The organism is Citrobacter sp. Cpo148 (assembly GCF_030332375.1).
Lineage (GTDB): Bacteria > Pseudomonadota > Gammaproteobacteria > Enterobacterales > Enterobacteriaceae > Citrobacter > Citrobacter portucalensis.
Map to the genome: position 1 here is coordinate 1 of NZ_JAOWHY010000049.1, position 55,461 is coordinate 55,461.

The window sequence follows — 55,461 nt, forward strand, 5'->3', positions numbered from 1 at the left end:
TCCGTGTAAACCTCGCGAAATCGTCGAAGCTTCGACCCTTTCTGGACCCAGCCAAAGGCGCAGCACACAATAAACAGTTGCCATGCCTCCAGAGTGATCGGCATCCGCTTGAATGCCCACTCTCCTTTTGTATGTGGCAACAACTGGATAAATTTCGCGGCCTTTTCTGCCATGTCTTTATCGAAGCGGTAACGAAATTTCTTACTCTTTTCAGCCGCCATGTCATCGATATGACGCTGGCAGGCCTGAATGACAAACTGGCACGCCGGAATTTTCCCCCGCACAACGTTGCGGGCGTATTGATTCGCGGCGTTTACGTTGGGGTACGATTTCCGGCTCATGAGTTGATCATCTTCAGGAAGGGGTTAGAGGTTTTCTTCTGTCCGGCAAGGCCGATCAGTCGTTGACGACTGCTGGGGTCAAGGCCAAGCATGGATCCGGTAGAACTCATCTCCGATTCCTGCTCTTTCTTTGCGGTTAACTCAGGGTTTTTTATCTTCCCCCCCATAGCACCAGTGATAGACAGCCCCTCTCTGGCGATATTTTTAACCGCTCTGCGCCAGAACTCATAGGCAACACACCAGCGCTCAAGTACGGCAAGATCGGTAACACAGAGTAGTCCCTGTCCACATAATTCTTTCGTGGTCAGTTCCCACATGATGGCTGCCATTGGCAAACCTTCATCCTCAGAAAACCAGTCAGGTGGTGCCACACCTTTAATCGGTGTGAATACAGGTTCCTCTTTATTCAGGGCTCGTTTGCCGGGGTTTCCTGCCAGCTCCTTGCGCGCCGTTGGCTTGGGACGACGCCCGGAACGCCCCGCCGTTCCAGCCATAAGCGACACTCCTGGTTAAATTTCATTTTTCGCGGGTATAAAAATACGAGGAGGCGGGCAGTCCGGAAGGCGCGCGGTCGCAGAGATTTGACCTCCCCCTCCCCAGAGTGATGATGACATTGATTCTCACTTGAGCCGCTCACGCGCGGTCTTCGCGGCGTGACACGACCAGCACAGGCTCTCAAGGTTACTGTCATCATCAGTACCACCATGAGCCTTCGCCTTGATGTGGTCCACACAGGAAGCCTGCTTTACAACCCCCTGACGCAGATGATTCTGGCACAGACCTTTGTCACGCTTCAGTATGCGACAGCGTATGACTTCCCACTTCGTACCATACCCACGCTGATGCCGGGTTTGCCTTGGTTTGTAGGATTTCCAGCCCTCGCCTTTGTGGGATGCGCAGTAACCGGATGGATCTGTAGTAGTAGAACGACAGCCGCGAACACGGCAAGCTTTAGGCGTTCGTGGTGGCATATGGAAAACTCCGGATAGAAATCATGATGAAAACCATGTTATTTAGTAGTGTGTTAAACCGTTAAGTAACAATGGTTATGCTCGTAAAGGACACCCTAATGACAAATAACTACATGAATGATTATCTAAAATACTCACAGCCATATATTCCAAAGGACAATAATCTTGCAAATGAATTTCATCGACGCCTTATATGCTGGATAAATGATTTTCACCGTGAACTAGAAGATGATTATGAGGTTGGAGGACAACTAGCCAGCTTTGGTAAAAACATTGAATTTCATTTCACTGATATAGGCTATTGGAATCCATCATTAATTTCTTTTATTGGTACTTTGGAGGATGGAAGTCCTGTGGAACTTGTTCAGCATGTGTCTCAAATAAATGTCCTGTTAATCCGAAAAAAACGCTTGTGCTTAGAGACCCCTAAAAGACCGATTGGATTTGCTGATTGGGGTGAATACGACTCCTTTAAAGGAGACAATTGATATATTTTATGCGGGCGATAATTGCCCGCAATTTCTCATGTTTGCCTTCATAACTTACTAGTGCAGTTGCGCTGCACGGATTTGTTATGTGCCAGAATGTCCCGCTTCGTTTGCTTATCCAGTACAGCAATATCGTGCTCGGTGAGGTAAATGATGCTTACCCAGTCACAGGCCGTGTCCGTTACTTCAGGTTTTGCGGGTAAAGTTTTCGAGCAACTCACGGTCAACATCGTCATCAGGAAGATGATTAACAGTCTGCTGTACATCCCTGGCTCCTTTTGTTGTTTCTACCCGGCGATCTGCAACGGCTTCAGTAGCTGCTGCACGTTCTTCAGTGCGTTGCTGGTCCGCTTTTGTTTCGGCGATACTGGTACCGCGTGATTTACCCAGACCAAAAGCACCTGCAATTGCAGCCAGTACAGCAACAGCCAGGCCGATAATCATTTCAAGTCCCATAGCGACCTCATACCAGTGCGGCTTTTGCTTTGGCGTAACGTTCACGGCGATCTTTACTGCCGTTCTGTCCGCCGTTAATAATCTGCGTTACGCGTTCCACATCACCCGAATACATTAGGCAACCGCGTAACGTGAAGTACCACGCCGCCGAACGGGCCGCATGTCGCTCTTGCGTTAGCAATTCTGGTGTACTGACAAGGTCAAGCTTCAGCGCCACACCGCATTTGGTGTAGTTCTCACGGCCGGTGATTTGAAGCAGGCCACGACCGCGATATTTCCAGCCGTCACCCTGGCTGTTATTCCCCATGCGGTCACCGTAAACCAGATTGGCTATTTGTGGCTGGTGAGCGACCTGTTTGCCATCGACACGCCCCAGCATTTCGCACTGGTACGGCGTCAGGCGCTTACCAAAGGTTTTCTTCAGCCCTTCAACCGAATAGTTAAAACTCTCTGCCAGTGAGGTAAAGCCAGCAGACTCATGCCCGACTTGTGCAATGAACATGGCCTGATCATTAACTGCTGTAATGCCAAACTCTCTCATTGCCGCATCAATGTGCGGAAACCAGAGTGCAGAAAGCCCGGCGCTGATACCAGCCGCCTGCTGAAATTGTGATTGGTTCATTATTGCCTCAGATGATCAACCAGGCGTGCCACGTTGCCTCTGACGGCGAACAGCACAGACAGGAAAATAATGTTGGCCCCGATAGTGGCCCACGATGAATAAGGGTAGATACCGCACAGATACGCCAGCGGTACGGCGCTATAAATGACCGTAAGCAGCCAGGCTAAGCGAGATATCCACGGTCGATGTCGCGAATCGCCGCGACGGTAAAACATCAGGGTCAGCACTACCCCAGCGCAAAGCAGCGCATTGATTGTTGCCGATGGGTCATTTAGTACCACCTGAACCTCCCCGGCGCGTTATCAGCGCCACCAGCGAGCCGATATCCTGATTATTCAGGAACGTCAGGATTTTGACGGCTAAAGCAGAAACGATTACGGCACCGATGGCATCCAGCGGTTTATCGCTATATCCCGTAAGGGCTGACAATTTAGCCCCAACTAATCCAGCGCAGAGCATTCCGGCAATATATGACACGATGAAATATGCCAATCGGCGTGAAGTGCTCAAATCAGCAGCTGATGCTATGTAGAAAACAGAACCAGCAAATGCACCGAACACAACACCATAATCTGTTCCGGTTAACAGTCCGTAAACACTCGCCCCAGTTAAAGCGCCACCAGCTAAGCCTGTGCCGGTTATTGGTTCGGACATCTGTCCCCCTCAATTACTGTGAATCCTCTCAGAAACGAGGGGAAAGGGTTCAGGCCGCAAGCTCATGCGGTCACGGTTAATCTGCAGTTTTTAGCCTGGGCCTGAAATGAAAAAACCCCGCCGATTGGCGAGGTTCTGAAATATTTAAGTTCGCGTCTAAGTGACCACTCTTAACAGCTTATTCATATTTTTACGTACGTAAACTATTTTTATGCAGCCGCAACAATTTTTCCTTCAGGAATAAATGACACCTCGACATCCATTTCAAGTTTCACTTCAAGCATCATCAGCATTCCTTCAATTATTCCTTCTCCCTTCTGTAGTTTTTTACCTATATGACCATCAGAGCAATTATGTTTTTTTGCCAGCGACATGAATGTCATTCCAAACAGATAATAGTCCACCAGCAAATCATGAAGCTCACTATTGCCTTTGTTCAGTCGGGCCATACAGCCACAGATAACCATCGCATCATCATCACAGCACTGAACGCGGGATTTGGTCTTTGCTGGTATGAGTCCTTTAAAGCCAGCCGCAATATGAGCCCATGTAACGTCTTCACTGTTGTTTGCTGCCCAAGCGCCCCAGCGCTCCATTACCATTTGGATATTACGCTGCATGGTTCACCTCTTTTATCTGGCCCGTAATCATTTCAATGCTGTTGTTGCATTCGTTTCCCCAGCGGTCCCATCCGTTCCACTCTTCCCGAGCGAATATTTCGATTCTTTTCACATCGCCGTATAATTGTTCCAGTCGGTTCCTTACTTCCCACGGCTTTGCGCTATGTTCGCCCAAGCAGGTATGCACAACCTGTTTTACTGACGCGCTGGCGCGTTGTAATCCAGTTCCTCTGGTAGCAATCAGCACATCCTCGGTGTTGCTGCGGGTATGATTGCCACCGTTCATGCGGGTTTCACGGTCCAGCATTTCAAGCAGATCGTTAAAGTCCACCAGCTCTCCAGCGATCAATGCCTTATTGAAGCGATCAGCAGCGTTCTGGTTCAGCTTCACCCACGTAAAGCCCTTCATCGTTCTAACCCGGAATCCCCATGATTCAGCCAGTTCTACAGCCTCGCGGTTATGGGTCCCGGTGTACCACATCGCCAGTACAGCGTTTTCAGCAGCCAGTGACCAGACGGGAAGGCGTTTAAGCTCTTCCATGCTCATAGTGCTGTAATGATTACAGGCCGCACCGTTGCTGATTCTGTTGCCGTATTCCCACGGTGGATCGCAGTAGATAAGGTCATAGCTCATCTGAACCCCCTGAATATTACGAAAGGCCACAAGGCACCAAGAATGATTGCGCTCAGAGCTATATTTCCTGAGGCCTGCGTTTGTTTTAATCGGTTGTGCATATATTCTGCTGTTGCACCAGACATAAACGCATAGATGATCAGTAGCACTGTAATCATGCTGCCCTCTGCTTTTTCAGTTCGCGGGTTTTACGGCGGTAAGTAGCCGCAATATCTTCAAGCTCTTCTCGTGAGTAGTGCTTCGCCTCGTGTGGGCCTTCCAGCCATTCCACCAGCTCGATACCAAACCATTCGATTAGCGTTGCTCTGTAGCGCTCGTGTACCGTCTTGTTTTTAGCGGTAAAGCGACCAGCACCGCCGTTGCAGGCCTTGCACTGGCGATAAGCGTTCTTCTCTTCAAAACGCAGTTCAGGACGTGACCCAACGCTGAGGAAATGACCACAATCCCACTGACCGCCGAAAATCATCGGAGGATGGTATGTGCCGCAGGACGGGCAAGGCTTGCCTTCATCACGTTCGCGAATAAAAGCGTTAAACGCCGTTTGGGCCTTACTGACAAAGTACCCACGAGGCTGGAGTGCCTTCTTACGAATCTTCAGGCTAACCTTTCTCTCTGCTTCCGCCTTCCTGGCTTTCAGCGCACGGTTGTAGTCAATCGCACAGCGAGGGCCGCACACTTTCTGCAGGTTACGATCTGGGGTGAATGTCTTTCCGCACTGAGCGCATACCTTGGGTTTGTACACCTTTAGCTTTTGTCTGGCTGGCTTCTTCACTGCTTCATCCCCTTGTGGAATACCCATTCGAATACTTCGGAGCCATTTAGCAGCAGATCGTTAAAGTCACCCTGTGCAGGCCAGCGGACGGATACAGTCTCCAGATCGTTCTTCGCATGCAGGTTGGCAGCAGCACATTCAAATGCAGCAGCATGACCGGCACCGTTTGAGTCAGCATCAGCAAAAATAATCAGGTTCTTTACCCCGGCAGGAACACGGAACTTCTTCATGAAAGCGGTATTCATCGTTGCCCAGGTATGACACTTGGTTATCTGATGGCAGGCCAGCGCGGTTTCGATACCTTCAGCAATACCCAGCGTGGAGGATGTGGGAAACATGCGGATGGCGACGGATTTGGCAAACTCCAGGTAACTATCCTCCTGCAGCTTCATCATCTTCTTGGCTGCGCCGCCTGTTTGCGCTTTCTTGTCCCCGTCAAGCAGGGTGCGGTGCAGGTAGCAAAGTTCGCCTTTATCGTCAGTCGCCAGCGCGTAGATAGCCTGGAGGTTTTTACCGTCTACCGGCTGTTTGTCGCAGAATCTGACGCTTTCGGCTGGAAGAGTGTTAAGCCCTCTCCCCTTCAGGTAACTGTCTGCACTGGTCCCACGCAGCGGGATAAGCTTTGCAAATTTACGGCTTACCTTCTCACGCTGCTGCGCCAGCGATGTGCGTACCGGGTTTACACTGGTGCGATCTAAGGTGTATTCATTGCCGATCAGCCTGTCTATCTCAGAGGCCAGAACCTTAAATTCTTTCCCTGTTTTTGCTGTCAGCAGTGCCCAGCCATCACCTGAACCACAAACGCAGATATATGACCCGGTACCGTTTTTATTGTCACAACGGAATTTTCCCTTACGACCACACAGAGGACATTCCCCTTTAAGGTGGTTTTTCCCGGTAATTCCAGGAAGACCGTAGTGTTTGTATATCTCAGCCCAGCGACCAATGGCGGCTTGTTTGGTATTCATGCGGCTTCCCCTTGTTTCTCTTTACGTTTCGCGAAGGCGATAAGTTTTGATTTGATGAAATTCGTCACTTCAGGTGTGATTTGCTGCGGGGTGTGATGTAACCCTCTCGGCCATACTCCGAATTTTTGGCGATAGGTATGCGCACACCATCCGTCACTGACAGGGCGTCCCTGTGCTGCGCGGGTGCGCTGATAGAAAAGAATCTGAGACCACCATGATTGCTTCTGCTCGGCGGTGTATTTAACTTCCGCTTTGCTGACCTTTGTCAGTCCACGGGATTTGTCTGTTTCAACGTCTTCCCCGGCCAGCGGTTTAAAACCACATTTCGGGCAGATATAAATTCCGGCAGGTTTCACGTAGTGACACTGGCTGCACTCTTTCGGCAGTTTCTCCGGTTCGTCGGTCTTGGTAACGCGCTGCGGCGCTTCTTCCATGCCGTCAGACGACGAAGGGAGATAGTCATATTCAATATCATCGGGATAACCCAGCTTGTTGACTGTGCCGCTGTGGTCGAAGATGAGGCAGTGATCTTTGCCAGGGGCCGCACGTAATCCACGCCCGAGCGTCTGAATCCAGCGAATTTCACTTTTAGTCGGTCGGGCAAAGATGATGCAGCGAACATCACTGTCGAACCCGGCTACCAGTACACCAACGTTGATGATGATTTTGGTAATGCCCTGCTCGAAGCGACGAATAGTCAACTGACGTTCATCATGGGGTGTGCTTGCCGTCATGACTTCAACGGTCACTCCGGCGCGGGAAAACTCCATCGTGACGTAGTTCGCATGGGCCACATCAACGCAGAAACAGATTGTTGGGCGATCCTGCCCGTTCTCCAGCCAGTTTTTCACTATGTCGCCAACCAGTTTGGCTTCACTCATAACCTTACTGAGCTGGCCTTCCTTGTAGTCGCTGCCATAACCAGCAACGTAAGACGTTTCCACTCCAGAGAGATCGGGGTGTGACGGCGCGTAAAACTCGTATTTGCTCAGTGCGCCAATCGCGATCAGTTCCTTCATCGTTGTTGGCTTAATCAGGCGCTGATAGTAATTGCCCAGGAACTTGGCGAAAGGCGTACCGGAAAGACCGACCACTTTCGTTTTTGTGTTGCGGGTCAGGTTGTCGATAACCTCCAGCAACTTTTTTCGCTTCAGGTGGGCTTCGTCAACGATCAGCAGGTCGATGTTGTCCGGGAATTCACGGCGAATGAGTGTATCGGCGCTGGCAATCTGAATAAGCGCTGTCGGGTTATATGACGGGTGATCACGCCAGACATAACTGATCTCTTCGCCAGGAAGACCATATTCCATGAATCGGGTGGCAGTCTGGTCAAGCAGTACCGTATATGGGGCCACAAACATTACGCGCATTTCGCGGCTGACAAAGCCATCAGTGATCAGCGCGGCAATAGCTGTTTTGCCGAAACCAACCGGGGCATAGAGCATGAACGAATTATTCTGCTTCCATGCGCCGCGCAACATGTTGAGTGCGACGATCTGCTTCTCACGAGGCTGGATGTTAAGCATTGGTTGATACCTCCCCGAATGCTTTAGCAACCAGATCGGCAATGACAAACTTCTCGCGCTGACGCTGAACGGACAACGTAACCGTTTTGGTACCGTCTTTACGCATGCGGCCTTTGAGAAAACCGCCGTGAATGTGACGAATAAAATATTCAGAGTTAGCCAGGCGCGGAATGCTGCGAACACGGCCAAGATTGCTGACTTCATAAGCTTTTGAATAAAGCTCAACTGGAACAGGGGCCCATTTTTCGTTAGCGTCTGAATAAATCATTTCATCTCCTTTTGGATGTCTAAATGTCTGGATTTCCAAGAGACGTTTTAACCCCATACAGTGATCTGTCTGTTAGATCGATCTCTTCTGGTAAAGCTGTTCCAGCCCTTCGGGCTAAAACCCAACACCGCCCCCTTTCCCCCAACCCAGTATCAAAAATTCATACCCTGGGTGGGAGCGAGGTATATCCCCTGACCGCTGGGGTATATCTCGTGCAAAACTCTCGCAATCGGCGGTTTGCCGTTCGTCGTGCTGCGTTCTGCTGCCGGAAAGACACCGGTTCTGCGTCGAAAGCCTCCTGGTACGCCTGCGCATACGCCATCGCGATTTTTTCCCGCATACCAGCCGGGAGTGTTGCTAACTGCTGTTTAATCCACGGGGCGTCCTCACGAGAAAAAACCGTGGGCATAGTCACGTGAAAATATTCGTCCTGATACATAAGCCCTCCTGCGTCACGTTTGTGAGCCGGGCATAGACTGATTAGTCTGGAGGTCTGGAAACCTCATCAGGGGCACAGAAGACCCGGAATAACAGCGTCAGGTGTTCCTGCCATTTGGTCATAACCTGATAGCTGTTCTCTTCAATCTGAGCGCGTTCAGCGGCGTCGATGACTCCGTCTGCTGTAGCTTTACGGATGTACTGAGAGTGCCTGCCGATCCACTCGATGGATTCCATCAGACGCTGATTGATGTCGGCGTTATCAACATCATCAACATCTGCCAGCGGCACAAACAGACCGTTCGAGTTCCGGGCAACAGCATTTGCGATATGGCTTGATCCACCAGCAGCCTGCAAGACCATCGCCCATCCCAACGGGAAGATTTGATCACCAGTAGTGCGGAGTCGGTTATGCAGAGGATCGGTTGCAGGTGTTACGTCATCAGACTTGTATACACCCAGAATTTCCGCAGCTTCTTCATAGCCACCAGGTAAATCAGCGATAGTTCTCCTGATCGCAGCCACCAGCCATGCAGGCTGTTTTTCAACTTTTTTCCACTCTGGTTGATTACCCACGACTCACCTCTTAATACTGTGGTTACTGTCACGCTGCGGATTCGTTAGTCTTGTCGTATGACTTAGAGTCAAAGGTCAGCGCACCGTCTGTTTGTTTTTCAGCTAGCAGTGCGTACTGCCAAGGGACAATTTCTTTCCAAAGACTTACCGTGGATTTAGAAACCCCTAGTGCTTTTGCAGCAGCTGTCGCTGTTCCAAAGTGACTGATTAGATCTCGCTTTAACATTTTCCTCTCCGAGGTAAGAATGATGAAAATTAGTTTAACGTTTCAAACTAAAAATAGTCAAGAAATTAAACAACAATCTGTTTAATTATTTAAACATGAACACTGAAGGCATGAGCGACCGCATAGCGCGGCGTATGAAAGCGCTAAAGCTGAAGAGCACGCATCTTATGGCAGCTACTGGCGCGTCAAAGGGCACCGTGAGCCAATGGGTAAACGGAGGAACTGAACCATCCGCAAGATATTTAAGTAAACTGGCGGGTGTTCTCGGTGTAAGCGAACGCTGGCTAACTGAAGGCGGTTTGATTGAAGAGACAACAGGAAATGCGGAACCAGGCCCTGACCTGCGGCGGCGTGTTCCTCTAATTTCATCAGTACAGGCAGGTAACTGGAGAGAAATGATTCAAGGGAATTGGGATGAAGTTACTCAATGGATCGAGACTACCGCAAAGGTTTCTCCTTATTCATTCTCCTTACGAGTATCAGGCGATTCTATGTCTGCGCCTTCAGGCAGTGGAATTTCGCTACCTGATGGTTCGATTGTCATAGTTGATCCTGAAGTAGAAGCCACGAATGGAAGAATCGTTGTCGCACGCATTAATGGAACCAATGAAACTACAGTCAAGAAATTAGCTATTGATGGTCCAAACATCTACTTAATGCCATTGAACCCAGCTTTTCAACCCATGCAGATAGACTCTACCTGTGAGATCGTTGGTGTCTGCGTGCGCGTAGAAATGGATTTGCTTTAAACATTTAAAACTCCCCTCCTGACAAACCAGCCTCGTGCTGGTTTTTTTTCGTCCCATTCCATCAAGTTTCATTATTTAAACAATTTTATTGACAGTTTTGTTTGAAAGATTAAACTCACTATCAACAACAGCGAACAGGCAGGACGCCCACGAAGTAGCCGCCGGTGGCGTATGAATGACCGGATGATTCGCATATGTGATTTTGACAATTAATGAGGTGGTTATGCAGAAGAGCAAGCCAGGACGAATGATTGAGATTCGGGTAAACGGGGCATTGCTGGGCAGTATCGACACCAGCAAGGCTGTTGCCGCTGATTACATTTGCTTTATGCAGACTGTCTCAGAGTCCCTGATGCACATCGAATCACTTGAGCGTGAAGCGAATGCATCAGGGAAAACTATCAAACACGCCTGTTTTCGTTCTTTGGGCGCCATACAAATTACAGAGACCAAAGGTCTTTAATGAAGCTATCAACGCGGATTGTTCCTGCGCCTCTGGCTTCTCTTAAAAAATGATTAACGACCTCGTCCGATATGAGCGTGTTCCATTTTTTATAGCTGTGACCAGGAAAGTATTCACCAAAGATGGATTCAACGGCAGCTTCTCCCGTTTTGACGTCTGGAATCATGTTGTTTTGATGAAGGCATTTAGCAATAAGCGTTGATTTAAGCATTTGAAAATCTTCTTGGTTGTGTGGAAACACCAAGATACCACCGAGCCTGATGTGGTGAAAAGACAGGCACGCTCTTTAACAATCAGCAAAGTCGGAACAGCACATGAAACCTGTTTAGACCCCTGCGCTTTAATGCGACGTATCACCGGGTGCGATCCGGTCGGTGTGAGGGTTAGCCACGAATTTTCGTGCGTGAATGGGGAACACTGGCAGGGGAAGTGTGCAAGCGCAATCTGATTTATTCCAGCCCCTTCTGTATGAGGGGGTTGGGCTGAATCCACCAGCAACAAATAACGATTATTTGGATGAAACATAAATCTATTTACTTGGCTATTGGCCTCGGCTTTATCTCAATATTATAAGGATCAAAGCTAGCAACCAATTCAGTCCAATAAACATCCTCAATAGGAAACGAAATTAATTTCCCTTGCCACCGAGAAAAGGTTTTGTTTAGCACTCCAAGCTGGATTAGTTCTTCAATATGTGGGAACACAGTTTTTGTAATGACCGACTGGCGACCTTCATTAAGCGCTGCGCAGAGAACCATTGATTGAGCTTCCGTTAGATTTGCTATCACTGTACGAATTTTGTTGTCTCTTGCTCTTCGCTCCCGCTTTCTTCGCCAAGCGTGGTAGTTATTTAATGCAAACCTTGAAGCCTTTTGAATGTTAATGGCCAATAAAAAAGCTAATGCAAAAATCAACAGATGCCAAATATGAGGTATTCCTGTTTTTTCATCAACATAAGCTGCCCAGGAGTCTGGACTAAGCACCAAAAATGCAATCCAGAGGACGATCATATACATGGTTCTCTCAAGAGGTTCATTACTGAATACTCGCCCGAGAATTGCTAATGGCTCCATTTTTATGCTCTCAAACTGTTGGGGTTTGAAGATCATACATGAATTTCTCGCTGTAAGGGTAAAGGGGATTTTTTTATTAGTCTTATCCTTGGCGGCTATCTGGTCTTCAACCAACTCACAGGAGGATGAAGATAATGTTCTGACAGATAGCCGCCCTTTTTATTCAATGTGTCCGCTTCCGGTGTCGGCTGGGACTCCCTACCCAGCGCGGGTTCAACTCCTGCCGGATACCTAATCAAATGGTGACTTATATGACCTTCCGTAACGTTAATTTTTACTACGGCGACCTGATGCGCGTCACTCGTGGTGTGCAGGCTGTTCGTAATCCAAAAACAATCGCTAATTTCTGGCGGCGTAGCTGGTTATGCAGGTTACTCACTCAGAAAGGCGATCCTCGTTTATAACTGGAGATAACTATGTCAGAAACAAAGAACACCACACCATTCAGCCAGCAACTGGCTTATATCAATAAAGGCACACTGGATGCTGAACTGACCGAAGCGCTGGCCGAAGTGATTAAAGCAGTCCGCGAAACTGGCAAGAAAGGTGCGGTTACGCTGACTCTCAATTGCGCCATGCTGAATACCCGTGACGAAAACACCATGAAGGTCACGCCAAAAGTAACCCGAACCATCCCTGAACTGGACCGCGCCGATACCATCATGTTTGCAACCGCCGATGGCGATCTACTGCGTGACGATCCTGCGCAGACACAGCTTGATTTAAAGGTTATCGAACCTGCACCACAAACAGCACCTATCAAGCTGGCCCAGTAATACCCACCAAACAAACCATTCCAATCTGATAAGGAAATATTCAATGTCTCAAATTGAAGGCTCTGCCGTGCTCGACATTCGTGATCTGGTCTCTGCAACTCTGAAGACTGAGACGGACATCCCGTCAGTTGTTGTACCCGATGGCTTTGAAGTCAAATCCCTCGAAAGTCTGCAACTAGCTCCGTCGCGCATTCGTCAGAGCGCTAACCTGATTTCTCCGGGTTCGCTGATCGCTTACATCCAGCGATTCCGTGATGAACGTACTGTAGTTTTCGCGGATAAAACTAAAACGCGCATTGTCGCCGTGCTGGATTTCCACCAGAACGCTGATAATCCGAGCTGGGCTGCACATAAAGCTGTTTATGACTGCCCGTTCTCCGACGAATGGAAATCTTGGACTGCCAACGATGGCAGCAAAATGGACCAGATCAACTTCGCTGAATTCCTGGAAAACAATATTCAGAATGTTGCGCCGGTTAGTGATTCATACCATGGCCCGTCAGGTACTGAACTGCTCGAAATGGTTCTGGCATTCCAGGAGACTCGCAAATCTGAGTTTAAGTCTGTTAAACGCCTTTCTGATGGTACCTGCCAGTTCCAGTTCAGCGATGAAAAATCAGGTTCTGGTAATACCAAGATGCCGGAAAAAATCAGCCTGGCCATTTCGCCATTCCACAACGGCTCTCCTTACCAGGTCGATGCACGTATCCGCTACCGCCTGCGTGATGGTCAGTTGGTCCTCTGGTATGAGCTGATCGAACCGAAGAAAGTTGTTGAGCACGCATTCCAGGAAATCGTCACCGATATGGAAAGCCAACTCGGCGAAGACCTCCCTATCTACGAAGGCTCTGTTTAATCCCACCGTGTGTTGTTTTATGCGCCTGCCCTGCGGGCGCATAGCAAAGCACTCTCCCACTACATGAAGGAGTAACCATGCCCAGTTTAGGCCAGCTCTATAATGATAAAGACGCCGGGTTAACTACCCGCAAAACCTACAATGTTCCGCTGGATAAAATTTACGCCGAAGAAGGCTACAACGTTCGTGAACTTAATCGGGCGCATGTTGAAGAATTCCGCGATGCGTTTATTGCCGGTGAATACATCCCGCCGCTGGCCGTGGAAGTTACCGAGCGTGGCGTGAAGGTTATCGACGGTCATCACCGCTATCATGGTGCGCTGGCTGCTATCGAAATGGGCCACGACATTGTGCGCCTGGAATGCAAAGATTTCGTCGGTAGTGAAGCCGACAAAATCGCCTTCATGGTAACTAGCTCGCAAGGATTGGCGCTTACTCCTCTTGAACGTGGCGCTGCATATCATCGCCTTCAGAATCAGGGCTGGAGTCCTTCAGAAATAGCGGCAAAAGTTAAACGTTCTGAGTCCGATATTCTGCAACACCTTCAACTTCACGAATGCACCCCGTATATCAAAAAGCTCGTGCGTGATGGTTCCATGAATTATGCCATCGCGATCGGCATCTCCCGCGAGCATGGCGTGTACGCAGACCGTGAAGCTTCTCGCCTGATGAAGAAAGCTGAAGCCGCAGGTAAGAAAAAAATCACTAAAAGCATTGCCAGTCCTCAGTTTAATGCAGGAAAAGCCAGGAAGTTCCTGGAGCTTATTTCTTCATGTGCAAAGGACTCTGGCGAAGCGCTGACCATTGAAGTGCCACCAGCAATGCAGGCTGAAATTATCTCTATTCTTCGGGAATTTCGTCATGAAACAGTCTGATTTACCAAGATGCCCTGAGTGCGGAAACATGCCCGAATACTCGCTGAAACCCAATCATCTTGGCTGGGTTTGGGGTGGTATCAGATGCCCGTATGACCATTACAGTGTGAAGCTCAACGGACCGGCCAGTAGCCGGGCAAAGGCAGAAGAAACTCTGGCTCCGCAGTGGATTGCGTTGGTTGAAAAAGCAAGATAAGAGGTTTTATGATGAGCAAATCAAGTATGGAATATTACTTCGAATTCCCAGCTTCTCGCGGGTTACAGGGGAATACGCCTATTCTTCTGATGAACGTTCCAGGGCGAACCTTGTCCCGTGTACTGGCATCCGATAATTACGGACACACCCTCGAACGTTCTCAGCGCGAAATTAACAAATCACGCGTCAAAAAGTTTTACGATTATCTGGTTACAGCAGCAGAAAATAAAGAGCCATTCATCATCCCACCGCTGGTTGGTAATTGTGCTTCACATGTTGAGTTCGAAGAATTCGGCAATACAAACGTCGGTGTTGTTCGATTCCCTATGGACGCCGAAATTAAACTTTTTGACGGCCAGCACCGCGCGGCAGGTATATCTCAGTTCTGCAGAGATAATGATGCCCCCCTGCATGTGCCGTTGATGATGACTCTGCAACTTCCACTGAAGACACGCCAGCAATTCTTCTCTGATATCAATAACAACGTATCCAAGCCATCAGCAGCAATAAATATGGCCTATAACGGAAGGGATCAAATTGCCCAGACGATGGTGTCATTTCTCTCCACTCACGCAGTGTTCTCCGAGATCACCGACTTTGAACATAGCGTGGTTCCTGCAAAAAGTGACCTCTGGATAAGTTTTAAGGCCATTGGCGATGCAACTGCAAAATTCGCGGGTAACGGGGATGATGCTCTTGCGACTGGAGATATATACGACATTTGGGAAGCGTGGCTGAAGCTGACAGCCATTGAAGGTATCCGACACGGTGTATCACCCGCTGAATACAAGCGAGATTACATCCAATTCCACGCGGTGATGATCAATGCTTTCGGTTACGCAACACAGGAACTGCTCAGACATCGCCCAGCGCACATCATCGTGCAGATGATCGAAGAACTGGTGACAAAAGCCACAATGACCGAGCTGGAAGACTTCTTCCTTATATCTTCATGGGATGGTGTTTGTGCTGATGCCAGCAAAGAAAGAGCCACGGTAATTGCCAGCGTTCCGGCACAGAAAGCTGCAGCACAAAGGCTTGCTATGACCATTACAACAGGGACATTCGCAGTGGGGTCAGCGCAATGAAAATTCGCCAATTTGATACATCAAATCGTTTTCTGGTTGATACAGCCTTTCACCGTATGGAAATAATCCGGGATGACGGACTCTATCGCCACTTGCGCATGAAGCAGCCAGGCACATCCTGTTATTACTTCGACATTATTACCTGGCCTGGTTATCTGACTGTTACCGGCGATATGGGAACGTGGACGTTTTCCCGCATCGCCGACATGTTCAACTTTTTTGGTCCATGGGACAGTGAGATCAATACTGGCTATTGGTCTGAGAAGTTAGAGGCTGGGGCGGGTTGTTCGGCGCGGGAACTGCTGGCGAAAGATTTCGATGAAGATGAATTTTGCGAGAGTCTGAAAGAGTATTTCAGTGAATACCTCGAAGTTAGCGAAACCCATGATTCAGACGTCGATGACGATTGTAATGATGATGGTATATCAGACAGAGATAAAAGGGACATACGCGAGATTGTCAGCGATCTGTGCTCCGCTAATTTCAGCAATGAACATGACGCGTATCAGGCCGTTTATGATGCTGATTGGCCTGAAGGATTTAGCGCTTGGGATATCTGCGATGGTCTGACCTTCAAGACGTACACGAGCCATTTCCGCTGGATATTGTTCGCTATCACATGGGCTATTTCTAAATATCACAATACCAAACTGGTCGATAAAGCGATGGTTACTTATTTAGCCGTGAAAGGAGTTGCCGCATGAAAGAGCTGAGATTTTATGGTGCCAGCGATGACCTTTTCGAATGCGAGGGTGCAATTCGCGAGGAAATTGACTGCTTTAACAAACCGGGCACATATCACCTGAAATCTGCCGATGGTGAAATGCAGGTAGTCGGTTATTACCTCGACTCTGGATTGTGGAGCGTAGGTATCAGCCAAACTGCCGAAGACGTGCCACTGCCAACATGGCCTGCCTCGTACAGTGTTCATGAGCGTGGCTACAGCACACTGCTGACGATTTCCGTACCTGATGATATTGCGCTGGTAATGCCAGATGATGAGGGCTAACTCATGACAACTAACCACCCGGCGCACGGTCCTGTATCACTCGAACGCCTGCAACAGATAAGCGAAATACTCACCAAGGCAGCAGCACAAAGCCACGGCGGTAATGTCGGCTATGCGATGGCTGATGCTGTGAAGGTGATTGCCGGGGTGATTGCCCGTGAGCAAATACGCCGTGAACATGCTGCATGGTCACTGACTACTTTCGGCGATGTCGGCCCAGTTGGTCCGCTGAAGCACCTTTCCAAAGAAGCGCTCGAGGCTGCTGCTGAACCAGACGACCTTAGCGAATGGGCTGACATGCAATTCCTGTTATGGGATGCGCAACGTCGTGCTGGTATCAGTGATGAGCAGATTAACCAGGCGATAGTAGAAAAGCTGGCAGTGAACAAGCAGCGCGAATGGCCTGAGCCGAAAGAAGGTGAACCGCGACTGCATATCAAAGAGCAGTCAGAATCGGTGCTTCCGGGAATTGAATGCGGTATCTGCGGACATGTATCTACTGACCCAGAGGGACGGCACTACTGCTGCGAGGATAACAGTAATGATTGATAAATACCTTTTGGAGGATATGCGGCGCGAAAGTGGTGAAAAGGGAGAGCTTGCCCGATGGGTAATCCAGTTGCAAACAGACCTGGATAGTGAGCGCCGCAAAGCTGGCAACTCTCCTGTGATTCCGAATGGCTATGTGCTGGTGCCTATCGTTCCGACCGAGGACATGATTATTAACGGCTTCGAATCGGTTCCAGACCCGCACTTCAGCGATGAAAAAGAGTGGGAGGAATACGAAGCATTGAGTGGATGCCGACAGGCGGCGCGCCGGGCTGAGTTGTGCTGGGCAGCAATGATTAAAGCAGCACCGAAACAGGAGAATATTTAACGTGAACAATTTAATGATCGACCTTGAAACTATGGGGAATAAACCAAATGCCCCCATCGTCTCTATCGGTGCTGTGTTTTTTGATCCTTCAACTGGTGAGCTGGGCCCTGAATTTTACCGGGTTGTTAGCCTGAAAAGCGCGATTGCTGGAGGTGCCGTTCCTGACCCTGAAACAATAATTTGGTGGATGCAGCAAAGCAAAGAAGCTCGAATGGCTATTTGCGATGAGGATGCGACAACGATTTCAGCCGCCCTGATAAAGCTGAATACCTTTATTCTTGATAACTCTGACATTGATAAAGTTCAGGTCTGGGGTAATGGCGCTACCTTTGATAATGTAATCCTCCGTTCCAGCTATGACCGTGAATTAATCCCCTGCATGTGGAAATTCTGGAATGATCGTGATGTCCGAACTATCGTCGAATTAGGAAGGCAAATAGGAATCAACCCACGCCGGGACATACCGTTTGAAGGTGACATGCATAATGCCCTAGCCGATGCGAAACATCAGGCTAAGTATGTGTCAGCCATCTGGAAGCATCTCATTCCAAACCAGATTGATAAGTAGAGAGGTTGTTATGACTACTAATGATTTTATGGAAGAGCAGGAAGTGTTTAACCTGCTTGGAAAGAAAAAAACAGCAGTCTGGCGATTACGTAAAGAGCATGGTTTTCCACAGCCAGTCCTGACATATCCCACTAGGTATAGTAGAAAAGCTGTCACTCGCTGGCTGGATGAAGGTGGAGTCAATAGAGCCTTATAGCTGCAAAAATATAACCACTTTGGGCAACGGTGGTTATATTTTCATCATTTTTGGTACCACGCTGGTAAATCATTATTAAAAATGATTGCGTCTGGGAAAATTTGGACAAGCGGGACAATATACTTCACCAAATCATTAGAGCAAAAATAATCAAGAGTTTCATCAACCATCCATGAGTGATTCTCTTCGATACGAGTCAATAAATAATGAATATTGAGCCTTACAAGCTCAGATTCCATTTCAAATTCTTGAGCTACTTTCTTGTTCTTCTCACGACGCTTATCTGCAACTTCTTTCTGAACATCAATATCTATCGCAATATGACCAACGCCAAGGCCATAAGAAGAAGTTTGTTTTTCGATTTCAGCCAATGTGCTTTTTATATGGCGCGAACGGCCTTCCAATGACTGTTCACTCACACAGCGCCATGTTACCAAGGACGCATATTTTATTTTTGATATAAACCTAGGATCGCGTTCATCAGAACGACCTAATGCAATGATATTGTAATTATTATCATCCAAATCTTTTCCCTTTAGTAGCCTCGCAAGTTTAGTGTGAAATGAAATAGAACCATTTATTTCCACATCCTTTTTCAATTCATGTAGCTTAGCTTGCTTTATAAAACCGACTCCGTATTCATCATCCCAATTATAATCCACTCCATAATAATTGCTCAAATGATTTACAAGATAAGTATCCGGTATCTTGTCGACTTCATTTTTATAAGTAACATCCATCCAGATGCTCATTCTCTTTGAACGAATCCGAAGCTCAACTGGCTGAATTTGTCGAAGATGAGCACTTTCCTCCTGGCAAGCATATTTTCCCTTCTGAAGTCGTTTACACTCAACTACAAAATCTACTCCATCATGGAAACTACATTTGAACTCTGGAGTTTTAGCTATCCCTTTTTTTTCTGGGATGAATTCAACATCATACCCCATTGCAGCATAATTCCCTGCAAGGATTAATTCAAATAATGCAGTATCTGGATAAACACTAGTACTATCGAGCATTCTTTTAGCCCGTTCTTTAGCCCCTGGTATTTGATCAAGAATATCAATATTTTGACCTAATTGTTTCACCCACGGAATGATTTGTGACGCTGTGGATATTTCAAAGGCTCGTCGACTATCAATTAAAGACTTCGCCTGTGAAAAAAATCCAGCGACAACATCATCTCCATACCATGCCTTATCAAACACAACACCAAAATTAACCTTTTTTGAAGTTTCTTTTATATAATTATTCTGAGCAATCTCCAATCTCTGAGAAAATCCTCGAGGGTCATTAGTAGTTTCTGCAAGCCACCTTAGTGCTTTAATGACATCCATATCCAACTCAACTCCACCTCTCATATTATTTCCTCATTTAGATTGAAAGATTAACACTCAATAAACCCAATTAATTTAATCATCATAATTTCTTAACGTGCCATAAAATTTTATCAGCATACAATTCATATGCCTCTTTCTGTTCCACCAGCCAATCGTGCTTGTTATATACTGCCATAACCCCACCTAACTCATGCCCCAACATCTTTTCTGTGACATGCGGCATAATCCCTTCCCCAGACAAATTAGTTACCAGAGAGCGCCTGAAGTCGTGCGTTCGCCATTCAGGTATATCAATCTTATCCCTTAATTTTTTCATGTAGAGATTTGCTGACGAACGATCTATGGCCTTGTCCAGTTCCTGACCGGGAAAGAGAACATCGTTACCTGAATTAAGCAGCCTTTCCACAAAAGGCTTTACTTGGTCGAAAACAGGCCTGCGAATCACATTTCCCATCTTGGAATGCTCTGATGGAGTTGTCCAAATCAGATCATCCATGTTGAACTCACTGGCGGTAGCAAGGCGAAGTTCCGACAACCTTGCCCCCCAAAGCAACAGAAGCTGATGAAGCACCTTGTTAGAGGTAACGATCTTGTTGTTTTCCAGCGCTAACCATATTTTGGCTAACTCGGTATAGGTGAGAACCCGGCTACCGACATCAGGTTTCTTGCCTATGTTCTTAACGCTGAGCTTCAAGACTTCGCATGAAGCGATTAACTGTCGGCTTATACACCAGTTCATAACGGATCGGAGCTGGAGAAGCAGCACTCGGGCCTTTTTCCCGTTTTTCTTTTCCTGCTTATCAAAGAACCTTACCCAGGCCGAAACAGGAATATTCACTACCGGTGCATCTGGAAACTCTGTGTACATGGTGTTGTACACAACTGACTTATACAGGGTCTGTGTATTTGGTTTCAGCGTTTCAACATACTTGCTCCACCACTGATCGAGACACTCTTTGAGCGTTAGCTCTCCATCTTCTTTGGCAAAATAATTTTTAGGGTTTAGCCCCTTGAGGTACAATTCACGCATCTCGCCAACGACTACACGAGCATCTTTGAGAGACATGGCTGGATAGCGACCAACAGAAAGGCGAACTGGTTTACCATTCCAACGGTAGCGAAACTGAAACGTAATCGTTCCAGTTGGGGTTATGCGTACACTCAGACCGTCACCATCTGTGACTTCGGGTGCGCCGCTGTAGGGCTTAGCATTGATGCTGCGAAGTTTGGTATCACTGAGGGCCACGGCTCTGTATCCTGTACACACTGAATTTCAGCATTCTGTACTCAATCTGTACGCAATGGCAAGTGAACGAAGTGATTTTCTAAGCGGAAAGATAAGAAAGGATAGGAAATAAAAGGAATGAAATGCTTGATGATACGGGGAATGATAGGATAACATGCGACTCAAGCTGAACGCTTGAAAATCAGTTAGATATATGTCCCCTTAGTTAAATGGATATAACGAGCCCCTCCTAAGGGCTAGTTGCAGGTTCGATTCCTGCAGGGGACACCATGAATTCTTATGCTCCCCGTTATAATTCCTTCATTTACCAGTCAGTTCATCCCTGTGCCAAGCGATAAAAAGGCACATTCCTCACTGTTGCAGTAAGATTGTCGGACACCATTGTCTGCTTTGTCGCTATCCGCATCCCTGCTTTTCTCAGCCTCAACACATCAGCGGCAATACGCTGGCTGCCAAACCAGAAAAGCCCGTCCAGCGCAGTGACATCAAGGCCCGATTCCAGTGCCAGCTTCAGACGTTCACGCGGCGCTTTTACTGTTTTAGCAATCTGCTGATATGGCGCTTCGCTTGAACCTGCAGGACTAATGCGCCGGATACGATGTGACAGGCGGTACTGAAATTTATCCGGTATCCCACCGAGACTCGCTTTCAGGCTGTAAACACAACCAAAGCGTTTGCCGTTAAAGATGACGTTTTTCTGACTAAGCTGCAGCTCTTCACGCACGCTGGCAATCAGTTGTGGAGTACGGAGTAATAACAAGCGGAAAGGCAGCTCAAAGCTGGTCACGTAGTCCACATTCAATAAAGCAATACGCAGACGTTCTTGGGGCCCCGCCTTCATTTCCCGGCATTCAGCAATAACATCAGCCCACTGGCCGGTAAGACGGGAACACTCTGTTGCCTCAGTAAAACTATATTTTTCAGCCTGATAATCAATACGCTCGGTCACACTGAATTCCCTTCTGGCCAGATCTCGGTATTGGTTGCTCACTTTACCAGCGACGACATCCCTGTGTCAGAAATCTTTTTCTAACCCACTGAAAGTGCCTGACCAATCTTCCCTCGTATCCTCACCATGAGGATACGACAACTAACCGACCCGGTATGTTTTCCGGGTCGGTTAAACGGCGCCACGTCAGACAACAAAACGGTTAACCAGATCCTTCATGGTTGCCGACAGATTGTCCAGCCGCTGGCTGTCGCTCGCAGCCTGAGATACCAACGCCGCATTTTGCTGTGTAACCTGCTCCATCGGTCGCAATGCCAGGTTTATCTGGGTTACCCCTTGTGACTGCTCCGTCGCCACACGAGCGATATCTGCAATATATTGCTTCATACTGGTGGTATTATCCGCCGCGGCTTCCAGCGCGGTAGCAGATGCAGTAACCCGTTCAACGCCCTCACTAATTTTGACCATATTCTGCGCGACCAGCTCACGGATTTGGTTAGCCTCTTTGGCGCAACGCTGCGAAAGATTTCTCACTTCACTGGCTACGACAGCAAACCCCCTGCCCATCTCTCCAGCCCGTGCTGCTTCCACTGCCGCATTCAGCGCCAGTAAGTTAGTCTGAAACGAAATATCATCAATCGAGGTCACAATATTCGAGATTTTCTCACTGGAAGCGCGAATATCCCCCATGCTCTGGTTCGCCGCACTGGCAACGTTACTGGCCTGTCGGACCTCTTTTTCCAGTCTGATTGTCAGATGCTCCGCTTCGCGGGCATTATCCGCCGTTTGCGTAATCGCAGTTGATAACTGCTCCATACTGGCCACAGCTTCTACTATTGATGCAGCCTGTTCATCTGTACGTTGAGCCAGATCCTGATTTCCCGCCGTAATACTGCTACTGGCATCGGACAAAACCACGGAGCCTTGCTTAATCTCCTGTACGATATGCTGAATACTTTCCAGCATCGTGTTATAGGCACGATTAAGTGAGGAAAGCTCATCTTTGCCCGGGGTCGCCAGACGTTGAGTCAGATCGCCATTCATACCCGCAATCTTGCGTAGCGTGTCACTAAACTGACGGTGCATATTGATTGCGATGGCCCCTGCGAACGTCAATGATGCCAGGAGCGCTAACAGGCTAACAGCCATATATATTTGCCAGTTTTTTCGTGCATCTTGCGCGAGTTTTTCTGCATTCGCCAACAGACGATTCGCTGTCACATTTTCTATCTGCCGCATCACTTCAATACGCTGGGTTTGTACTTTAAACCAGACCGTAGGATCGACACCAAATCCACCGTTCTCGACATGGTTAAACGCGATCTCGCGAAATGCGAGGGCTTTTGACGCTTCTGCTGACTGTAAGCGGCTTTTCAACATGGCCGCCTGTTCCGGTGAACTCAGACGTAACGATTCTGCCAACCAAACTTTCTGTTTACTGACGACATCACTGAGTTGATGTAACTGTCCGTCGGCGAAATGGCCGGAGGAAAAGATATTTGATAACAGCGCCCGTTCAATACCCGCTTGTTCTTTCAAATTCAGCAGGTTGTAGTAGGCGGCAAATGCGTTTGCCATCTCGCCTGAATCCGTCAACTGCCCCAATCTACCCACAAAATTCAGCACATCAGCAATGACATTGGTATAAAACTTAACCACATCTGATGCTGGAAGCCCCAACTGCGTGACGTTTTCGCGGATGGTAGCGAGCGAAAGAATATTTTTCTTAAACGCAGCGACAGAAGTAGCGACATCCCCTTCCGGTAAGGCAGTATCGGACAGTGACCGCACAAATACCTCGATCTCGCGATCGGTCAAAGCCCGCTGTGCGTTTAACTCATCTTTGAACGTCTTCCCTTCAGCCCCCAGAAACCCGACACTCATGCCGCGTTCTTTTTGCAATTCATGCACTACATTTCCGGCACTGCGTGCGAGCGCTGTCAGTTGGGCAATATTCTCCATCTGCCGTTCTGTCTCAATGCGCGTTAATATTCCTGAACCAGCAAACCAACATAACGCCAGTAATAATGGTTGTAGCGCAATTATTAACTTCATTTTCATCGGCATTCGATAAACCCACCACATGCCACTTCCCTCCATTATCCATATTTTCATTATGGTTATCGGCGTAAAGAAGCGGCTCTTTAAATTTGAACAATGGGCAACTGTTTGTTTTTTAGATTAAATTTTTGCCAAGATAACTCTATTTAATTACTTCAATTAGAATAAAACTCTAAATAATTAACACATGCAAATCTATGCTCCATTTTGCTAACTTATTTGGCATATTATTTTTTATTAAAGAATCAGGTAATCATCAACTGATTCAGATAGAGAGAGAAGCACAGGACAATGACAGCAGCCCGAGATAACAGCCATGGCGCGGCCATCATTCTGGCGTCCCGCCGAACGTTAAGGTTATAATCCTTACAACGATTTTTTGGATTAGAAGCGACAATGACAAAACTTACCCTACAAGAACAGATGCTTAAAGCAGGTCTGGTCAGCAGCAAAAAAATGGCGAAAGTGCAGAGAACGGCGAAAAAATCGCGCGTTCAGGCTCGTGAAGCCAGAGAAGCGGTTGAAGAAAATAAAAAAGCACAGGTCGAGCGTGATAAGCAGCTCAGCGAACAGCAGAAGCAGGCCGCATTGTCTAAAGAATACAAAGCGCAGATCAAGCAACTGATTGAAATGAACAAAATCACCATTTCCCGTGGCGATATTGGTTACAACTTTACCGACAATAACCTGATCAAAAAAGTTTATGTTGATAAAGTAACCCAGTCTCAGTTGATCAAGGGCCGTCTGGCCATTGCCCGCCTGACGGCTGAAAGCAGCAGCGAGAGCGAATACGCCATTATCCCGGCTGTTGTCGCCGACAAGATTGCCCAGCGCGATGCAAGCTATATTGTTCTCAATTGCGAACTGAGCCAGGAAGCGAAGGACGAAGACGATCCGTATGCTGATTTTGTCATTCCTGACGATTTGATGTGGTAAGAAAAACACCCCGATAATCACCCGGAGTTCCGTCGCGTATTTCGGTGAACGCTAGCGCCGCCACCGAAATACCGTCAACCGCTCTTCTTCCCCACACGCCATCTGCTAAAACTTATAGTGTTCCTTGCTCAGTCCGTATTTTCTCATGCGCAAATACAGTTTCTTACGCGGAATTTGTAAATACTCCGCCACTTCATTAATACGTCCCTGATGAATATTAAGCGCTTCGGTAATGATCTGTCGCTCGTACTCGTCGACCCGACGATCGAGCGGTGTCGGTTCGGGCAAATGTAGCTGTGGATTCGCGGTTTCAGCCAGTGGCAATAACCCAACTGCAAAAAGCTCGGCGGCATTGGCCAGCTCTCGAACATTGCTTAACCACACGCGACGCCGCATTCCTTTTAGTAATTCCCCGTCAACCTCGGGCACGGGATGATTCAGGCGCAGACAGGCTTTCTGCAGATAATGGCGAAACAGCGGCTCAATATCATCCGGGCGCTGAGACAACGGCTGGCAACCAATTTGCGTCATCGCAAAACAGTAATAAAGTTCGGCCACAATCTGATTAGTTGCCGCCAGTTCCACCAACGAAGTGGCGCCAATGCCAATTAAGCGAAACGGACGCCGCTCCTGGCTTTGCAAATGCACCAGTTGGTGCTGCTGTTCGCGCGTCAGGCACTCAATATGGCTCAGGACCAGCGTTCCCCCTTGCGCCTGGGCAATAAGGTCATTGAGTTGCCCCGCATTCTCTAACGTCAATTCCCCGCGGATAAACGGTCCTTCAGCGCTGCGCCCAAGCTGATGCAAATAACGGGCTCCGGTCATACGCCCCGTTCCCGGCTCGCCATAAAACCAGACGGCAATATCCGTTTCAGCCAGTTGCCGTAAGCGCTGGCGGTACTGATTAACCCAGTCACTGTAGCCGACCAGTTCAACCTGGAGCTTTTGCTGGCAATAGTGACGACGTGCAATCACAGATTTTCTCTGACGCAACGCATCCTCTACCAACACCAGCAGTTTGCCTGGATCAACCGGTTTTTGCAGAAAATCCCACGCACCTTTCTTCACCGCGTCCACCGCCATCGGGACATCGCCATGTCCGGTGATCAACAGGATCGGAAGCTGATTGTCATCCTGATGAAACAACGTCATCAGGTCAATCCCATTACAGCCAGGCATACACACGTCGCTCAGGACAATCCCTGGCCAGTCGGCCTGCAGCCAATTTCGGGCATCAAAAGGGTTACTGCATGCGAATACATGATATCCCTCCTGTTCAAGCAACAAGGTGTAAGCGTCAAGAACATCGGCATCATCATCAATAAGCAGAACAGAATATTCATCACTCAACATCGTTTACATCCGTCAGATTAAATTGCAGAACGACGCAGGCATTGCGCCCCGGGGTCGACGCCAGGCGCAGTTCGCCGTTCATTTGCATCATTAACGATACACAAATCGATAAGCCAATACCGAGGCCAACATCCTTACTGGTGGTAAACGGTTTTAACAGTGATGGTAATAATGCCCCAGGCCAGCCGGGGCCGTTATCGCTGATAAATACGCACAACCGGCTGCCTTCGGTCTGCCAGTGAACCTCTATTTTCGCCACAACCGGACAGGCATCCAGCGCATTTGCCAGGACGTTTACCAGCACCTGCTGGATACGCACTTCATCACCAGCCACCCACACGCCCCGGTCTGGGAGCGTCAGCGTACCCTGCTGTGGCTTGTGTCGCATGGCCAACAGTTCCCAGGCAGCGTTGAACGTTTGTCGGAGATCGACCGGATGCAGAGGCGTGCCAGGTTCGGCCCGGCGAGCAAACTGACGCAGTGAACGGATAATGGCATCGATGCGAGTAATCAGCCCTTCCGCTTTGGTTAATGTGCTTCTGGCCTGAGCGGGTTGCCCCTGTTCGATTGCCCTCCCTGCCGTAAACAGGTACATCGACAGGGCATTCAGCGGTTGATTAATCTCGTGCGCCAGCGTGGTCATAGTCTGGCCGACCACCGCCAGTTTTGCCGTCTGGATCAGCTCATCCTGCGTTGCACGAAGATCGGATTCAATCTCCTTGCGTTCGGTCACTTCCTGCTCCAGCTGATTTTTTTGCGCACTCAACTGGCCCAGGGTATGACGCAGTAAGCCTGCGATACGCCCCAGTTCATCGCGTCCATATACCGGGATAGAGGCATCCGTTCTGCCAAGACCAATTTGCACCACGGCCTGGTTGAGCGCAGTAAAACGCTTCACCAGACGCGAGCGAATGAAGTAGTGGTTAAGCCCCCAGGCGAGAAGTAGCGCCAGCAGCGTCGCCAGCAGGATAAGTCCACCGCTGACGCGAACAATTTGTTCCAGCCGCTGGTTAAACGTCTGCATTTGCTGATGGCTACTCCCCAGTTGCGCTTCCAGCAGTGTTCGAAAGCGCCCAAGCGTGGCCTCTCTGGCATGGCTGGCATCAACCAGCGCTTTTTGCGCTGCGACATAATCGCGCATCGTATCGGGCATTTTATTTTTCATCATCCCGATTTCCAGCAGCTCATCGATAGTTTGTCGCAGTGTGATAGTACTGGGCCAGTCATCGAGGGTACGGATATTTTCATCCGCCGTTTTCTTCAGATTTTCCAGGTAGCGGATGTGATTCTCCACCAGCATGCCATCGTCGCTACCCGATTTCAGTTCATTGAGCCTGTCGCGTAAATCATCAACGATCTGGTTTTCAATTCTTGCCAGGGTGTAGACCTGCTGCTGCTCGTTTTGCACCTCTCGGGCACGTTTGAGATACAGCGCCGCATCACCATTTTTGGCCTCGATTTGATCCAGCAACGTCCCCTGCTGCCAGGTAAAGTCCTGCACCAGTGAATTCAGCTCAGTAGTAAAATCATCATGTAGCCAATCAATGCGCGCAGAAAGTTCGCTCACTTTTTCGCGGACAAGGAACATGTTGTAGAGCACCCGGTCCAGTTCCGCCATCAGCGCCCGGCTATCCTGCAAAATCACCGCCAGTTGCTGCTGCTCTGCTGATTGCAACCCCCTGCTCAGCACTTCGATTTTATCCAGATGCGAGATTATCTGATTGCGCAGTTGCAGCCTTACTGTTGTATTGGGAGCCAGCAGGAATTCATTTAGCTGGTCCACAACCAGGTTAAGATTTCCTTCAATCAAGAAAGCGGAATGCACGCGCGGGAAGTAATCATCAAGCGAATAGCGTATCTGCGAGCTCTGCTCATGCCAGGAGTACAAACTGACGCAGCTTACGCTCAACGTCAGTAATGCGCCCGTTAGAAAGGCTCCCCGCAGGCTGCTGCTGATGCTGAGTTGGCGAAGGCGTTGCAGTATCGATCCACCTTTCATTTTAATTCTTCCAGTTTTGATATCGCCTGACGCTGGTTTTTAAGAAACCAGAGCTGCCACTCCATCATCTGCTGTTCGGCAACGCTTTTATTATCAAACTGCGCAAGCCAGGCTTCATCTTCACTACTTTTGGCATCTATCGGAACGCTGGTCAGTAAGGCTCTGATTTCGGGTAGCGGGCGTTTCAGGCGTGCTTCCGCACTGTATAGTGCCCGCCATGCATCCTTCAGTTGCGCAAGACGGAAACTGATGGCGGTATCAAACATCCGCTGCACTAACTGTTGTCGCTTAAGGATCAGCCGATAATTAAGCGGAGGCTGGTTCATTAAAATAGCCTGCTGAGCAGCGCGGGGATTATCAGATGCGAGCTGCGTTACCGGATATTTCCCCGTATTCGCATCAGCAAGGATCCGCTGTCCCTCCGGGCTTAACAAATAGCGGATAAAACGACGCGCTTCATTGGGGTGCTGGCTGTTCTTGAGAACAGCAACATAGGTTGGCGATACCGCCGAGCGTGGAAAATAGGTAAAAGCCAGGTGAGGATCGTTAAGCAACAGGTTGGCATAATTATCAATGACCGGCCCCGCCACGCCCAGGCCACTCTTAATTTTGTCGGCTACGCCAAAACTGCGTGATGAAATCGTCACCAGATTTCCAGCACTCGCCAGCAGCGTCGCCCACCCCGCATCCCACCCTTTTTGCTGTAGCAATGACTCAACCATCAGATGGTTGGTATCCGAACGCGATGGGCTACTCATCAACAGCGCGTTCTGATATTTGGGCAGCGTTAAATCCCCCCAGTCGGCAGGAGGCGACAGATGTCGTGCCACCAGCGCAGAACGATTAATCAACAGACCAAAACCAGATATCGCCACTGCCACGGAGGTCGAACGGATAGAGTCTGGCACCAGCCGCTGGCTTTCCGGCAACGCATTTTCGAAAGGCGCCAACTTCTGATGCTCCTGCAGATGCTGCAACAGCATAGGGGATGAGGTCAAAATCAGATCAACATTTTCCGCATTCGCGGTATCCAGCAGTTGCTCCAACGAACTGCTGGTCCGGTTTAACGTGCGAATCATCACCGACCCCGGTTCAGTCTGCCAACGCTGAATAATCCAGGCCGTTGCCCCAGGGGAAAAGGTTGTCGCCATTACCAGCTCTTTACCCTGCGCCAGGCAACTCACCGACAACGACATAAAACAGAGCGAGAACGCCCAACAACGCCCCCGGCCCAAAAGTCTGTTTGTGATCCCGTTCATAAATACCAACATATGCAAAAAATAATATTGAGACAAAACTTACCCGTTTATCACCGACTGGGGGAAGAATAAGGTTATTCGTAGAATAACCAAACGGAAAGTGACGACATCGGTAAAGAATACCCGAAAACGCAGTCTGAATTTGTTAATATCCGCACACGCCGATGATAAAAGCGTTCGTAAAAGAATAGAATTGAAAAGCCATTATTTAAAAAGAGTCAAAATCAGCCACGTAATCCACAAATTGTGTCAATAGTGACTCATTTCATCAACTTGAGTTTCTCTGCCGTCTATTTCACTCTTCACTGCGAAAAATCCTGATATTCACATCAATATAAATTTAGGTGATGATATGTTATCCATATTTAAGGCAGGGCCAGCGGCAAATAAAGTCCCGGCGGAGAAAGTCCAGGAAACTTATGGCCGATACCGCATTCAGGCATTACTCAGCGTATTTCTTGGCTATCTTGCGTACTATATTGTGCGTAATAACTTCACGCTATCAACACCGTACCTGAAAGAACATCTGGATCTCAGTGCCACGCAAATTGGTCTACTCAGCAGCTGCATGCTTATTGCCTATGGGATCAGTAAAGGCATTATGAGTAGTCTGGCAGACAAGGCCAGCCCTAAGGTCTTTATGGCATGCGGCCTGGTTCTGTGCGCCATCGTAAACGTCGGTTTAGGATTCAGTACCGGATTCTGGATTTTTGCCGCTCTGGTCGTTTTCAACGGTTTGTTTCAGGGAATGGGCGTTGGTCCTTCATTTATTACCATCGCCAACTGGTTTCCGCGTAAAGAACGTGGACGCGTCGGCGCATTCTGGAATATTTCTCACAACGTTGGCGGTGGTATTGTCGCTCCGATTGTTGGTGCCGCCTTTGCCATTTTAGGGAGCGAGCACTGGCAAAGCGCCAGCTATATTGTCCCGGCCGGTGTTGCCGTACTGTTTGCTTTTATTGTGCTGATTCTGGGGAAAGGTTCACCGCGCCAGGAAGGCTTACCGGCTCTGGAACAAATGATGCCGGAAGAAAAAGTAGTATTAAATTCCCGACACACTGACCAGGCGCCAGAAAATATGAGCGCCTTCCAGATCTTCTGCACCTATGTGCTGCGTAATAAGAATGCCTGGTATGTTTCACTGGTAGATGTCTTCGTCTATATGGTGCGTTTTGGCATGATTAGCTGGTTGCCTATTTATCTGTTAACCGAAAAACATTTCTCGAAAGAGCAAATGAGCATCGCTTTTCTGTTTTTTGAATGGGCGGCAATCCCTTCCACATTACTGGCGGGCTGGCTTACCGATAAACTGTTTAAAGGCCGTCGCATGCCGCTGGCCATGATTTGTATGGCGCTGATTTTCGTCTGTTTGATCGGCTACTGGAAAAGTGAATCCCTGCTGATGGTCACTATTTTTGCCGCCATTGTGGGTTGCCTGATCTATGTTCCACAGTTCCTCGCTTCTGTTCAGACGATGGAAATCGTCCCCAGCTTCGCAGTAGGTTCTGCAGTAGGACTGCGCGGATTTATGAGCTACATTTTTGGCGCATCGCTGGGCACCAGTCTGTTTGGCGTAATGGTCGACAAAATGGGGTGGCACGGCGGCTTCTATCTGCTGATGGGGGGTATTGTTTGCTGCATCCTGTTCTGCTACCTCTCTCATCGCGGTGCGCTGGAACTTGAGCAACAGCGAAAAAATGCTCAGCAAGAGGAAGCATCACTCCAGTTGGCGGATGCCCGGTAATTCATTTCGGTCTCACAAAAAAGTGCCAGCGATGCTGGCACTTCGATAAACTCAGATAAATAATAAATAACTCAAAGTGATAATTTATTGCTAAACGTAACATTGCAAATTATTGCTTACCATCCGCGACCATAAAGCGAATGATCAAACCACATGTCGGAGCAAGAAACAGGAATAATCCAGTTACCATTTCGTTACCATTGGTCAGCCGCATAGTAAAAACGTAAATTAATGCCGTAAGGATGGCCATGCCGAGAAAAGCGCTAATTGACGCCGCAGCGCCTATAACCTGCCAGATATAGCAACTGACGCACAGAATGCTCAGTATGAGAAAGGTCCAGAAATAGAGCATAGCGATACCTCCTGTCTGCCGTAAACTTAACGTAAGTCCTTACACTCCCTTAACTTTATATTCTAAGACAATTCCTATCTGCATGCAATTTGAGCAACATTTTATTCACAAAAATTATTCGACCGCTTACTATTACACTGTTTCTCCGTCGTTTATTTAATCATCATAAAAACAACGAATTATATATAGGCGAAATTTTGCCCTTAATCGCCCTAAAAACATTTACGAATCTTGAGTAATTATTTCTGGCTGACATTAATTTTCGGGTGTACATTGTGCGTCCGATCATTCATGCCCCCTCGTGGTTTTGTCCTGACTCAGTTTTACACTCTTTACAGGAACCAATGTCGTTCATGGCGGCCTAACGATCAGTGCAGAGTGTAAAGCGACAGGCAAAGAATCTTCGCGATACATCTATTTCGTATCAACAACAGGTGCTTATGTTCCCCCAATGTAAATTTTCACGCGCGTTTTTGCATCCGCGCTACTGGCTCACATGGTTTGGTGTTGGTGTGCTCTGGTTACTGGTACAGCTTCCCTATCCCGTATTGTGTTTTCTTGGTACCCGTACAGGAACGCTGGCTCGTCCATTTTTAAAACGCCGTGAATCTATTGCACGTAAAAATCTCGAACTCTGTTTCCCAAATCTGTCACAGGAAGAAAGAGACAAACTGGTCGATGAGAATTTCCGTTCGCTCGGCATGGGGCTGCTTGAAACAGGTATGGCCTGGTTCTGGCCGGACCGTCGGGTGCGTAAATGGTTTGATGTAGAAGGGCTGGACAACCTGAAGCGCGCTCAGATGCAAAATCGTGGCGTGATGGTCGTTGGCGTACACTTTATGTCGCTCGAGTTGGGTGGTCGCGTAATGGGGCTTTGCCAGCCAATGATGGCAACCTATCGTCCGCACAATAATAAGTTGATGGAGTGGATCCAAACCCGCGGTCGTATGCGCTCCAACAAGGCGATGATCGGCAGAAATAATCTGCGTGGTATTGTCGGCGCCCTGAAAAAAGGCGAGGCAGTGTGGTTTGCCCCCGATCAGGACTATGGTCGTAAAGGGAGTTCATTCGCCCCCTTCTTCGCAGTCAAAGACGTGGCGACCACCAACGGTACCTACGTGCTGTCACGATTATCGGGCGCAGCAATGCTGACCGTAACCATGGTGAGAAAAGCAGATAACACCGGTTACCGCCTGTTCATCACCCCAGAAATGGAAGGTTACCCGGCAGATGAAAGCCAGGCTGCGGCGTATATGAACAAAATTATCGAAAAAGAGATCATGCGTGCACCCGAGCAGTATCTCTGGATCCACCGTCGCTTCAAAACTCGCCCGATGGGTGAAGCTTCGTTGTATATCTAAAAAGAAAGGCCGTAAGGCCTTTCTTTTTTTCTACGGTTGAATTACTTAACGCCCCATTTGCTGTGCAGTTCAGCCATTCGCTCGTTGTAGTTGCGGGCGATGCAGGCTGATTTATCCTGTTCCTTCCAGCACTCGTTACGCCCTTTCACCCAACCGCGCTGCTCTGCTTTCAGCGTCGGGTTATTGCTCGATTTAACCAGCGCCTGCTTGTAGGCCCCGTTTAACGCTAAATCCATTTCTGAGAGCGAAGGACTCTGGCAGATAATCTCTTCGATACTGCCCTTTGCAACCGCAGCGCAGGAAAAAGAGGGTCCAGTGCTGGTCGATTTTTTGGCCCCAGAAAAGTCAATATTATCTTCAGGCAGGCATACCCCGTGCTTTCGATTCGGCCCACTCCAGGAAACGTCCGGATTTCCGTCATCTTTACGAGAAATAGAAACCGTATTGTTCCCGCTTTTGGCTTCCCAGTAATTTTCATTGAAGGCCTTCACCGTCGCCTTCGAGCCATCAATCCAAACATTGCCTTTGCCATCACTATTCACACCACCAATACTTGCGCAGCTGAAATTAAACGCCAACGGTGAGGCCGCCATCGACGTCAGTGGCGTAAAAACGAGTGCTAACATCATTAATCTGGTCATTTTTAACCTTTTCATTATCTCATTCCGCGAAAAATTAACCGCATTAACATCATGGCGATATGAGAATTCTCCGAGTAACCATTCCGTCGCTCAATAGCAATTTATTACCGGCAGAAATTAAACTGTCGCCGAATCACGACAGTTGTAAGTTATTCAAATTAAATAAAAAAACGCCTCTTGTCTCTCCTCATTTTTAGGCGTACATTAGCGCCGTCTGGAGCATTAAAGCTCAGAATTCTGAGGTGATGCAGCCAAGCAAATGAGGGGTATTCTCCCTTTCGTTCGCGAGTGCATCAGCTCTCTGTCAGGTAAGCATATGTTCATTTAGACGTACCTCAGGTACGCGGAGAGATGAAAAGTGAAATATTTCTTTATGGGCATTTCTTTTATGGTCATCGTTTGGGCCGGTACTTTCGCCCTGATGATCTAAATTAAAAGACGCAGCAAAAAAACAGGAGCCATCAGGCTCCTGTTTTGCATTTTGGGGGAACATTCTGTCAGTCGGTACTTTCAGAAGTCGATTTTGCACTGGTCGGTAACAGGCCATCTGCGCGAAACATCGCCTTGATGCCGCGAATAGCCTGGCGGGTACGGTCACGGTTTTCAATCAACGCAAATCGCACATGCGTATCACCATAATCACCAAACCCAATCCCTGGCGAAACGCATACCTTCGCTTCGTTCAGCAGCTTCTTGGCAAACTCAAGTGACCCCATCCCGGCGTATTGCTCTGGAATTTTCGCCCAAACGTACATTGAGGCCTTTGGCATCTCGACCATCCAGCCTGCTTCATGCAGTCCTTTGACCAGCACATCGCGACGACGTTTATATTGCTCAGCGATATCCCGTACACATTGCTGATCGCCTTCCAGCGCGGCAATTGCCGCAACCTGCAGTGGCGTAAAGGTCCCGTAATCGTGATAGCTCTTGATTCGCGCCAGCGCGTTCACCAGCGTTTTGTTGCCCACCATAAACCCGATACGCCATCCCGCCATGTTGTAGCTTTTCGACAGGGTGAAAAATTCAACAGCGACGTCGCGAGCGCCGGGTACCTGCATAATCGATGGTGCCTTCCAGCCGTCATAAACAATATCAGCGTAGGCCAGGTCGTGAACCACCAGCACGTCATAGCGTTTAGCCAGGGCCACCACTTTCTCAAAGAATTCCAGCTCGACGCACTGCGCGGTCGGGTTGGATGGGAAACCTAAGATCATCATCTTCGGCTTCGGGTAACTTTCGCGTATTGCGCGTTCCAGCTCATTAAAGAAGTCGACCCCCTCAACCAGCGGCACTGAACGCACCTGCGCGCCGGCAATCACCGCGCCATAGATATGGATGGGATAACTTGGGTTGGGCACGAGGACCGTATCACCGTGATCGAGTGTTGCCAGCATCAGGTGCGCCAGCCCCTCTTTGGAACCGATGGTCACAATGGCTTCGGATTCAGGATCGATCTCAACGTCATAGCGTTCCCGGTACCAGCGGGAAATCGCCCGACGCAAACGCGGAATGCCGCGTGAGGTGGAGTAACCGTGAGTATCCGGGCGCTGAGCCACGGTACACAGTTTTTCGACAATGTGAGGAGGCGTGGCCCCATCCGGGTTCCCCATACTGAAATCGATAATATCTTCGCCGCGCCGACGCGCAGCCATCTTCAGTTCAGCGGTGATGTTAAAAACGTACGGGGGAAGGCGATCAATACGCGTAAAGCGACGTTCAGGGCGGGAGTCAGCCATAATATCCTCAGATTAACGTTAGCGCCCGGACCGTCCGAGCGACGCTGCCACGATGGTGGCACGTTTAGAAAATAGCCTGAATAATTTCCTTCTGTCGAGAGGCAAAACAAAATATTTTTTCCTGACGAAAAAGAGGAACAGCTGAGTAAAATGAGGAAATAACCATTTTCACAACCCGCCAAAAATTACCATCATTTAACATTTTGTTGTTAAATACATTACCTTGAACGCAGCACTCACAGGACAGGTATTGTAAATACAACAATCATGCAACAATCCCCTTTTAATATTATGGTTTTTCCCCATTAGCTCTGAACTGCGGGGTGCTGGTCATCCTGCCTCAGGTTACCTATCATAGTGGTTTAACCCTTGCGCAAGAGTCACCCGTGCACGAAATATTCAATATGCTGCTGGCGGTATTTGACCGGGCAGCACTGATGCTGTTCTGTCTGTTTTTCCTGATTCGTATCCGCCTGTTTCGCGAACTGTTGCACAAGTCAGCCCACTCCCCAAAAGAGCTGCTCGCCGTTACCGCGATTTTCTCCATGTTTGCCCTGTTCAGTACCTGGTCAGGCGTACCGGTAGAAGGTTCTCTGGTCAATGTGCGTATTATCGCGGTCATGTCAGGAGGGATCCTGTTCGGTCCATGGGTTGGCATTATTACGGGGCTGATCGCAGGCACCCACCGTTACCTGATCGATATTGGCGGCGTAACTGCCCTACCCTGCTTTATTACCAGCATTCTGGCTGGCTGCATTGCCGGGTGGATCAACCGTAAGATCCCCAAAGCGCAGCACTGGCGCGCGGGTATTTTAGGCGGAATGCTGTGCGAATCACTGACCATGATACTGGTCGTCGCCTGGGCACCCACCACCGAACTGGGGCTGGATATTGTCTCAAAAATCGGTATTCCAATGATCCTAGGCAGCGTCTGTATTGGTTTTATCGTGATGCTGGTACAAAGCGTTGAAGGTGAGAAAGAAGCCAGCGCTGCAAAACAGGCCAAGCTGGCGCTGGATATCGCCAACAAAACGCTGCCGCTCTTTCGCCAGGTCAACAGCGAGTCGTTACGTCAGGTGTGCGAAATTATTCGCCACGATATCCACGCTGACGCGGTTGCAATCACCAATACTCAGCACGTTCTGGCCTATGTTGGCGTCGGAGAGATCAACTACCGCGATAACGATGACTTCGTCAGCCCTACCACGCAAGAAGCCATAAATCACGGTAAAATAATCATAAAAAACAATGATGAAGCGCATCGCACCCCGGAAATCCACTCTATGCTGGTGATCCCGCTTTGGGAGAAAGGCGTCGTGACCGGCACGCTGAAGATCTACTACTGTCACGCTCATCAAATCACTTCCTCGTTACAGGAAATGGCGATCGGTCTGTCGCAAATCATCTCCACCCAGCTTGAAGTCTCCCGCGCAGAGCAACTACGAGAAATGGCAAATAAGGCAGAGCTACGCGCGCTGCAAAGCAAAATAAATCCCCATTTTCTGTTTAATGCCCTGAACGCGATTTCATCGTCGGTACGCCTTAACCCGGACACCGCACGTCAGCTCATTTTTAATTTATCGCGCTATCTTCGCTATAATATTGAATTAAAAGACGATGAGCAGATCGACATCAAGAAAGAGCTGTATCAAATCAAGGATTACATCACCATCGAACAGGCCCGCTTTGGCGACAAGCTGACCGTTATTTATGATATCGATGAAGAGGTAAGCTGTTTTATTCCCAGCCTGCTGATTCAGCCGTTGGTCGAGAACGCTATCGTCCATGGGATCCAGCCCTGCAAAGGGAAAGGTGTGGTCACTATCAGCGTTGCGGAGTGCGGCAACCGGGTACGGATTGCCGTACGAGACACGGGTCATGGTATCGACCCAAAAGTGATTGAACGGGTCGAGTCCAATGAAATGCCGGGCAATAAAATTGGTCTGTTGAATGTGCACCATCGCGTTAAGCTGCTCTACGGTGAGGGATTACATATCCGCCGTCTGGAGCCAGGCACAGAGATTGCCTTTTATGTACCTAATGTGCACTCGCCCGCAGCCGCGCCAACTACATTATTGCTTTAACCAGGAGTGAAGTCGTGAAAGTCATCATTGTTGAAGATGAATTCCTGGCCCAACAGGAACTGAGCTGGCTGATAAAAGAGCACAGCCAGATGGAGATTGTCGGCACGTTTGACGATGGTCTGGACGTGCTGAAATATCTCCAGCACAACCGCGTTGACGCCATTTTTCTGGATATTAATATTCCCTCGCTGGACGGCGTATTGCTGGCACAAAATATCAGCCAGTTCGCGCATAAACCCTTTATTGTGTTTATTACCGCATGGAAAGAGCATGCTGTTGAAGCCTTCGAACTGGAAGCTTTTGACTACATTCTGAAGCCGTACCAGGAATCACGCATTGTCAGTATGCTGCAAAAGCTGGAAGCCGCCTGGCAGCAACAGCAAACGGGAACGTCTCCTGTAAGTCCGGTGGCCCGCGAAAACGATACGATCAACCTGATCAAGGATGAACGGATCATCGTGACCCCAATCAACGACATCTACTACGCTGAAGCGCATGAAAAGATGACGTTCGTCTATACGCGACGAGAATCATACGTCATGCCGATGAACATCAGTGAATTTTGCAGCAAACTGCCGGCTTCGCATTTCTTCCGCTGCCACCGCTCGTTCTGCGTAAATCTGAATAAAATCCGCGAGATCGAACCCTGGTTTAACAACACTTATATTCTGCGTTTAAAGGATCTGGAATTTGAAATCCCGGTTAGTCGGAGCAAAGTGAAAGAATTCAGACAATTAATGCATTTATAGTGCTGAAAAAGCGTGACGAATGGAGAGTACAGCGCGCGCTTTCAGTCGTTTCCGCGACGAACAGGATAGCGGAACTAAGTTTGTAGTATATTGGTCGTCACTCTATTTTTTACAGGTGATGTCATGGCAAAGCTGAGCGAAAAATATCAACGTACATATCTACGCGAATACGCAAAAGAAGCGGAAAAAAATGCTCTGATATGGATAAGTACGGACGATTATTTAGCTGAGTGCCTGGATATTCATGAACAATGCCATCTGGATTATTCACTGCAACAACAGCTGAGTTCATGGCTTTTTATGCTGCGCATGAAGCGCAGCCCGGATTTATTAGGATATAAAACCGCGATACAGTCAAATGATATGGAATCTCTGCACTTATCCCTGCGACAGTCTGCGATGATTAAACATGTGACGCAGGGTGTGGACTCAGGCTGCGATCACAGTATTAATGTATGGACGACACTGGAGATTCTTGCCGCGGGTTTATTTGACCGAGTACCGCTCTTATTGCCTGAAAAATTGGGCATGAGTGATAACGGTCACCCTGTTAACCTGGCCATGACGAATTTAATGATGGCGGTGTGGTACAAACGTGCAGACTTTGCAGTGGATGCCAGAAAAAGAGCGCAAAAGGTACTGGCCACGAAGCAGACAGCAAGCGATATGTTCATCCTCCGCTACCTGATGGCGCTCCTGGATGAGGATGTGACAGAAGCAGGGACACAACTCGATTTATATTGTAAAAGCATATCTGCATTGAGAGAACCGGGACTCACTAAGCTCCATAAAATGTTCTGGCCATACGCGCACGGGTTATACAACATGGCTTATATTGTATTGGGCAAAGATAAAGCCAGCGCGATGCCAAAACCAACCGCAGAGTGTTTCATGGACGATCTGGCGGAATGGCAAAATAAAAATAACTATCGCCATGGCCCGCTATTTGTTGAGTACCCTAAACCAATTGACCTTATTAACACCCTGATCTCATGCACGCCGCCAGAATGTTGTTTGCATCAACCCTATCTGGATACCAATAAAAAATATAAAAACACAAGATACCTGCATGCCGATTTATTTGAACAACAGATGATCAAGATAATTTTAGAAAATATGAACAGCCAGAACGACAAGGCCGGATAAGCGCTGAGCGCCATCCGGCCCTGACCTTACAAAATGTGGCCCAGCGTCTGACGTAAATGCGCACCAGCGCCAAGTAGTCCTGGATTATCGTGCACGATCAGATACACCGGAATATCCTGCACGTAGGCTTTAAAACGACCTTTATCTTCAAAACCACCGCGGAAGCCCGACGCTTTAAAAAAGTCGAGGAAGCGCGGCACAATGCCGCCGGCGATGTACACACCGCCAAATGTGCCCAGCGTTAATGCCAGATCGCCACCAAAACGTCCCATGATGACGCAGAACAGCGACAGCGCACGACGACAGTCAATGCAGGAATCTTCCAGCGCCCGTGCGGTGATATCCTTCGGCTGCAGATTTTCCGGCAGGCGTCCGTCAGATTTAACGATCGCGCGATACAGATTCACCAGTCCCGGACCCGACAGCACGCGTTCTGCGGACACGTGACCTATTTCCGCGCGCAGAACCTCAAGGATAATTCCCTCTTCCTCGCTGTTAGGCGCAAAATCCACGTGGCCGCCTTCACCAGGGAGGCTTACCCAGCGTTTATCCACGTGGACCAGATGCGCCACGCCGAGCCCGGTTCCTGCGCCATAAACAGCAATAGGTTTACCTTCAACAGGTTCCGCGCCACCAAACTGGATTAAATGCTCTTTTTTCAGCATCGGGATCGCCATCGACACAGCGGTGAAATCATTGATGATTTCCAGATGGCTGAAGCCCAGGTTTTTTTTCATCTCAGCAATAGAGAACGCCCAGGTATGGTTGGTCATTGCCACCCAGTCGCCGGTTATCGGACAGGCAATGGCAATACAACCATCTTCAACGCTAACGCTATGCTCATCCAGGTACACGCGCACCACCGCCTCCAGACTTGGATAATCCAACCCGGAATAGGTTTTTGCCTGCGAAATCTCGCCACTGGCAATATCGCACAGAGCAAGACGCGCGTTGGTGCCGCCAACATCCCCTACTAAAGCATATTTTGTCATTCTTCCACTGCTCCGCTAAAGTCAGAATAAATCTTTGCCACACTGTAAATTCATGGGGACATAACAACAACGGTCTGAAGGCTGATGCCCGTGGAAAATCGATCCAGATCACACAATTACTTTATCGTTTCAGCACCATTTGCAGCGATGTCGTCAGGCAGGCTGTGCAAACTATGTCTATGACTCTGTTTTAAGGAATAGAAAATGCTCCATCCGCGAGCCAGAACGATGCTCTTGCTATCAACCCCAGCGCTAATCATTGGCATAGCGTCCAGCCTGGTGTTGATCGTTGTGATGAAAGTGGCTTCCGTTTTACAGCAGTTTTTGTGGGAACGTCTGCCTGTTAGCATCGGTATAGCCCAGGACTCTCCGGTCTGGATTATCGGTATGCTGACACTCACGGGGATCATGGTCGGGTTAGTTATCCGTTACAGCCATGGCCACGCGGGCCCGGATCCGGCCTGTGAACCGTTAATTGGTATGCCGGTGCCAACGTCAGCAATACCGGGCCTGCTGGCAGCGCTAATCCTCGGCCTCGCGGGTGGCGTCAGTCTGGGTCCGGAACACCCCATCATGACCGTGAATATCGCACTGGCAGTGGCACTTGGTAGCCGCATGTTTCCGCGCATTGCCAAGCTGGACTGGACCATTCTCGCCTCTGCCGGCACCATCGGCGCGCTATTTGGTACCCCCGTTGCCGCCGCGCTGATATTTTCGCAAACGCTAAATAGCTCAAACGATGTGCCCTTGTGGGATCGCCTGTTTGCACCGTTAATGGCCGCCGCCGCGGGTTCGCTAACCACCAGCCTGTTTTTTCACCCCCATTTTTCACTGCCCATCGCGCACTACACGCAGATGCACTTGATCGATATCCTCAGCGGCGCGGTTGTTGCTGCCATCGCCATTGCCGCTGGGATGGTTGCCGTCTGGTGTCTGCCGCGTTTGCACCATTTAATGCATCGATTAAGACACCCGGTGCTGATCCTCGGGGCAGGCGGTTTTATCCTTGGTATTTTGGGTGTTATCGGCGGGCCGCTTACCTTGTTTAAGGGACTGGACGAAATGCAGCAAATGGCATTTAGCCAAACGCTGGGGACATCAGATTATTTCATGCTCGCCGTGATCAAACTAACGGCATTGGTGGTAGCAGCGGCGAGTGGTTTTCGCGGCGGACGAATCTTCCCGGCGGTATTCGTTGGCGTCGCGCTTGGCCTGATGCTGCACGCCCATGTTGAAGCTGTGCCGGCTGCCATCACGGTTTCTTGCTCTATTCTCGGGCTGGTGCTGGTCGTCACCCGTGACGCCTGGCTGAGCCTGTTTATGGCAGCAGTGGTGGTGCCAGATTCCACCCTGCTGCCGCTGCTGTGCATCGTCATGCTGCCCGCCTGGCTGCTGCTGGCAGGCAAACCGATGATGGTCGCTGAGCGCCCTGATAAATAGCTATCCGCCGTTGCGAGATTCCAGCGCACGGGTCACCGTGCGCAATAATTCAGGAAGATCGGCTTTCGGTAGCACCACCTCAATTAACGACAGTCGTTGCGGATGGGACAACCGGGCCAGCACCTCTTCCAGCTGTACCGCCTGCTTCACCCGCCAACATTCGGCCTGACATTCACGGCTAAACGCCTGCGGCATCGACGTCCAGCTCCAGGCGGCGATGTCGTTATAGCGCTGATTTGCCCCATGTATGGCCCGCTCCACGGTATATCCGTCATTGTTGAGCAGTAAAATAACCGGCGATTGCCCGTCTCTGAGCATGGAGCCCAGCTCCTGAATGGTGAGCTGCGCCGCGCCATCGCCAATAATCAGGATCACCCGACGGTCCGGACAGGCCGTTTGCGCGCCGAATGCCGCCGGGAGCGCGTAGCCGATAGATCCCCACAACGGTTGAACCAGTACTTCCGCCCCGCAAGGTAGTGAGAGCGCAGCCGCGCCAAAGGCGGCGGTTCCCTGATCGACGAGGATAATGTCATCAGGCTTCAGAAACTGCTGTACCGTGTGCCAGAAGTTTTCCTGCGTCAGTGGGCCCTTCTCAACCTGAACACGCCTAATTGGCGGACGTTCTGGCGGTAGAGAAAACGACATTTCCAGGCACAGCTCGCGTAATGTGGTGACCGCTTGCTCCATCGGGATGTTAAACCAGTGGGATCCAATTCGTGACGCATGGGGCTGAACGTCAATGGTGCGATCCAGCGGTAGCTGTTGTGTAAACCCAGCTGTCAGGGTGTCGACAAATTGTGTGCCGACACACATTATCGTATCGGCATCTTCTATCGCCTGACGTACATAATCGCTGCTGGCTCCAGCGCTGTACGTGCCAACAAACGCCGGGTGACGCTCATCAAACAGTCCTTTGCCCATCAACAACGTGGCATGAGCCATCGGCGTTTCTGCCATCCAGCGCTGTAAAACCGGCTGCAGACCAAAACGCAGCGCGAGGAAGTCGGCCAGCAACGCTACGCGTGGGCTGTCCAGCAATCGTTCACGGGCATGGTAGCGAAACGCCTCTATCACGCTGTTTTCCGGCTCGCTCAGAGGAACACTCATAATATCATTCGGTGGCGTAGCAGGCTGTTTAGCCACATCAGCAGGTAGCATCAGATAGCCCGGCCTGCGCTCGCTGAGCATCATTCGCAACACACGGTCAATCTCATAGCAGGCATTTTGTTCATTCAGCACCGCGCTGGCCGTCGTCACCGCCTGCTGCATACGGTAAAAATGCTGAAAGTCACCGTCACCCAAAGTGTGATGCATCAACTCTCCGCGACGCTGCGCGCCGCGACAGGGTGCGCCGACAATATGCAAAACAGGAACATATTCCGCGAAGCTACCCGCGATACCGTTAATTGCGCTTAACTCCCCCACACCAAACGTGGTGAGCAGCGCCCCAACCCCGGATACCCGGGCATAGCCATCTGCCGCATAAGCCGCATTCAATTCATTCGCACACCCGACCCAACATACGTTGGGATGTTCAATCACGTGGTCAAGAAACTGCAAATTATAATCGCCCGGCACACCAAAGAGATGGCCGACGCCACAGCCTGCCAGCCTGTCCAGCAGATAATCAGCAACGGAATACGGGGTTTGCATGACAGCTATCCTTCTGACGGTAACCTCATGTTGAGTATCGAAGAACTGTGATGACTGTCCAGGAAAGTCACTGTGAAGGGGTGGAAAGCAGGATTTACAGTTTTGGCGGTAAAAATTCATTGAAGAATCGACAGTGTAACCGTATACACTGAAAGGCACACGCATTGTGGAAGGGGGGTGACATGGTTTATCACGCAGATGAAAATCGTTATCAGACAATGGAGTACTGCCGCTGCGGTCAGAGCGGCCTTAAGCTCCCGATTGTCTCTCTGGGTTTGTGGCACAATTTTGGCGATACCACACAGGTCGAGAACAGTCGCGCATTGTTACAGCGCGCATTCGATCTGGGGATTAACCATTTTGATCTGGCAAATAACTATGGTCCACCGCCGGGTTCGGCAGAACGGAATTTTGGTCGGATCCTGCAGGAAGATTTTTTACCGTGGCGAGATGAGCTTATTATCTCCACAAAAGCGGGCTACACCATGTGGGAAGGTCCCTACGGTGACTGGGGTTCACGCAAATATCTGATTGCCAGTCTCGATCAAAGCCTGAAGCGTCTGGGGCTGGAGTATGTCGATATCTTCTACCACCATCGCCCCGACCCTGGAACACCGCTCAGAGAAACCATGCGCGCGCTGGATCACATCGTCCGTCAGGGCAAAGCGCTGTACGTCGGGTTGTCTAACTATCCGGCAGATCTTGCCAGGCAGGCGATTGAAATACTCGACGATTTAGGTACGCCATGCCTTATTCACCAGCCCAAATATTCCATGTTTGAACGTTGGGTCGAAGGCGGCTTGCTGTCGCTATTACAGGAAAAAGGTGTCGGCAGTATCGCCTTCTCACCGCTGGCTGGCGGACAGTTAACCGACCGCTATCTGAACGGCATTCCTGCGGATTCTCGTGCGGCAAGCACCAGTCGCTTTCTGAATCCGGACCAGATCACTCCACAAAAACTGGAAAAAGTGCGGGCGCTGAATGTGCTGGCAGAACGACGCGGGCAAAAGCTTTCCCAAATGGCGCTAGCATGGGTGTTACGGGATGACAAAGTCACGTCCGTGCTGATTGGCGCGAGTAAAACGGCGCAGATTGAAGACGCTGTCGGTATGCTGGCAAACCGTCACTTTACGTCTGAAGAGTGCGCGGAGATTGATGCTATCCTGAGTTGATTGAAATAAAGACACATTTATTAACAAAAAGTGCTCTCACTTGCGATTTAAGAGTTAAGGCGATGAAACGGGGCTTTACTGCCCCGTAATATTACGTTAACAGGCCGGCTACGGCTCGATCGTGAAGGAGAGAAAACATGTTCAGGTCACTGATTCTGGCGGCAGTCTTATTGGCTTTTACACCGCTGGCCGCGAACGCTGGCGAAATCACCCTGCTGCCATCAATAAAATTACAAATTGGCGATCGCGATAACTACGGTAACTACTGGGATGGCGGCCGCTGGCGCGACCGGGATTACTGGCACCATAACTATGAGTGGCGCAAAAATCGCTGGTGGCGTCATGACAATGGCTACCATCGTGGCTGGGACAAACGCAAAGCTTATGAGCGTGGTTATCGTGAAGGCTGGAACGATCGTGACGACCACCGCGGTCGCGGGCGTGGCCACAAACATCATCATTAATGTAACAAAAGGGCCAACGGGCCCTTTTGTTTTTACAAACCGAGTGCGGTTCCTACCAACAGCCAGATATTGAGCGCCACCACCAGCACAACAATCACCCAACCTACCTGTTTTACCCAACGGGTATTCACCAAATCGCCCATCAGCTGACTGTTGCTAGTGAAGATCAACAGCGGCACCAGCGCCAGTGCAATACCAAAACTGAGCAATACCTGGCTCATCACCAGAATACGCGTCGGATCCAGTCCCATCAAAATCACAATAAATGATGGCATCATGGTGACGGTACGGCGTACCCAAAGCGGAATGTGAAAGCGGATAAACCCTTGCATCACCACCTGCCCGGCCAACGTACCGACCACGGTAGAAGAAAGTCCCGCAGCCACCAGGCTTAAACCGAATACCGTCGCCGCAGCGTGACTCAACAGCGGTTCAAGTGTCAGATACGCTTGATCGAGATCGGCAATACCGGTATGCCCGCTAAAGTGAAATGCAGCGGCAGCCGTCGCCATCATCGCAAGATTGACAAATCCAGCAATCGTCATGGCGATTGCCACATCCCATTTCGTGGCCGCATAGCGCTGTTGACGTGTTCCGCCGTGCAGATGCTGAGTTAAGGAAGAGTGCAGATAAATGACGTGTGGCATGATAGTCGCGCCGAGCACGCCAGCCGCCAGGAACACCGCTTCAGAATTAGGCAGGCTCGGGATAACCATTCCCTTGCTGAGTTGCGCGAAGTTCGGCTGGGAAAAGATCAGTTCCACAATGTAAGCCGCAGCCACAAACAGCAGCAAGCCACCAATCACTTTTTCCAGCGGTTTTTGCCCACGGCGCTGCAACATCAAAATCAAAAAAGTCGCGATACCGGTGAGCACGGCCCCCTGCAATAACGACACGCCGAGGATCAATTTGAAACCAATCGCGGCACCAATGAATTCAGCAAGGTCTGTCGCCATGGCGATAATTTCGGCCTGCACCCAGTAGAACCACACCACCGGACGAGGATAGTGATCGCGAATTTGCTCCGCCAGGTTTTTACCCGTGGCAATACCCAGCTTTGCCGACAGCACCTGAATCAGCATTGCCATCAGATTTGCCCAGACCACCACCCACAACAGTTTATAGCCAAAGCTGGCCCCTGCCTGGATGTTGGTGGCGAAGTTGCCCGGATCGATGTAGCCGATCGCCGCGATGAACGCAGGTCCCATTAATGCGAGCTTCAACTTGCGCGCTGCCCGTCCACTGCTACTCTCAACGCGATCGTTAGTCATTTTAGTGCCTCAGAAACATAGCCTTTGCTATATTTCAAGCTACGCCTATTGAGAATGATTATCAAATTCATTTTAATGGGTGAAGTTGATTTCTCTGATAGCGTTTGTCTATGGATCGATAAGGATTCTGGAAATACCGGTGAGATGTTTAATTATTGTTATGAGATTAGCACAATGACATAACTTTTCACTTCCATACTAAACATAACAGAAGTGTATCACCGATCACTAATTTTGAATCTCGTCACAGGTCCTTATTATAGTGTGTGTTTGATCTCGTTTTCTTTATGGTTGTTACATAGAATGTGCACGAAAACTAAACCTGCCTCATATTTGGAGCAAATATGGACCGCGTTCTTCATTTCGTCCTGGCCCTTGCCGTGGTTGCGGTACTCGCACTGCTGGTAAGCAGTGACCGTAAAAAAATCCGCATTCGTTATGTTATTCAATTGCTTGTTATTGAAGTGTTACTGGCATGGTTCTTCCTGAACTCTGATGTCGGTCTGGGCTTCGTGAGAGGCTTCTCCGAGATGTTTGAAAAACTCCTCGGATTCGCTAATGAAGGGACAAACTTTGTCTTCGGCAGCATGAACGACAAAGGCCTGGCATTCTTCTTCCTGAAAGTGCTGTGCCCAATCGTCTTCATTTCCGCCCTGATCGGTATTTTGCAGCATATCCGCGTTCTGCCGGTTATCATCCGCGCGATTGGTTTCCTGTTATCCAAAGTGAACGGTATGGGCAAGCTGGAATCCTTCAACGCCGTCAGCTCCCTGATCCTGGGTCAGTCCGAGAACTTTATCGCCTATAAAGATATTCTCGGCAAAATGTCTCGCAACCGTATGTACACCATGGCTGCAACGGCGATGTCGACCGTTTCCATGTCTATCGTCGGCGCGTACATGACCATGCTGGAACCGAAGTACGTGGTTGCGGCGCTGGTTCTGAACATGTTCAGCACCTTTATCGTGCTGTCGCTGATCAACCCGTACACCGTTGATGCCAGCGAAGAAAACATTCAGATGTCTAACCTGCACGAAGGCCAGAGCTTCTTCGAAATGCTGGGTGAATACATCCTGGCAGGTTTCAAAGTGGCAATTATCGTTGCGGCGATGCTGATTGGTTTCATCGCGCTGATCGCAGCCCTGAACGCCCTGTTCGCCACCGTGACCGGCTGGTTTGGTTACAGCATCTCCTTCCAGGGCATCCTGGGCTACATCTTCTACCCGGTTGCATGGGTAATGGGTGTGCCGTCCAGCGAAGCGCTGCAGGTGGGCAGTATCATGGCAACCAAACTGGTTTCCAACGAATTCGTTGCGATGATGGATCTGCAGAAAATTGCCGCCACGCTCTCTCCGCGTGCAGAAGGTATCCTGTCCGTGTTCCTGGTCTCCTTCGCTAACTTCTCTTCCATCGGTATTATCGCCGGTGCGATTAAAGGTCTGAACGAAGAGCAAGGTAACGTGGTTTCCCGCTTCGGTCTGAAGCTGGTGTACGGCTCTACGCTGGTGAGCGTACTGTCTGCATCTATCGCAGCACTGGTGCTGTAAGCGTAAGACAACATCGTATTGATAAGACCGGGGAGATTCTTCTCCCCGGTTTTTTTATGCCTGCTATTCAGCAAACCGAAGAGATACAGGGTGGAAACAGAAACAAAAAACCCCCGCTTTTCAGCGAGGGTTTAAATTTTGGTGGAGCTAAGCGGGATCGAACCGCTGACCTCTTGCATGCCATGCAAGCGCTCTCCCAGCTGAGCTATAGCCCCACGATGCTATTACGTACGTACCAAATTTATTGGGATTAAATTTGGTGGAGCTAAGCGGGATCGAACCGCTGACCTCTTGCATGCCATGCAAGCGCTCTCCCAGCTGAGCTATAGCCCCATTACGTAAAGCTTGTCGAGTTGACGGGCGGCATCATATGAATTCCCTTCGCGTGTGTCAACGGCAAAATTAACTCATAGAATTCAATCGCTGAAAAAGCAGTCAAATGAAGAACATTGCGTAACAACTCGCATTCAGTAGTTAAACGCGTCACGGTTTCTACTAAAATGGTGCTATAAAATGAGCCACTAATTAACCCCACGACTATTCAGGGAATCGTTATGTTCAAGGAACGGATGACGCCAGAAGAACTTGCTAATCTGACCGGATACAGCCGACAGACCATCAATAAATGGGTGCGCAAGGAGGGTTGGGCTACATCACCAAAACCAGGCGTACAGGGCGGTAAAGCGCGTCTGGTTCACGTCACCGAACAAGTTCGTGAATACATTCGCAGTGCTGAGCGTTCAGCCGAAGGTTTATCAGATAATTTATCGTTATCCGGCGATACCTCTATCGAAGCTCTACTGATTAGGCTCGCCAAAGAGATGACTCCGTCAGAACAAAAAATGTTTACGTCACTGATCCTGCGTGAAGGCATTACGGGTTTGTTACAACGCTTAGGGATCCGCGACAACAAATAATATGAAAAAATTACGCAGCAAAATGACGACCGAAGAACTAGCGGAATGTCTCGGGGTTGCCAAACAAACCGTCAATCGTTGGATCAGAGAACAAAACTGGACCACCGAAAAGTTTCCCGGCGTTAAAGGGGGTCGTGCAAGGCTGATCCATATCGACTCCAGCGTCCGTACGTTTCTGCTCAATATTCCGGCTTTTCGCAAAGTCCCTGAAATTTATCAGGCTGAGGAACCGCTGGCAGAATACACCCACGTGGTGCGTAGCCACGCCTGTCGCCAGATAATTAGCGCACTGGACAACATGTCCCCAACGGAACAAGAAAAGCTGGCAATGTATATTTCGCGCGAAGGTATTCGCACTTTCCTTACCCGTCTGGGTATTGATGAGTCTGAATAACAGGCAAAAAAACGGCAGGATGCGCTCCTGCCGTTGTTTCATCGCTCAATCGGTCTTACTGCTGGCTTTCACGCTCAGCAATAAACGCCAGCGCTTTATTAATACGCTCAATGCTGCGTGATTTACCAATCGCATGCACCGTTACGTCTAACGCCGGAGACTGACCCGCGCCGGTTACGGCTACGCGCAGCGGCATCCCAACTTTACCCATACCCACTTCCAGCTCATCAGCGGTTGCCTGAATCGCGTGGTGCACGTTTTCTGCCGTCCACTCGCTGATAGCAGCCAGCTTATCGCGAACCACTTCCAGCGGCTGACGCGCTACCGGACGCAGGTGTTTCTTAGCTGCATCCGCGTCGAACTCAGCAAAGTCTTCGTAGAAGTAGCGGCAGCTCTGCGCCATCTCTTTCAGCGTTTTGCAGCGCTCACCCAGCAGTTTAACCAGCTCAGACAGCTGCGGGCCGACGCGAGTATCGATATTTTCCTGCTCAATGTGCCATTGCAGATGCGTTGCCACATATTCCGGTGCCAGCGAATTAATGTAGTGGTGGTTCAGCCACTGCAGTTTTTCCGTGTTGAACGCACTCGCAGACTTGCTCACCGCACCAAGGGAGAACAGTTTGATCATCTCTTCACGGGTGAAGATTTCCTGATCGCCGCTGGACCAGCCCAGACGCACCAGATAGTTCAGCAGCGCTTCCGGCAGGTAACCGTCGTCGCGATACTGCATAACGCTGACCGCACCGTGACGTTTAGAGAGTTTTTTACCGTCGTCGCCGTTGATCATCGACACGTGTGCATAAACCGGCACCGGCGCATTCAGCGCTTTCAGGATGTTGATCTGACGCGGAGTGTTGTTGATATGGTCTTCACCACGAATAACGTGAGTGATTTCCATATCCCAGTCGTCGACCACAACACAGAAGTTGTAGGTCGGGGAACCGTCAGTACGGCGGATGATCAGATCGTCCAGCTCCTGGTTGCTGAATTCGATCGGCCCACGGATCTGGTCGTCAAAAATAACGGATCCATCCTGCGGGTTGGCAAAACGCACCACGCATGGTTCATCAGCAGCATGATGTTCATGCCCGTGGCGGCAGCGACCGTCGTAACGAGGCTTCTCACCGTTTGCCATCTGCTCTTCGCGCAGTGCGTCCAGACGCTCTTTGGAGCAGTAGCATTTATACGCGGTACCGGCTTCCAGCATCTCATCAATCACGGCGTTGTAGCGATCAAAACGTTTGGTCTGGAAGTACGGGCCTTCATCCCATTCCAGATTCAGCCAGTTCATGCCATCCATAATGGCTTCAATAGCTTCCGGAGTGGAGCGTTCAAGATCGGTGTCTTCAATACGCAGCACAAACTCACCGTCATGGTTACGTGCAAAAAGCCAGGAATATAGAGCAGTACGCGCACCACCGACGTGCAGGTAACCTGTCGGGCTTGGCGCGAAGCGAGTTTTGATTTTCATGAAATGGCCTTACGTTTATAAAGATGCCGACAACCGGCAAATCCTGGAAAGATTATCAGGCTCGTATTCTATCACTGTGGTCTGATTCCTCAATGTTGTTCAGGTTGGAACATCACGCTTTGCCATTTTCGTATACAAATCATGCTGCATGGATTGATTTGCGATCGTTTTGTTTAAATTTACGACGAACGAACAAATTCTTTAGAAAATGCGTTGACTCATTTTCAACTCTCCCTATAATGCGACTCCACACAGCGGGGGTGATTAGCTCAGCTGGGAGAGCACCTCCCTTACAAGGAGGGGGTCGGCGGTTCGATCCCGTCATCACCCACCACTTCGGGTCGTTAGCTCAGTTGGTAGAGCAGTTGACTTTTAATCAATTGGTCGCAGGTTCGAATCCTGCACGACCCACCAATGTAAAAAGGCGCCCTAAAGGCGCCTTTTTGCTATCTGCGATTTATAAGATTCGAACCTGCATCGCCTGATGCGCTACGCTTATCAGGCCTACAGACAATACCGCACACGTAGGCTGGATAAGACGTCAGCCGCCATCCGACACAGACAACACAACACGCGTAGGCCGGATAAGACGTCAGTCGCCATCCGGCACAGACATCACATCGTCAATGCCGCTACCAGTTTCTCCAACGCGGGTGTCGCCTGCAGTTGGTCATACACAATATACAAATCCGCCGGAATACGTTCCTCTAACGGTCGAAATACCACGCCAGGCCAATTCATCTGCGCATAGCTGTCAGCAATTAACGTAATACCAATCCCCATGCTGATCATCGCCAGCACCGTTTGCGGCTCCCTCACCTCACGAATAATCATCGGGGAAAATCCAGCACTCAGGCAAACTCGCTGCAAAAATGCCCAGTCAGTATGAATGGAAGGCATTGTGACAAAATATTCATTTCTCAACGCCTCCAGCGGTATGGACTCACAGGCAGTAAGAGGATGTTCTTCCGGCATGGCAACCAGAAAAGAGGACTCATGCAAACGCAAACTGGTAAACCCGGGAGAAAGCTCCGTAGCCATCCGCCAAATTCCCGCATCCAGTTCACGCCGTTCCAGCATCGTCATCTGCATCGCGGGCATGTTCTCGCGAAACAGCACCTCAACATTGGGATTATCCTTCATAAAACGCCGCATCACCGGACGCATTTTTCCCCACATCGCTGTACCGATAACGCCAAGCTCAATTCGCCCTGCCTCACCACGACCAATTTGCTCCACTCTCGCCAGCGCCTGATTAGCACTGGATAACAGTCGGCGCGACTCTTCCATCAATATCTTTCCCGCGTGAGTTAACGCCACGCTGCGGGAATGACGGATAAATAGCAAAGTGCCGAGCTGTTGCTCCAGCTCTTTAATATGGGTACTGAGCGGCGGTTGCGACATATTCAGGCGAGCAGCAGCACGTCCAAAATGCAGTTCTTCTGCGACAGCAAGAAAATAACGCAGTAACTTCAGATCGATGCGGTGCGTGCGTTCCATGGATAATGCGCTCCTGAAATAAGGATAATGCGCAAAGTTACCACATTGCCTCGCAGAAAATGAAACGGCGGGTATCAGAACCCGCCTCCAATGGAGTGTTAATGTGCCGGTGATTTCTGTGCCAGTCGTTCAGGCTCATGCTTGTACTTAAAGAACAATGCAAAGATAACCGCCAGAGCCAGCGCATACGCGGAAAACACCAGCCAGATAGTTTGCCAATCCTTGACGCCATCGACAGAAAAATAGTCCACCGCCATACCACTCAGAATTGATCCCACCCACGCGCCAACGCCGTTTACCATCGTCATAAACAGCCCCTGCGCGCTGGCGCGAATGTTAGAGCTAACCTCCTGCTCGACAAATACCGATCCCGAGATATTGAAGAAATCAAACGCACAGCCGTAGACGATCATCGACATCAGCAGCAGCACAAAACCAAACGGCGACGGATCGCCAAAGGCAAAGAAGCCAAAGCGCAGCGTCCATGCCAGCATGCTCATCAGCATCACCGTTTTAATGCCAAAGCGTTTAAGGAAGTACGGAATAGTGAGAATAAAGCCCACCTCCGCCATCTGTGAAACGGAAAGCAATATGGAGGGGTACTTCACCACAAAGCTGTCGGCAAATTCCGGGTTACGGGCAAAATCATGCAGGAACGGATTGCCAAAGACGTTGGTGATTTGCAACACCGCCCCCAGCATCATCGCAAACAAAAAGAAGATTGCCATCTGCGGTTTTTTAAACAGAACAAAGGCGTCCAGACCGAGCTTGCTGGCAAGCGTGGTGTTTGCTTTCTTCTCAGCAACCGGGATTTTCGGCAACGTAAGCGCATACAGAGCCAGCAGCAGCGATGCGCCTGAAGCGATATACAACTGCGCGCTGCTCAGTTCCAGTCCCATCAAGCTGACAGTCCACATCGCCACAATAAACCCAATGGTGCCAAACACACGAATTGGCGGGAACGCGGTGACCGGATCCTGACCCGATTGTGCCAGGCACGAGTATGAGACGCTATTCGATAACGCAATCGTCGGCATATACGCCATTGCGTTAACCAGCATCACCCAAAACATAGTCTGCGGATCAGTAACGGTTGTGGCATATAGCAACACGCCCGCACACACCAGATGACAAAGCATATAGGCGCGATCGGCGCGTAGCCATTTATCGGCAATGATGCCCATAATGCCCGGCATGATAATCGCCGCCAGCCCTTTCGAACTGTAGACCATACCCACATTCGCGCCGGTAAAATCCAGGGTATTAATCATGTAGGAACCCAGGGTTACCAACCAGCTTCCCCAGATGAAATATTGCAAAAACGACATGAGCTTTAAGCGAGATGCGATACCCATTTTTCCGTTACCTTGCCATAAAGTAAGACCCCGCAAGCGGGGTCATTTTTTAGTTATTCAGGCCAGTTTGCGCAAGAATCCGCAGATCAAATTGATGAAATTCTGCCGGGAGAGTTCCGCCGCAGCCAGCGTCTGCGCGTGAGATAATTTAACATCACCCAGACCTTCCGCCAGGTTGGTGATGGCCGCCACCGCAACCACTTTCAAACCGCAGTGGCGCGCAGAGATAACTTCAGGCACCACCGACATCCCCACCACGTCACCACCGATAATTTGCATCATGCGGATTTCTGCCGCGGTTTCAAAGTTCGGCCCCGGATAAGAGACAAAAACCCCTTCACTCAGCGGGAATCCTTCCTCAGCGGCAACAGTTTGCAGGATCGCGCGGTAGTCAGCATCATAGGCATTCGCCAGTGAAAAGAATCGCTCGCCAAAACGCTCATCGTTTGGCCCTACCATCGGCGTACCCGGCATCGTATTGATGTGATCGCTAAGCGCAACGAGGCTACCCGGTCCGACTTCGGGACGCAAAGAGCCTGCAGCATTGGTGCAAAACAGCAGCTCACAGCCCAGCAGCTTCAGCGTACGAATGGCATCCGTCATCACCGTCATACCGCGACCTTCATAGAAATGTCCACGTCCTTTCATACAGGCCACCGGAATTCCCGCCAGATTTCCCAACACCAGTTCACCAGCATGACCGTGTACGGTACTCACCGGGAACCCTGGTAGTTTCTCGTAAGAGATGGCAACCGCATCCTCAATTTGATCCGCCAACGCCCCCAGGCCTGAGCCGAGGATAAAGGCTACGCGCGGCGTAAAATCCGGTTTGTAACCACGAATGATATCAGCGCTATACCAGGGATTTTGCGAGAAAAGAGAGTGGCTCATGAGATGTCCTTAATACTGAGTAATCGAAATAACGTAGCGTACCGCATTGTTATAGCGAGACTACGCAATCGATTACCAATACCGTTTATCCCGATAACCGATAGTAAATCGGTATAGATGGCACGTGCTAAATCGGCCTGAACTCACATTTTTTTTCTGCCAGAAATGGCAAGGAGTACCAACACATCAGGAATTCGTCAGACGAGTGGGCTGACAAAGCCCGCCTTGCAAATGACTGACTAACATTTGTTGATTATTAATAAGCGAAAGCAGGTACAACAACGCACTTTCGCTAATCAATAATTAAAACGGGGGAAACTGCTGTTTACTTCTTATAGAGTTCGCTGGTCACTACAGCCTGAGAACCATTGCCTATAGAAGAGAAGTTCTTAATAACAAAGAAATCAGCACCTTCTTTATCTGCCATTTTCGAAATTTTGTGCATACATTGATTTACCGTATTTTCCGTTACGGTGATTGACTTGACATGCTTTAAACTATTGGCTTCTTGTTGCGAGATTTCTGTAGCAGCAAAGGCAGACAGACTGAGAAAACACAAAGAAGCGGCCAATGATGTGACTAATGTCTTTTTCATAACTATCCTCATAACTTACATATTAATATTTGAGCGTCAAGATATACTCTTCACATAATATTGCAAACAAAAAATCTTCTATTTATAAAATAGACGAACCGACAAACATTGAAGAGTAATGAACATCATATGTATTATTCAATAGGTTTATTATAGCGGGTTAAACACTTGCATAATAAACGCAGAAAAATAACACTAAATATCCACGAGGCATTTAGTGTTATTTGCAATTAATTACCGGCCACTTCGTTAAGAAGGGTTGTCAGGATGCTAACTGGAGCAACAATATTATGTGCAACATCATAGTCAAACTCCAGAACAGTACTTGCATCCTGATAATCTATATGGGTATCACCATTGTCATCCTGCCAAATAACTACCCGTAGGGGTAACTCTATTGCCGCATGAGGATTTGCTTGCATGGCAGGAGTACCACCCTTTGGGTTACCAAACAGAAATAACATCGTCGGTCGCAGAGCAAGACCTACTTCCGTTGCCGCTTGCTGTTGATCAACCTGCACAAAAATACGAATATTTTTAGCATTCAATACGCTGAC

At 49.3% G+C, this 55,461-nt stretch carries 65 protein-coding genes, 5 tRNA genes and 1 pseudogene (1 of these 71 only partly in view); 31 read left to right on the forward strand and 40 right to left on the reverse strand.

What is annotated here, in order from left to right; all coding sequences use genetic code 11:
* The 3 genes and pseudogenes from OGY10_RS20160 to OGY10_RS20170 all read right to left on the reverse strand — a co-directional run.
* Nucleotides 1-341 (reverse strand): annotated as a pseudogene (locus OGY10_RS20160) (terminase large subunit); the annotation flags it as partial.
* Complete coding sequence (locus OGY10_RS20165; protein ID WP_279275601.1) at nt 338-835, reverse strand: phage terminase small subunit P27 family; 498 nt, start codon at nt 833-835, stop codon at nt 338-340. The pseudogene OGY10_RS20160 and the gene OGY10_RS20165, both read right to left, overlap by 4 nt.
* Nucleotides 836-961: 126 nt before the next feature.
* Complete coding sequence (locus tag OGY10_RS20170; RefSeq protein WP_286577299.1) at nt 962-1,312, reverse strand: HNH endonuclease; 351 nt, start codon at nt 1,310-1,312, stop codon at nt 962-964.
* A gap of 98 nt (nt 1,313-1,410) precedes the next feature.
* Here OGY10_RS20170 and OGY10_RS20175 point away from each other — a divergent pair, with 98 nt between their 5' ends.
* Nucleotides 1,411-1,800 (forward strand): DUF6173 family protein, encoded by a 390-nt coding sequence (locus OGY10_RS20175; RefSeq protein ID WP_286577301.1) that lies wholly within the window; start codon nt 1,411-1,413, stop codon nt 1,798-1,800.
* A 47-nt stretch (nt 1,801-1,847) separates the two neighbouring features.
* Here OGY10_RS20175 and OGY10_RS20180 read toward each other — a convergent pair whose 3' ends face one another.
* The 13 genes from OGY10_RS20180 to OGY10_RS20245 all read right to left on the reverse strand — a co-directional run bounded on the left by OGY10_RS20180 (nt 1,848) and on the right by OGY10_RS20245 (nt 9,560).
* Nucleotides 1,848-2,030 (reverse strand): hypothetical protein, encoded by a 183-nt coding sequence (locus tag OGY10_RS20180; protein WP_286577303.1) that lies wholly within the window; start codon nt 2,028-2,030, stop codon nt 1,848-1,850.
* On the reverse strand, nt 1,987-2,256 hold the full coding sequence (locus tag OGY10_RS20185) for a hypothetical protein (protein ID WP_286577305.1): 270 nt from the start codon (nt 2,254-2,256) through the stop codon (nt 1,987-1,989). The genes OGY10_RS20180 and OGY10_RS20185 overlap by 44 nt, the downstream gene beginning before the upstream one ends.
* A 7-nt stretch (nt 2,257-2,263) precedes the next feature.
* Complete coding sequence (locus tag OGY10_RS20190; RefSeq protein WP_286577308.1) at nt 2,264-2,878, reverse strand: glycoside hydrolase family 19 protein; 615 nt, start codon at nt 2,876-2,878, stop codon at nt 2,264-2,266.
* Nucleotides 2,878-3,159, reverse strand: a complete 282-nt coding sequence (locus tag OGY10_RS20195) for a phage holin family protein (protein ID WP_286577309.1) — start codon at nt 3,157-3,159, stop codon at nt 2,878-2,880. Before OGY10_RS20195 ends, OGY10_RS20190 begins: the two co-directional genes overlap by 1 nt.
* Nucleotides 3,146-3,532, reverse strand: a complete 387-nt coding sequence (locus tag OGY10_RS20200) for a phage holin family protein (RefSeq protein ID WP_001294158.1) — start codon at nt 3,530-3,532, stop codon at nt 3,146-3,148. The genes OGY10_RS20195 and OGY10_RS20200 overlap by 14 nt, the downstream gene beginning before the upstream one ends.
* Before the next feature lie 209 nt (nt 3,533-3,741).
* Nucleotides 3,742-4,152: an antiterminator Q family protein gene (locus OGY10_RS20205; RefSeq protein WP_088731892.1), complete on the reverse strand. Its 411-nt coding sequence runs from the start codon at nt 4,150-4,152 to the stop codon at nt 3,742-3,744.
* Nucleotides 4,142-4,786 (reverse strand): MT-A70 family methyltransferase, encoded by a 645-nt coding sequence (locus tag OGY10_RS20210; protein ID WP_286577313.1) that lies wholly within the window; start codon nt 4,784-4,786, stop codon nt 4,142-4,144. The genes OGY10_RS20205 and OGY10_RS20210 overlap by 11 nt, the downstream gene beginning before the upstream one ends.
* Before the next feature lie 154 nt (nt 4,787-4,940).
* On the reverse strand, nt 4,941-5,585 hold the full coding sequence (locus OGY10_RS20215) for a recombination protein NinG (RefSeq protein ID WP_286577314.1): 645 nt from the start codon (nt 5,583-5,585) through the stop codon (nt 4,941-4,943).
* On the reverse strand, nt 5,555-6,526 hold the full coding sequence (locus tag OGY10_RS20220) for a DUF7146 domain-containing protein (RefSeq protein ID WP_286577316.1): 972 nt from the start codon (nt 6,524-6,526) through the stop codon (nt 5,555-5,557). Before OGY10_RS20220 ends, OGY10_RS20215 begins: the two co-directional genes overlap by 31 nt.
* A complete protein-coding gene (locus OGY10_RS20225) occupies nt 6,523-8,052 on the reverse strand; it encodes a DEAD/DEAH box helicase (RefSeq protein ID WP_286577318.1) in 1,530 nt (509 codons plus the stop codon). Before OGY10_RS20225 ends, OGY10_RS20220 begins: the two co-directional genes overlap by 4 nt.
* Entirely contained in the window at nt 8,045-8,320 is a 276-nt protein-coding gene (locus tag OGY10_RS20230) for an NUMOD4 domain-containing protein (protein WP_086550258.1), read from the reverse strand. Before OGY10_RS20230 ends, OGY10_RS20225 begins: the two co-directional genes overlap by 8 nt.
* 480 nt (nt 8,321-8,800) lie before the next feature.
* Nucleotides 8,801-9,334, reverse strand: coding sequence for a YmfL family putative regulatory protein (locus tag OGY10_RS20240; RefSeq protein ID WP_191234980.1), 534 nt, complete (start codon nt 9,332-9,334; stop codon nt 8,801-8,803).
* Between the two features lie 28 nt (nt 9,335-9,362).
* Nucleotides 9,363-9,560: a Cro/CI family transcriptional regulator gene (locus OGY10_RS20245; protein WP_115643048.1), complete on the reverse strand. Its 198-nt coding sequence runs from the start codon at nt 9,558-9,560 to the stop codon at nt 9,363-9,365.
* Between the two features lie 95 nt (nt 9,561-9,655).
* Here OGY10_RS20245 and OGY10_RS20250 point away from each other — a divergent pair, with 95 nt between their 5' ends.
* Nucleotides 9,656-10,309 carry a LexA family protein gene (locus OGY10_RS20250; protein ID WP_247604438.1) on the forward strand — a complete coding sequence of 218 codons (654 nt, stop codon included), beginning with the start codon at nt 9,656-9,658 and terminating at the stop codon, nt 10,307-10,309.
* A 223-nt stretch (nt 10,310-10,532) separates the two neighbouring features.
* Nucleotides 10,533-10,772, forward strand: a complete 240-nt coding sequence (locus tag OGY10_RS20255) for a hypothetical protein (protein WP_173781909.1) — start codon at nt 10,533-10,535, stop codon at nt 10,770-10,772.
* On the opposite strand, the gene OGY10_RS20260 is transcribed toward OGY10_RS20255, so the two are convergent.
* Both OGY10_RS20260 and OGY10_RS20265 read right to left on the reverse strand, forming a co-directional pair.
* Nucleotides 10,750-10,983: a hypothetical protein gene (locus tag OGY10_RS20260; RefSeq protein WP_173781910.1), complete on the reverse strand. Its 234-nt coding sequence runs from the start codon at nt 10,981-10,983 to the stop codon at nt 10,750-10,752. The genes OGY10_RS20255 and OGY10_RS20260 overlap by 23 nt on opposite strands.
* 322 nt (nt 10,984-11,305) lie before the next feature.
* Nucleotides 11,306-11,881, reverse strand: coding sequence for a super-infection exclusion protein B (locus OGY10_RS20265; RefSeq protein WP_265877023.1), 576 nt, complete (start codon nt 11,879-11,881; stop codon nt 11,306-11,308).
* A gap of 215 nt (nt 11,882-12,096) precedes the next feature.
* On the opposite strand from OGY10_RS20265, the gene OGY10_RS20270 reads away from it, so the two are divergent.
* The 12 genes from OGY10_RS20270 (at nt 12,097) to OGY10_RS20325 (ending at nt 18,286) form a co-directional block, all read left to right on the forward strand.
* A complete protein-coding gene (locus OGY10_RS20270) occupies nt 12,097-12,249 on the forward strand; it encodes a hypothetical protein (protein ID WP_162875782.1) in 153 nt (50 codons plus the stop codon).
* A 12-nt stretch (nt 12,250-12,261) separates the two neighbouring features.
* A complete protein-coding gene (locus tag OGY10_RS20275; RefSeq protein ID WP_000005081.1) occupies nt 12,262-12,621 on the forward strand; it encodes a YfdP family phage-associated protein in 360 nt (119 codons plus the stop codon).
* Nucleotides 12,622-12,664: 43 nt separating this feature from the next.
* Nucleotides 12,665-13,477, forward strand: a complete 813-nt coding sequence (locus OGY10_RS20280) for a YfdQ family protein (RefSeq protein WP_127785585.1) — start codon at nt 12,665-12,667, stop codon at nt 13,475-13,477.
* Nucleotides 13,478-13,554: 77 nt separating this feature from the next.
* Nucleotides 13,555-14,352, forward strand: a complete 798-nt coding sequence (locus tag OGY10_RS20285) for a ParB/RepB/Spo0J family partition protein (RefSeq protein WP_163208458.1) — start codon at nt 13,555-13,557, stop codon at nt 14,350-14,352.
* Entirely contained in the window at nt 14,339-14,548 is a 210-nt protein-coding gene (locus OGY10_RS20290; protein ID WP_085048967.1) for a hypothetical protein, read from the forward strand. Before OGY10_RS20285 ends, OGY10_RS20290 begins: the two co-directional genes overlap by 14 nt.
* Before the next feature lie 8 nt (nt 14,549-14,556).
* The gene (locus OGY10_RS20295; RefSeq protein WP_502873684.1) at nt 14,557-15,636 is read left to right on the forward strand and encodes a DGQHR domain-containing protein; all 1,080 of its coding nucleotides are present in this window, start codon (nt 14,557-14,559) and stop codon (nt 15,634-15,636) included.
* On the forward strand, nt 15,633-16,340 hold the full coding sequence (locus OGY10_RS20300; protein ID WP_115490027.1) for a hypothetical protein: 708 nt from the start codon (nt 15,633-15,635) through the stop codon (nt 16,338-16,340). The genes OGY10_RS20295 and OGY10_RS20300 overlap by 4 nt, the downstream gene beginning before the upstream one ends.
* Nucleotides 16,337-16,645 (forward strand): hypothetical protein, encoded by a 309-nt coding sequence (locus OGY10_RS20305; RefSeq protein WP_286577327.1) that lies wholly within the window; start codon nt 16,337-16,339, stop codon nt 16,643-16,645. The genes OGY10_RS20300 and OGY10_RS20305 overlap by 4 nt, the downstream gene beginning before the upstream one ends.
* A gap of 3 nt (nt 16,646-16,648) precedes the next feature.
* Nucleotides 16,649-17,194 (forward strand): DUF550 domain-containing protein, encoded by a 546-nt coding sequence (locus tag OGY10_RS20310; RefSeq protein ID WP_286577328.1) that lies wholly within the window; start codon nt 16,649-16,651, stop codon nt 17,192-17,194.
* Nucleotides 17,187-17,522, forward strand: a complete 336-nt coding sequence (locus tag OGY10_RS20315) for a hypothetical protein (RefSeq protein ID WP_230133379.1) — start codon at nt 17,187-17,189, stop codon at nt 17,520-17,522. The genes OGY10_RS20310 and OGY10_RS20315 overlap by 8 nt, the downstream gene beginning before the upstream one ends.
* Nucleotide 17,523: 1 nt before the next feature.
* On the forward strand, nt 17,524-18,090 hold the full coding sequence (locus tag OGY10_RS20320) for a 3'-5' exonuclease (protein ID WP_286577331.1): 567 nt from the start codon (nt 17,524-17,526) through the stop codon (nt 18,088-18,090).
* Between the two features lie 10 nt (nt 18,091-18,100).
* Entirely contained in the window at nt 18,101-18,286 is a 186-nt protein-coding gene (locus OGY10_RS20325) for a DNA-binding protein (RefSeq protein WP_200007863.1), read from the forward strand.
* A gap of 44 nt (nt 18,287-18,330) precedes the next feature.
* On the opposite strand, the gene OGY10_RS20330 is transcribed toward OGY10_RS20325, so the two are convergent.
* Together OGY10_RS20330 and OGY10_RS20335 are read right to left on the reverse strand one after the other, a co-directional pair.
* Nucleotides 18,331-19,647, reverse strand: coding sequence for a hypothetical protein (locus OGY10_RS20330; protein WP_286577333.1), 1,317 nt, complete (start codon nt 19,645-19,647; stop codon nt 18,331-18,333).
* 58 nt (nt 19,648-19,705) lie between these two features.
* The gene (locus OGY10_RS20335; protein WP_191234973.1) at nt 19,706-20,872 is read right to left on the reverse strand and encodes a tyrosine-type recombinase/integrase; all 1,167 of its coding nucleotides are present in this window, start codon (nt 20,870-20,872) and stop codon (nt 19,706-19,708) included.
* A 195-nt stretch (nt 20,873-21,067) separates the two neighbouring features.
* Here OGY10_RS20335 and OGY10_RS20340 point away from each other — a divergent pair.
* A tRNA-Arg gene (locus OGY10_RS20340) sits at nt 21,068-21,142 on the forward strand.
* Between the two features lie 46 nt (nt 21,143-21,188).
* On the opposite strand, the gene OGY10_RS20345 is transcribed toward OGY10_RS20340, so the two are convergent.
* Nucleotides 21,189-21,821: an ECs1377 family protein gene (locus OGY10_RS20345; protein ID WP_103285596.1), complete on the reverse strand. Its 633-nt coding sequence runs from the start codon at nt 21,819-21,821 to the stop codon at nt 21,189-21,191.
* Nucleotides 21,822-22,007: 186 nt separating this feature from the next.
* Complete coding sequence (locus tag OGY10_RS20350) at nt 22,008-23,906, reverse strand: methyl-accepting chemotaxis protein (RefSeq protein WP_191226961.1); 1,899 nt, start codon at nt 23,904-23,906, stop codon at nt 22,008-22,010.
* A 372-nt stretch (nt 23,907-24,278) separates the two neighbouring features.
* On the opposite strand from OGY10_RS20350, the gene OGY10_RS20355 reads away from it, so the two are divergent.
* Entirely contained in the window at nt 24,279-24,818 is a 540-nt protein-coding gene (locus tag OGY10_RS20355; RefSeq protein WP_020996692.1) for a DUF2058 domain-containing protein, read from the forward strand.
* Between the two features lie 105 nt (nt 24,819-24,923).
* On the opposite strand, the gene pgtA is transcribed toward OGY10_RS20355, so the two are convergent.
* Genes pgtA through pgtC form a run of 3 tightly spaced genes read right to left on the reverse strand, consistent with a single transcriptional unit; the run spans nt 24,924 to nt 29,366 of the window.
* A complete protein-coding gene (gene pgtA, locus OGY10_RS20360; RefSeq protein WP_032944112.1) occupies nt 24,924-26,171 on the reverse strand; it encodes a two-component system response regulator PgtA in 1,248 nt (415 codons plus the stop codon).
* Nucleotides 26,161-28,155 (reverse strand): two-component system sensor histidine kinase PgtB, encoded by a 1,995-nt coding sequence (gene pgtB / locus OGY10_RS20365; protein ID WP_191227203.1) that lies wholly within the window; start codon nt 28,153-28,155, stop codon nt 26,161-26,163. Before pgtB ends, pgtA begins: the two co-directional genes overlap by 11 nt.
* An 11-nt stretch (nt 28,156-28,166) precedes the next feature.
* Nucleotides 28,167-29,366: a phosphoglycerate transport regulator PgtC gene (gene pgtC, locus OGY10_RS20370; RefSeq protein WP_191227202.1), complete on the reverse strand. Its 1,200-nt coding sequence runs from the start codon at nt 29,364-29,366 to the stop codon at nt 28,167-28,169.
* 415 nt (nt 29,367-29,781) lie between these two features.
* On the opposite strand from pgtC, the gene pgtP reads away from it, so the two are divergent.
* Nucleotides 29,782-31,173 (forward strand): phosphoglycerate transporter PgtP, encoded by a 1,392-nt coding sequence (gene pgtP, locus OGY10_RS20375; RefSeq protein ID WP_048234793.1) that lies wholly within the window; start codon nt 29,782-29,784, stop codon nt 31,171-31,173.
* A 109-nt stretch (nt 31,174-31,282) separates the two neighbouring features.
* Here pgtP and OGY10_RS20380 read toward each other — a convergent pair whose 3' ends face one another.
* Nucleotides 31,283-31,525 carry a DUF2545 family protein gene (locus tag OGY10_RS20380; protein ID WP_008785383.1) on the reverse strand — a complete coding sequence of 81 codons (243 nt, stop codon included), beginning with the start codon at nt 31,523-31,525 and terminating at the stop codon, nt 31,283-31,285.
* A 440-nt stretch (nt 31,526-31,965) separates the two neighbouring features.
* On the opposite strand from OGY10_RS20380, the gene lpxP reads away from it, so the two are divergent.
* Nucleotides 31,966-32,886 carry a kdo(2)-lipid IV(A) palmitoleoyltransferase gene (gene lpxP / locus OGY10_RS20385; RefSeq protein ID WP_020996694.1) on the forward strand — a complete coding sequence of 307 codons (921 nt, stop codon included), beginning with the start codon at nt 31,966-31,968 and terminating at the stop codon, nt 32,884-32,886.
* Between the two features lie 41 nt (nt 32,887-32,927).
* On the opposite strand, the gene OGY10_RS20390 is transcribed toward lpxP, so the two are convergent.
* Nucleotides 32,928-33,542, reverse strand: coding sequence for a lysozyme inhibitor LprI family protein (locus OGY10_RS20390; RefSeq protein WP_032944115.1), 615 nt, complete (start codon nt 33,540-33,542; stop codon nt 32,928-32,930).
* Between the two features lie 343 nt (nt 33,543-33,885).
* On the opposite strand from OGY10_RS20390, the gene ypdK reads away from it, so the two are divergent.
* Nucleotides 33,886-33,957 (forward strand): membrane protein YpdK, encoded by a 72-nt coding sequence (gene ypdK / locus OGY10_RS20395; RefSeq protein WP_010723117.1) that lies wholly within the window; start codon nt 33,886-33,888, stop codon nt 33,955-33,957.
* Between the two features lie 67 nt (nt 33,958-34,024).
* Here ypdK and alaC read toward each other — a convergent pair whose 3' ends face one another.
* Nucleotides 34,025-35,263 carry an alanine transaminase gene (gene alaC, locus OGY10_RS20400; protein WP_191226960.1) on the reverse strand — a complete coding sequence of 413 codons (1,239 nt, stop codon included), beginning with the start codon at nt 35,261-35,263 and terminating at the stop codon, nt 34,025-34,027.
* Nucleotides 35,264-35,649: 386 nt separating this feature from the next.
* Here alaC and OGY10_RS20405 point away from each other — a divergent pair, with 386 nt between their 5' ends.
* From OGY10_RS20405 to OGY10_RS20415, 3 genes are all read left to right on the forward strand, one after another.
* A complete protein-coding gene (locus OGY10_RS20405) occupies nt 35,650-37,347 on the forward strand; it encodes a sensor histidine kinase (RefSeq protein ID WP_008785387.1) in 1,698 nt (565 codons plus the stop codon).
* A 14-nt stretch (nt 37,348-37,361) separates the two neighbouring features.
* Complete coding sequence (locus OGY10_RS20410) at nt 37,362-38,096, forward strand: LytR/AlgR family response regulator transcription factor (protein WP_003834866.1); 735 nt, start codon at nt 37,362-37,364, stop codon at nt 38,094-38,096.
* A gap of 123 nt (nt 38,097-38,219) precedes the next feature.
* Nucleotides 38,220-39,242, forward strand: coding sequence for a hypothetical protein (locus OGY10_RS20415; protein WP_191226959.1), 1,023 nt, complete (start codon nt 38,220-38,222; stop codon nt 39,240-39,242).
* 26 nt (nt 39,243-39,268) lie between these two features.
* Here OGY10_RS20415 and glk read toward each other — a convergent pair whose 3' ends face one another.
* Nucleotides 39,269-40,234 carry a glucokinase gene (gene glk, locus OGY10_RS20420; protein WP_003028256.1) on the reverse strand — a complete coding sequence of 322 codons (966 nt, stop codon included), beginning with the start codon at nt 40,232-40,234 and terminating at the stop codon, nt 39,269-39,271.
* A gap of 204 nt (nt 40,235-40,438) precedes the next feature.
* On the opposite strand from glk, the gene OGY10_RS20425 reads away from it, so the two are divergent.
* A complete protein-coding gene (locus OGY10_RS20425) occupies nt 40,439-41,674 on the forward strand; it encodes an ion channel protein (protein WP_032944118.1) in 1,236 nt (411 codons plus the stop codon).
* Here the strand turns inward: OGY10_RS20425 and OGY10_RS20430 are convergent, their stop codons facing one another.
* A complete protein-coding gene (locus OGY10_RS20430; RefSeq protein WP_191226958.1) occupies nt 41,675-43,327 on the reverse strand; it encodes an alpha-keto acid decarboxylase family protein in 1,653 nt (550 codons plus the stop codon).
* Between the two features lie 182 nt (nt 43,328-43,509).
* Between OGY10_RS20430 and mgrA the strand changes: the two genes are divergently transcribed.
* The gene (gene mgrA, locus OGY10_RS20435; RefSeq protein WP_153752533.1) at nt 43,510-44,499 is read left to right on the forward strand and encodes an L-glyceraldehyde 3-phosphate reductase; all 990 of its coding nucleotides are present in this window, start codon (nt 43,510-43,512) and stop codon (nt 44,497-44,499) included.
* Nucleotides 44,500-44,636: 137 nt separating this feature from the next.
* Nucleotides 44,637-44,963 carry a DUF2502 domain-containing protein YpeC gene (gene ypeC / locus OGY10_RS20440; protein ID WP_003834889.1) on the forward strand — a complete coding sequence of 109 codons (327 nt, stop codon included), beginning with the start codon at nt 44,637-44,639 and terminating at the stop codon, nt 44,961-44,963.
* Between the two features lie 32 nt (nt 44,964-44,995).
* On the opposite strand, the gene OGY10_RS20445 is transcribed toward ypeC, so the two are convergent.
* A complete protein-coding gene (locus OGY10_RS20445) occupies nt 44,996-46,234 on the reverse strand; it encodes an Nramp family divalent metal transporter (RefSeq protein WP_003834891.1) in 1,239 nt (412 codons plus the stop codon).
* Nucleotides 46,231-46,305 carry a hypothetical protein gene (locus tag OGY10_RS23830; protein WP_420898213.1) on the reverse strand — a complete coding sequence of 25 codons (75 nt, stop codon included), beginning with the start codon at nt 46,303-46,305 and terminating at the stop codon, nt 46,231-46,233. The genes OGY10_RS20445 and OGY10_RS23830 overlap by 4 nt, the downstream gene beginning before the upstream one ends.
* 273 nt (nt 46,306-46,578) lie before the next feature.
* Here OGY10_RS23830 and nupC point away from each other — a divergent pair, with 273 nt between their 5' ends.
* Complete coding sequence (nupC, locus tag OGY10_RS20450) at nt 46,579-47,781, forward strand: nucleoside permease NupC (protein ID WP_003834893.1); 1,203 nt, start codon at nt 46,579-46,581, stop codon at nt 47,779-47,781.
* 139 nt (nt 47,782-47,920) lie between these two features.
* On the opposite strand, the gene OGY10_RS20455 is transcribed toward nupC, so the two are convergent.
* A tRNA-Ala gene (locus OGY10_RS20455) sits at nt 47,921-47,996 on the reverse strand.
* A gap of 42 nt (nt 47,997-48,038) precedes the next feature.
* A tRNA-Ala gene (locus OGY10_RS20460) sits at nt 48,039-48,114 on the reverse strand.
* Between the two features lie 221 nt (nt 48,115-48,335).
* Between OGY10_RS20460 and OGY10_RS20465 the strand changes: the two genes are divergently transcribed.
* Nucleotides 48,336-48,698 carry a YfeC-like transcriptional regulator gene (locus tag OGY10_RS20465; RefSeq protein WP_003028277.1) on the forward strand — a complete coding sequence of 121 codons (363 nt, stop codon included), beginning with the start codon at nt 48,336-48,338 and terminating at the stop codon, nt 48,696-48,698.
* Between the two features lies 1 nt (nt 48,699).
* A complete protein-coding gene (locus tag OGY10_RS20470) occupies nt 48,700-49,092 on the forward strand; it encodes a MerR family transcriptional regulator (protein WP_003834896.1) in 393 nt (130 codons plus the stop codon).
* A gap of 55 nt (nt 49,093-49,147) precedes the next feature.
* Here OGY10_RS20470 and gltX read toward each other — a convergent pair whose 3' ends face one another.
* Nucleotides 49,148-50,563, reverse strand: a complete 1,416-nt coding sequence (gltX, locus tag OGY10_RS20475; RefSeq protein WP_008785393.1) for a glutamate--tRNA ligase — start codon at nt 50,561-50,563, stop codon at nt 49,148-49,150.
* Between the two features lie 258 nt (nt 50,564-50,821).
* Between gltX and OGY10_RS20480 the strand changes: the two genes are divergently transcribed.
* Nucleotides 50,822-50,897, forward strand: a tRNA-Val gene (locus OGY10_RS20480).
* A 4-nt stretch (nt 50,898-50,901) separates the two neighbouring features.
* Nucleotides 50,902-50,977, forward strand: a tRNA-Lys gene (locus OGY10_RS20485).
* Between the two features lie 201 nt (nt 50,978-51,178).
* Here OGY10_RS20485 and OGY10_RS20490 read toward each other — a convergent pair.
* The 5 genes from OGY10_RS20490 to OGY10_RS20510 all read right to left on the reverse strand — a co-directional run.
* Complete coding sequence (locus tag OGY10_RS20490; RefSeq protein ID WP_048234780.1) at nt 51,179-52,063, reverse strand: LysR family transcriptional regulator; 885 nt, start codon at nt 52,061-52,063, stop codon at nt 51,179-51,181.
* A 98-nt stretch (nt 52,064-52,161) separates the two neighbouring features.
* Entirely contained in the window at nt 52,162-53,418 is a 1,257-nt protein-coding gene (locus tag OGY10_RS20495) for a nucleoside permease (protein WP_167820175.1), read from the reverse strand.
* A 57-nt stretch (nt 53,419-53,475) separates the two neighbouring features.
* Nucleotides 53,476-54,309, reverse strand: coding sequence for a xanthosine phosphorylase (xapA, locus tag OGY10_RS20500; RefSeq protein ID WP_008785395.1), 834 nt, complete (start codon nt 54,307-54,309; stop codon nt 53,476-53,478).
* Between the two features lie 325 nt (nt 54,310-54,634).
* Nucleotides 54,635-54,904, reverse strand: coding sequence for a YdgH/BhsA/McbA-like domain containing protein (locus OGY10_RS20505; protein WP_008785396.1), 270 nt, complete (start codon nt 54,902-54,904; stop codon nt 54,635-54,637).
* A 230-nt stretch (nt 54,905-55,134) separates the two neighbouring features.
* Nucleotides 55,135-55,461: the 3' portion of a DUF302 domain-containing protein gene (locus OGY10_RS20510; RefSeq protein WP_048234776.1), read on the reverse strand. It continues 69 nt past the right edge of the window; the window shows 327 of its 396 coding nt (coding positions 70-396); its start codon lies beyond the right edge, outside the window; its stop codon occupies nt 55,135-55,137.

Coding starts and splice junctions, on each gene's coding strand:
- OGY10_RS20330 (WP_286577333.1), bottom strand. CDS start 19,647: ATGAGAGGTGGAGTTGAGTTGGATATGGATGTCATTAAAGCACTAAGG.
- OGY10_RS20315 (WP_230133379.1), top strand. CDS start 17,187: ATGATTGATAAATACCTTTTGGAGGATATGCGGCGCGAAAGTGGTGAA.
- OGY10_RS20425 (WP_032944118.1), top strand. CDS start 40,439: ATGCTCCATCCGCGAGCCAGAACGATGCTCTTGCTATCAACCCCAGCG.
- OGY10_RS20210 (WP_286577313.1), bottom strand. CDS start 4,786: ATGAGCTATGACCTTATCTACTGCGATCCACCGTGGGAATACGGCAAC.
- OGY10_RS20415 (WP_191226959.1), top strand. CDS start 38,220: ATGGCAAAGCTGAGCGAAAAATATCAACGTACATATCTACGCGAATAC.
- OGY10_RS20325 (WP_200007863.1), top strand. CDS start 18,101: ATGACTACTAATGATTTTATGGAAGAGCAGGAAGTGTTTAACCTGCTT.
- OGY10_RS20170 (WP_286577299.1), bottom strand. CDS start 1,312: ATGCCACCACGAACGCCTAAAGCTTGCCGTGTTCGCGGCTGTCGTTCT.
- glk (WP_003028256.1), bottom strand. CDS start 40,234: ATGACAAAATATGCTTTAGTAGGGGATGTTGGCGGCACCAACGCGCGT.
- OGY10_RS20490 (WP_048234780.1), bottom strand. CDS start 52,063: ATGGAACGCACGCACCGCATCGATCTGAAGTTACTGCGTTATTTTCTT.
- pgtP (WP_048234793.1), top strand. CDS start 29,782: ATGTTATCCATATTTAAGGCAGGGCCAGCGGCAAATAAAGTCCCGGCG.
- OGY10_RS20225 (WP_286577318.1), bottom strand. CDS start 8,052: ATGCTTAACATCCAGCCTCGTGAGAAGCAGATCGTCGCACTCAACATG.
- OGY10_RS20270 (WP_162875782.1), top strand. CDS start 12,097: ATGACCTTCCGTAACGTTAATTTTTACTACGGCGACCTGATGCGCGTC.
- OGY10_RS20430 (WP_191226958.1), bottom strand. CDS start 43,327: ATGCAAACCCCGTATTCCGTTGCTGATTATCTGCTGGACAGGCTGGCA.
- OGY10_RS20290 (WP_085048967.1), top strand. CDS start 14,339: ATGAAACAGTCTGATTTACCAAGATGCCCTGAGTGCGGAAACATGCCC.
- OGY10_RS20175 (WP_286577301.1), top strand. CDS start 1,411: ATGACAAATAACTACATGAATGATTATCTAAAATACTCACAGCCATAT.
- OGY10_RS20470 (WP_003834896.1), top strand. CDS start 48,700: ATGAAAAAATTACGCAGCAAAATGACGACCGAAGAACTAGCGGAATGT.
- gltX (WP_008785393.1), bottom strand. CDS start 50,563: ATGAAAATCAAAACTCGCTTCGCGCCAAGCCCGACAGGTTACCTGCAC.
- OGY10_RS20380 (WP_008785383.1), bottom strand. CDS start 31,525: ATGCTCTATTTCTGGACCTTTCTCATACTGAGCATTCTGTGCGTCAGT.
- pgtA (WP_032944112.1), bottom strand. CDS start 26,171: ATGTTGAGTGATGAATATTCTGTTCTGCTTATTGATGATGATGCCGAT.
- OGY10_RS20250 (WP_247604438.1), top strand. CDS start 9,656: ATGAACACTGAAGGCATGAGCGACCGCATAGCGCGGCGTATGAAAGCG.
- pgtC (WP_191227202.1), bottom strand. CDS start 29,366: ATGTCGTTGTCGGTGAGTTGCCTGGCGCAGGGTAAAGAGCTGGTAATG.
- OGY10_RS20215 (WP_286577314.1), bottom strand. CDS start 5,585: ATGGGTATTCCACAAGGGGATGAAGCAGTGAAGAAGCCAGCCAGACAA.
- OGY10_RS20220 (WP_286577316.1), bottom strand. CDS start 6,526: ATGAATACCAAACAAGCCGCCATTGGTCGCTGGGCTGAGATATACAAA.
- ypeC (WP_003834889.1), top strand. CDS start 44,637: ATGTTCAGGTCACTGATTCTGGCGGCAGTCTTATTGGCTTTTACACCG.
- OGY10_RS20505 (WP_008785396.1), bottom strand. CDS start 54,904: ATGAAAAAGACATTAGTCACATCATTGGCCGCTTCTTTGTGTTTTCTC.
- nupC (WP_003834893.1), top strand. CDS start 46,579: ATGGACCGCGTTCTTCATTTCGTCCTGGCCCTTGCCGTGGTTGCGGTA.
- OGY10_RS20305 (WP_286577327.1), top strand. CDS start 16,337: ATGAAAGAGCTGAGATTTTATGGTGCCAGCGATGACCTTTTCGAATGC.
- OGY10_RS20185 (WP_286577305.1), bottom strand. CDS start 2,256: ATGGGACTTGAAATGATTATCGGCCTGGCTGTTGCTGTACTGGCTGCA.
- OGY10_RS20355 (WP_020996692.1), top strand. CDS start 24,279: ATGACAAAACTTACCCTACAAGAACAGATGCTTAAAGCAGGTCTGGTC.
- OGY10_RS20265 (WP_265877023.1), bottom strand. CDS start 11,881: ATGATCTTCAAACCCCAACAGTTTGAGAGCATAAAAATGGAGCCATTA.
- OGY10_RS20165 (WP_279275601.1), bottom strand. CDS start 835: ATGGCTGGAACGGCGGGGCGTTCCGGGCGTCGTCCCAAGCCAACGGCG.
- OGY10_RS20275 (WP_000005081.1), top strand. CDS start 12,262: ATGTCAGAAACAAAGAACACCACACCATTCAGCCAGCAACTGGCTTAT.
- OGY10_RS20205 (WP_088731892.1), bottom strand. CDS start 4,152: ATGCAGCGTAATATCCAAATGGTAATGGAGCGCTGGGGCGCTTGGGCA.
- OGY10_RS20190 (WP_286577308.1), bottom strand. CDS start 2,878: ATGAACCAATCACAATTTCAGCAGGCGGCTGGTATCAGCGCCGGGCTT.
- mgrA (WP_153752533.1), top strand. CDS start 43,510: ATGGTTTATCACGCAGATGAAAATCGTTATCAGACAATGGAGTACTGC.
- OGY10_RS20390 (WP_032944115.1), bottom strand. CDS start 33,542: ATGAAAAGGTTAAAAATGACCAGATTAATGATGTTAGCACTCGTTTTT.
- OGY10_RS20255 (WP_173781909.1), top strand. CDS start 10,533: ATGCAGAAGAGCAAGCCAGGACGAATGATTGAGATTCGGGTAAACGGG.
- alaC (WP_191226960.1), bottom strand. CDS start 35,263: ATGGCTGACTCCCGCCCTGAACGTCGCTTTACGCGTATTGATCGCCTT.
- OGY10_RS20310 (WP_286577328.1), top strand. CDS start 16,649: ATGACAACTAACCACCCGGCGCACGGTCCTGTATCACTCGAACGCCTG.
- OGY10_RS20465 (WP_003028277.1), top strand. CDS start 48,336: ATGTTCAAGGAACGGATGACGCCAGAAGAACTTGCTAATCTGACCGGA.
- OGY10_RS20180 (WP_286577303.1), bottom strand. CDS start 2,030: ATGTTGACCGTGAGTTGCTCGAAAACTTTACCCGCAAAACCTGAAGTA.
- OGY10_RS20245 (WP_115643048.1), bottom strand. CDS start 9,560: ATGTTAAAGCGAGATCTAATCAGTCACTTTGGAACAGCGACAGCTGCT.
- OGY10_RS20300 (WP_115490027.1), top strand. CDS start 15,633: ATGAAAATTCGCCAATTTGATACATCAAATCGTTTTCTGGTTGATACA.
- OGY10_RS20445 (WP_003834891.1), bottom strand. CDS start 46,234: ATGACTAACGATCGCGTTGAGAGTAGCAGTGGACGGGCAGCGCGCAAG.
- OGY10_RS20260 (WP_173781910.1), bottom strand. CDS start 10,983: ATGCTTAAATCAACGCTTATTGCTAAATGCCTTCATCAAAACAACATG.
- OGY10_RS20280 (WP_127785585.1), top strand. CDS start 12,665: ATGTCTCAAATTGAAGGCTCTGCCGTGCTCGACATTCGTGATCTGGTC.
- OGY10_RS20495 (WP_167820175.1), bottom strand. CDS start 53,418: ATGGGTATCGCATCTCGCTTAAAGCTCATGTCGTTTTTGCAATATTTC.
- OGY10_RS20230 (WP_086550258.1), bottom strand. CDS start 8,320: ATGATTTATTCAGACGCTAACGAAAAATGGGCCCCTGTTCCAGTTGAG.
- OGY10_RS20200 (WP_001294158.1), bottom strand. CDS start 3,532: ATGTCCGAACCAATAACCGGCACAGGCTTAGCTGGTGGCGCTTTAACT.
- OGY10_RS20295 (WP_502873684.1), top strand. CDS start 14,557: ATGATGAGCAAATCAAGTATGGAATATTACTTCGAATTCCCAGCTTCT.
- lpxP (WP_020996694.1), top strand. CDS start 31,966: ATGTTCCCCCAATGTAAATTTTCACGCGCGTTTTTGCATCCGCGCTAC.
- OGY10_RS20350 (WP_191226961.1), bottom strand. CDS start 23,906: ATGTGGTGGGTTTATCGAATGCCGATGAAAATGAAGTTAATAATTGCG.
- OGY10_RS20285 (WP_163208458.1), top strand. CDS start 13,555: ATGCCCAGTTTAGGCCAGCTCTATAATGATAAAGACGCCGGGTTAACT.
- xapA (WP_008785395.1), bottom strand. CDS start 54,309: ATGAGCCACTCTCTTTTCTCGCAAAATCCCTGGTATAGCGCTGATATC.